This is a genomic window from Natrialba sp. PRR66, assembly GCF_034808065.1.
Taxonomy (GTDB): Archaea; Halobacteriota; Halobacteria; order Halobacteriales; family Natrialbaceae; genus Natrialba; species Natrialba aegyptia.
Genome location: NZ_JAXHGN010000007.1, coordinates 115,344 through 173,014, shown reverse-complemented (window position 1 = coordinate 173,014; position 57,671 = coordinate 115,344). Strand labels below are relative to the sequence as shown.

The 57,671-nt window shown below is 62.3% G+C and carries 43 protein-coding genes and 2 pseudogenes (2 of these 45 cut by a window edge); 20 read left to right on the top strand and 25 right to left on the bottom strand.

Going from position 1 to position 57,671, the window contains the following annotated elements; genetic code table 11:
* On the bottom strand, positions 1 to 757 hold the 5' portion of the coding sequence (locus tag SM755_RS21560) for an ABC transporter permease (RefSeq protein WP_323174493.1). It extends 242 nt beyond the left edge of the window; the window shows 757 of its 999 coding nt (coding positions 1-757); it begins with the start codon at positions 755 to 757; its stop codon lies beyond the left edge, outside the window.
* Positions 758 to 800: 43 nt separating this feature from the next.
* A complete protein-coding gene (locus SM755_RS21555; protein ID WP_369335277.1) occupies positions 801 to 2,456 on the bottom strand; it encodes an ABC transporter substrate-binding protein in 1,656 nt (551 codons plus the stop codon).
* A gap of 244 nt (positions 2,457 to 2,700) precedes the next feature.
* Between SM755_RS21555 and SM755_RS21550 the strand changes: the two genes are divergently transcribed.
* Together SM755_RS21550 and SM755_RS21545 are read left to right on the top strand one after the other, a co-directional pair.
* Positions 2,701 to 4,770, top strand: coding sequence for an alpha-glucuronidase family glycosyl hydrolase (locus tag SM755_RS21550; RefSeq protein WP_323174491.1), 2,070 nt, complete (start codon positions 2,701 to 2,703; stop codon positions 4,768 to 4,770).
* Positions 4,771 to 4,895: 125 nt separating this feature from the next.
* On the top strand, positions 4,896 to 5,129 hold the full coding sequence (locus SM755_RS21545) for a hypothetical protein (protein ID WP_323174490.1): 234 nt from the start codon (positions 4,896 to 4,898) through the stop codon (positions 5,127 to 5,129).
* A 23-nt stretch (positions 5,130 to 5,152) separates the two neighbouring features.
* Here the strand turns inward: SM755_RS21545 and SM755_RS21540 are convergent, their stop codons facing one another.
* The 3 genes from SM755_RS21540 to SM755_RS21530 form a co-directional block, all read right to left on the bottom strand.
* Positions 5,153 to 6,067: a HEAT repeat domain-containing protein gene (locus SM755_RS21540; RefSeq protein WP_323174489.1), complete on the bottom strand. Its 915-nt coding sequence runs from the start codon at positions 6,065 to 6,067 to the stop codon at positions 5,153 to 5,155.
* Positions 6,068 to 6,213: 146 nt separating this feature from the next.
* Positions 6,214 to 8,559: a glycoside hydrolase family 3 N-terminal domain-containing protein gene (locus SM755_RS21535; RefSeq protein WP_323174488.1), complete on the bottom strand. Its 2,346-nt coding sequence runs from the start codon at positions 8,557 to 8,559 to the stop codon at positions 6,214 to 6,216.
* 115 nt (positions 8,560 to 8,674) lie between these two features.
* Complete coding sequence (locus SM755_RS21530; protein ID WP_323174487.1) at positions 8,675 to 10,114, bottom strand: aldehyde dehydrogenase family protein; 1,440 nt, start codon at positions 10,112 to 10,114, stop codon at positions 8,675 to 8,677.
* A gap of 112 nt (positions 10,115 to 10,226) precedes the next feature.
* Between SM755_RS21530 and SM755_RS21525 the strand changes: the two genes are divergently transcribed.
* Entirely contained in the window at positions 10,227 to 11,093 is an 867-nt protein-coding gene (locus tag SM755_RS21525) for a fumarylacetoacetate hydrolase family protein (RefSeq protein WP_323174486.1), read from the top strand.
* A 506-nt stretch (positions 11,094 to 11,599) separates the two neighbouring features.
* Here the strand turns inward: SM755_RS21525 and SM755_RS21520 are convergent.
* From SM755_RS21520 to SM755_RS21490, 7 genes are all read right to left on the bottom strand, one after another.
* Positions 11,600 to 12,757 carry an ABC transporter ATP-binding protein gene (locus tag SM755_RS21520; RefSeq protein ID WP_323174485.1) on the bottom strand — a complete coding sequence of 386 codons (1,158 nt, stop codon included), beginning with the start codon at positions 12,755 to 12,757 and terminating at the stop codon, positions 11,600 to 11,602.
* A 7-nt stretch (positions 12,758 to 12,764) separates the two neighbouring features.
* Positions 12,765 to 13,925, bottom strand: coding sequence for an ABC transporter ATP-binding protein (locus SM755_RS21515; RefSeq protein WP_323174484.1), 1,161 nt, complete (start codon positions 13,923 to 13,925; stop codon positions 12,765 to 12,767).
* Positions 13,926 to 13,928: 3 nt separating this feature from the next.
* Positions 13,929 to 14,861 (bottom strand): carbohydrate ABC transporter permease, encoded by a 933-nt coding sequence (locus tag SM755_RS21510; protein ID WP_323174483.1) that lies wholly within the window; start codon positions 14,859 to 14,861, stop codon positions 13,929 to 13,931.
* 1 nt (position 14,862) lies between these two features.
* Positions 14,863 to 15,825, bottom strand: coding sequence for a sugar ABC transporter permease (locus tag SM755_RS21505; RefSeq protein ID WP_323174482.1), 963 nt, complete (start codon positions 15,823 to 15,825; stop codon positions 14,863 to 14,865).
* Between the two features lie 99 nt (positions 15,826 to 15,924).
* Positions 15,925 to 17,208: an ABC transporter substrate-binding protein gene (locus SM755_RS21500; protein ID WP_369335276.1), complete on the bottom strand. Its 1,284-nt coding sequence runs from the start codon at positions 17,206 to 17,208 to the stop codon at positions 15,925 to 15,927.
* A gap of 373 nt (positions 17,209 to 17,581) precedes the next feature.
* Positions 17,582 to 18,811, bottom strand: a complete 1,230-nt coding sequence (locus tag SM755_RS21495; protein ID WP_323174480.1) for a mandelate racemase/muconate lactonizing enzyme family protein — start codon at positions 18,809 to 18,811, stop codon at positions 17,582 to 17,584.
* Positions 18,812 to 18,963: 152 nt separating this feature from the next.
* The gene (locus SM755_RS21490) at positions 18,964 to 20,007 is read right to left on the bottom strand and encodes an alcohol dehydrogenase catalytic domain-containing protein (RefSeq protein ID WP_323174479.1); all 1,044 of its coding nucleotides are present in this window, start codon (positions 20,005 to 20,007) and stop codon (positions 18,964 to 18,966) included.
* A 697-nt stretch (positions 20,008 to 20,704) separates the two neighbouring features.
* Between SM755_RS21490 and SM755_RS21485 the strand changes: the two genes are divergently transcribed.
* Entirely contained in the window at positions 20,705 to 22,255 is a 1,551-nt protein-coding gene (locus SM755_RS21485) for a family 43 glycosylhydrolase (protein WP_323174478.1), read from the top strand.
* Positions 22,256 to 22,312: 57 nt separating this feature from the next.
* Positions 22,313 to 23,884 (top strand): family 43 glycosylhydrolase, encoded by a 1,572-nt coding sequence (locus SM755_RS21480; RefSeq protein ID WP_323174477.1) that lies wholly within the window; start codon positions 22,313 to 22,315, stop codon positions 23,882 to 23,884.
* Positions 23,885 to 24,473: 589 nt separating this feature from the next.
* On the opposite strand, the gene SM755_RS21475 is transcribed toward SM755_RS21480, so the two are convergent.
* A complete protein-coding gene (locus SM755_RS21475) occupies positions 24,474 to 25,295 on the bottom strand; it encodes an undecaprenyl-diphosphate phosphatase (protein ID WP_323174476.1) in 822 nt (273 codons plus the stop codon).
* A 207-nt stretch (positions 25,296 to 25,502) separates the two neighbouring features.
* Here SM755_RS21475 and SM755_RS21470 point away from each other — a divergent pair, with 207 nt between their 5' ends.
* Positions 25,503 to 25,970, top strand: a complete 468-nt coding sequence (locus SM755_RS21470; protein ID WP_323174475.1) for a universal stress protein — start codon at positions 25,503 to 25,505, stop codon at positions 25,968 to 25,970.
* Between the two features lie 136 nt (positions 25,971 to 26,106).
* Entirely contained in the window at positions 26,107 to 26,772 is a 666-nt protein-coding gene (locus SM755_RS21465) for an HD domain-containing protein (RefSeq protein ID WP_323174474.1), read from the top strand.
* Between the two features lie 26 nt (positions 26,773 to 26,798).
* On the opposite strand, the gene SM755_RS21460 is transcribed toward SM755_RS21465, so the two are convergent.
* The 5 genes from SM755_RS21460 to SM755_RS21440 all read right to left on the bottom strand — a co-directional run bounded on the left by SM755_RS21460 (position 26,799) and on the right by SM755_RS21440 (position 31,295).
* Positions 26,799 to 27,815 (bottom strand): ABC transporter ATP-binding protein, encoded by a 1,017-nt coding sequence (locus SM755_RS21460; protein ID WP_323174473.1) that lies wholly within the window; start codon positions 27,813 to 27,815, stop codon positions 26,799 to 26,801.
* Positions 27,816 to 27,900: 85 nt separating this feature from the next.
* Entirely contained in the window at positions 27,901 to 28,830 is a 930-nt protein-coding gene (locus SM755_RS21455) for an ABC transporter permease subunit (RefSeq protein WP_323174472.1), read from the bottom strand.
* Position 28,831: 1 nt separating this feature from the next.
* On the bottom strand, positions 28,832 to 29,755 hold the full coding sequence (locus tag SM755_RS21450; protein ID WP_006667792.1) for an ABC transporter permease: 924 nt from the start codon (positions 29,753 to 29,755) through the stop codon (positions 28,832 to 28,834).
* A 9-nt stretch (positions 29,756 to 29,764) separates the two neighbouring features.
* Positions 29,765 to 30,907 carry an extracellular solute-binding protein gene (locus SM755_RS21445; protein ID WP_323174471.1) on the bottom strand — a complete coding sequence of 381 codons (1,143 nt, stop codon included), beginning with the start codon at positions 30,905 to 30,907 and terminating at the stop codon, positions 29,765 to 29,767.
* 133 nt (positions 30,908 to 31,040) lie between these two features.
* Positions 31,041 to 31,295, bottom strand: coding sequence for a glutathione S-transferase N-terminal domain-containing protein (locus SM755_RS21440; RefSeq protein ID WP_323174470.1), 255 nt, complete (start codon positions 31,293 to 31,295; stop codon positions 31,041 to 31,043).
* A 305-nt stretch (positions 31,296 to 31,600) separates the two neighbouring features.
* On the opposite strand from SM755_RS21440, the gene SM755_RS21435 reads away from it, so the two are divergent.
* Positions 31,601 to 31,846, top strand: a complete 246-nt coding sequence (locus SM755_RS21435; protein WP_323174469.1) for a hypothetical protein — start codon at positions 31,601 to 31,603, stop codon at positions 31,844 to 31,846.
* Between the two features lie 250 nt (positions 31,847 to 32,096).
* Here the strand turns inward: SM755_RS21435 and SM755_RS21430 are convergent, their stop codons facing one another.
* Both SM755_RS21430 and SM755_RS21425 read right to left on the bottom strand, forming a co-directional pair.
* Positions 32,097 to 33,701 (bottom strand): acetolactate synthase large subunit, encoded by a 1,605-nt coding sequence (locus tag SM755_RS21430; protein WP_323174468.1) that lies wholly within the window; start codon positions 33,699 to 33,701, stop codon positions 32,097 to 32,099.
* A gap of 362 nt (positions 33,702 to 34,063) precedes the next feature.
* A complete protein-coding gene (locus SM755_RS21425) occupies positions 34,064 to 34,513 on the bottom strand; it encodes a universal stress protein (protein ID WP_323174467.1) in 450 nt (149 codons plus the stop codon).
* 444 nt (positions 34,514 to 34,957) lie between these two features.
* On the opposite strand from SM755_RS21425, the gene SM755_RS21420 reads away from it, so the two are divergent.
* A complete protein-coding gene (locus SM755_RS21420; RefSeq protein ID WP_323174466.1) occupies positions 34,958 to 37,426 on the top strand; it encodes a cbb3-type cytochrome c oxidase subunit I in 2,469 nt (822 codons plus the stop codon).
* Between the two features lie 224 nt (positions 37,427 to 37,650).
* Here SM755_RS21420 and SM755_RS21415 read toward each other — a convergent pair whose 3' ends face one another.
* Complete coding sequence (locus SM755_RS21415) at positions 37,651 to 39,000, bottom strand: hypothetical protein (protein WP_323174465.1); 1,350 nt, start codon at positions 38,998 to 39,000, stop codon at positions 37,651 to 37,653.
* Positions 38,997 to 42,815, bottom strand: coding sequence for a DUF4350 domain-containing protein (locus SM755_RS21410; protein ID WP_323174464.1), 3,819 nt, complete (start codon positions 42,813 to 42,815; stop codon positions 38,997 to 38,999). Before SM755_RS21410 ends, SM755_RS21415 begins: the two co-directional genes overlap by 4 nt.
* Positions 42,816 to 43,862: 1,047 nt before the next feature.
* Between SM755_RS21410 and SM755_RS21405 the strand changes: the two genes are divergently transcribed.
* From SM755_RS21405 to SM755_RS21380, 6 genes and pseudogenes are all read left to right on the top strand, one after another.
* Positions 43,863 to 44,705, top strand: a complete 843-nt coding sequence (locus tag SM755_RS21405; protein WP_006666871.1) for a ParA family protein — start codon at positions 43,863 to 43,865, stop codon at positions 44,703 to 44,705.
* On the top strand, positions 44,702 to 45,346 hold the full coding sequence (locus SM755_RS21400) for a hypothetical protein (RefSeq protein ID WP_323174463.1): 645 nt from the start codon (positions 44,702 to 44,704) through the stop codon (positions 45,344 to 45,346). Before SM755_RS21405 ends, SM755_RS21400 begins: the two co-directional genes overlap by 4 nt.
* A gap of 224 nt (positions 45,347 to 45,570) precedes the next feature.
* Positions 45,571 to 46,536 (top strand): transcription initiation factor IIB, encoded by a 966-nt coding sequence (locus SM755_RS21395; RefSeq protein WP_323174462.1) that lies wholly within the window; start codon positions 45,571 to 45,573, stop codon positions 46,534 to 46,536.
* A gap of 344 nt (positions 46,537 to 46,880) precedes the next feature.
* Positions 46,881 to 47,651: an MOSC N-terminal beta barrel domain-containing protein gene (locus tag SM755_RS21390; protein ID WP_323174461.1), complete on the top strand. Its 771-nt coding sequence runs from the start codon at positions 46,881 to 46,883 to the stop codon at positions 47,649 to 47,651.
* 1 nt (position 47,652) lies between these two features.
* Positions 47,653 to 47,889, top strand: a pseudogene (locus SM755_RS21385) (radical SAM/SPASM domain-containing protein); the annotation flags it as partial.
* A 479-nt stretch (positions 47,890 to 48,368) separates the two neighbouring features.
* Entirely contained in the window at positions 48,369 to 48,623 is a 255-nt protein-coding gene (locus tag SM755_RS21380) for a hypothetical protein (RefSeq protein WP_323174460.1), read from the top strand.
* A 181-nt stretch (positions 48,624 to 48,804) separates the two neighbouring features.
* Here SM755_RS21380 and SM755_RS21375 read toward each other — a convergent pair whose 3' ends face one another.
* Positions 48,805 to 51,582: a PEP/pyruvate-binding domain-containing protein gene (locus tag SM755_RS21375; RefSeq protein ID WP_323174459.1), complete on the bottom strand. Its 2,778-nt coding sequence runs from the start codon at positions 51,580 to 51,582 to the stop codon at positions 48,805 to 48,807.
* Positions 51,583 to 51,877: 295 nt separating this feature from the next.
* Between SM755_RS21375 and SM755_RS21370 the strand changes: the two genes are divergently transcribed.
* The 5 genes and pseudogenes from SM755_RS21370 to SM755_RS21350 all read left to right on the top strand — a co-directional run bounded on the left by SM755_RS21370 (position 51,878) and on the right by SM755_RS21350 (position 56,173).
* Positions 51,878 to 52,471, top strand: coding sequence for a helix-turn-helix domain-containing protein (locus SM755_RS21370; RefSeq protein ID WP_323174458.1), 594 nt, complete (start codon positions 51,878 to 51,880; stop codon positions 52,469 to 52,471).
* Between the two features lie 113 nt (positions 52,472 to 52,584).
* Positions 52,585 to 52,707, top strand: a pseudogene (locus SM755_RS21365) (helix-turn-helix domain-containing protein); the annotation flags it as partial.
* A gap of 180 nt (positions 52,708 to 52,887) precedes the next feature.
* A complete protein-coding gene (locus tag SM755_RS21360) occupies positions 52,888 to 54,030 on the top strand; it encodes a CaiB/BaiF CoA-transferase family protein (RefSeq protein ID WP_323174457.1) in 1,143 nt (380 codons plus the stop codon).
* 118 nt (positions 54,031 to 54,148) lie between these two features.
* Entirely contained in the window at positions 54,149 to 55,000 is an 852-nt protein-coding gene (locus SM755_RS21355) for a VOC family protein (RefSeq protein ID WP_323174456.1), read from the top strand.
* Between the two features lie 159 nt (positions 55,001 to 55,159).
* Positions 55,160 to 56,173, top strand: coding sequence for a C45 family peptidase (locus tag SM755_RS21350; protein WP_323174455.1), 1,014 nt, complete (start codon positions 55,160 to 55,162; stop codon positions 56,171 to 56,173).
* A gap of 66 nt (positions 56,174 to 56,239) precedes the next feature.
* Here SM755_RS21350 and SM755_RS21345 read toward each other — a convergent pair whose 3' ends face one another.
* Together SM755_RS21345 and SM755_RS21340 are read right to left on the bottom strand one after the other, a co-directional pair.
* Entirely contained in the window at positions 56,240 to 57,415 is a 1,176-nt protein-coding gene (locus tag SM755_RS21345) for a PQQ-binding-like beta-propeller repeat protein (RefSeq protein ID WP_323174640.1), read from the bottom strand.
* A 71-nt stretch (positions 57,416 to 57,486) separates the two neighbouring features.
* Positions 57,487 to 57,671, bottom strand: the 3' portion of a protein-coding gene (locus SM755_RS21340) for a DUF3209 family protein (protein WP_323174454.1). The gene runs 184 nt beyond the window's last position; only the last 185 of its 369 coding nucleotides appear in the window; its start codon lies off the right edge, out of view — the gene reads right to left on this strand; its stop codon occupies positions 57,487 to 57,489.

Sequence of the window (57,671 nt, the reverse complement as noted above, 5' to 3'; positions counted from 1 at the left end):
ACATCGGCAGGATGGCGTTTCTGGCGACGTATCGGGTGGCGATGCGATTATTGGAGAGTCCCCGCAGTCTGGCGACCTCGACGTACTCCTTGCCGAGCACCTGGATCCCGTTGCCGCGCATGTTGAGCGCCGTCGATCCGATGCCGCTGATAGTAAACGCGAGAATGGGTAAGGCGGCGTGGTGGAGGACACTCGAGAAATACGCGAGGCTGAGCGAGGCGTCGACGCCTCGGTCGACCGCGTTCCCGGTCGGAAATAGCTGGAGCTGGAACGCCAGGATAAACAGGAAGATCACCGCGAAGATGTAGTACGGAACCGACATCAGAAAGATCGACCCGCCGGACGTGAGCCGGTCGAATCGAGAGCCCTCCCAGTATGCCTGCAGCGCGCCGATCACCACGCCGACGACGAACATCAGTATCGTCGATGTCACAACCAAGAAGACGGTCCAGGGAAGCGAGCGAGCGAGAATGTCAATGACGGGTTCGTTGAGGGAGATCGACTGCCCGAGGTCCAACTGGGCGACGCCGACCATGTAATCCAGGTACTGTTGCCAAAGCGGTGCGTCCGGCCTGATGTTCTGCAACGCTTCGATGCGCGCGTCGACCTGTTCGGCGGGAACCCCCTGCTGGAGCAGTTCGAGCCGGAGCTGCGTGAACGGACCGCCGGGGAGCAGCCGGATCAGGCCGAAGGTGAGCGTCGCCACTGCGAGGATCGTCAGCGGGATTTGCGCTGTCCGTTTGAGGTAGTAGTTCATGGTTGGGTTTCCGTGTAACTGAGTGGTAGACGGTGAGTCACCGTTAGGTTCGGGGCTGTAACTCTCCCTCGTGGACCCACCAGAACTGCGGCCACTTGACCTGTCGGTTGGGGCTGTCCTCGGCGGCGACTGTCCACTCGTCGTCGGTCACCCAGGACTGCTCGTACTTGGACACCAATCCGAGGAACGGCAGTTCGATGTGGTTGTGCCACGCCGCCTGCTGGACGTACGGCCGCGCCTCCTCGTCACTGGATTGTCGCGCGATCTCCTCGGTCACCTCGAGCGGCGTGAGCGTCATCTCCCCGCCGTCCCTGTCGGGAATCGTCTGTTCGGAGTCCGCCTTCTCACGGTAGTTGTGTCCGCCGCCGATCTCCTCCTCCCACAGTTGGTAGTACAGCGGGAAGTACGGGAACGACGACCGCGAACCGCCGGGCAGCCAGTAGAGACTCCCCATCGCAAAGTTGCTGTTGGAGTACTGGCTGAACCAGTCGTTCGTCGGCTTCGTGCTGACCGAGAAATCGAACCCGAACTCGTTCAGTTGACTGACGACCGTCTGGGACATCGTCGTCCAGTCCGTCCAGCCCGCGGGCGAGTAGTACTCCCCGCCGATCGTGTTCCCGTCGGAATCTTCCCACGTCTCTCCCTCCTGGGTGTATCCGGCGTCCTCGAGCAACTGAGCCGCTTGGTCCGTTTGACTGGAACCGGCACCGTAGGTTTCGAAGTCATCGTACCACTCGTCCAGCCAGTACTCCTGATCGCGGGGCGCGATACCGCACGGAGTCGGCGTCACGAACTTCGAGCGCGGCCCCGCGTTCTCGACGATCGACTCGCGATTGATAACGTGTGCGACAGCCTGTCGGACCTCCCGCTGCCCGAAGTGGGGATCGTCGTGATTAAACACGATTCCGTACCCCCACTTGGCCGGAATTTGAATCTCGACGACGTGGTCCGGGAACTGATCGACGATTTCCGGCGGCGCGAACAGACTCAGCGCCGCATCGGCTTCCGTCCCCGACATCAACGCCTGATGCTGCGCGGTATTTCCGCCGTAGCTATCGATCAGGAACGTGTCGATATCGACGTTGTCTGCGTTGTAGAACTCGGGGTTCGATTCGAACTCGAACGCCTGGCGGTCCTTGCTCACGAACGAGAACATCCCGCTGGCGACGGGGTCCTCCCACTCCCACCGGAGGAACTCCGACTCGTCCGCGTCCAACCACTGTTCGTGAACGTCCGCTTTCGTATCGACGAGGAAGTTCGTGAGTTCGAACCGGACGATCTGCGGGTTCGTCGGCCCGGAGAGCATGAGGCGGGCGGTTTTGTCGTCGACGATCTCGTAGTCGTCGAGATACCCCCAGAGCGAACTCCCGCTTTTCTCCGCCAGTTGCAATTGCACGTCGAGGTCCTCGGTCGTCCACTCGTCGCCGTCGTCCCACGCCAGGTCGTCGCGGAAGGTGAGCGTCACTTCCTCGCCGTCGATTTCCAGGTCGTCAAGCGCCCCGAGCAAGAACTCGTTCTCGGTGAACGAATACTTCATAAACGGGGCGAACACCGCCCGCCCCGCGGGCCACCTGTAATTCTGGATCGCCGACGTGTTGAAATGGAGGTCGGCCGGATTGCCGGTGTACGCATTGACGAACGTGCCGCTATCCGACCCACTGCCACCAACGCAACCGGCGAGCGCGGCCGCACCCGACACCCCAGCTATCGTTAACATATCCCGGCGACTGATTACATCGCTGTAATCGTCCGGGATGCTATCAGATCCCATGTATTGGTATGACACCACATAGTCGGTAATAAATATTATGATTATTATTTCCCCTATGCAGCGATGGAGTGGTGGACGGATGAACCGTGACGTGCAATCGGCGCTCGAACCGACTGTGGCGGCGACCAGTACCATTTTTACCGATCGCCAATGACTGCACTACCGTATCTCGATGACCTCGTACGACGATTGCTGGCTCCGGTACGACCGCATCACGGCGGACGACGTACGCGCCTCGTACCGCCGGCGGTGTAGACACGCGTACGTCTCGGAAAAATCGCCGGAGTGCAGCGCTATTCGAGACGAACTCCGGCGGGCGCTTCCCGAACTACTGGGGACACCACCCCACTTCTGGCAACACCCGCCGACGACTGTCGACGGATTCCTCGCCATCGGTACCCCGGACGATATGGCGATGATCGCCGAGTCGGTCTCGGTCGACGAAGTCGCCGAACTCGACGACGGCGGCTTTCTCATCCGGGCGGTCACCTGGAACGGAGCGGACTGTCTCGTCGTGACCGCACCCACCGATCGGGGACTGGTGTACGGCACCTTCCACCTCCTTCGCCTCCTCCAACTCCGCGAACCGATCGATGAACTCGAGATCCGCGAGGAGCCGATGTACGCAAATCGATTGCTCAACCAGTGGGATACGCCCTTCCGCCGGTCGGTCGAGCGCGGCTACGGTGGCGAATCGATCTTCGACTGGGAACGGTTGCCCGATCTCCGGCCGCGGTACGAGGATTATGCGCGGCTATTGGCGTCCGTCGGGATCAACGGGATCGTTCTCAACAACGTCAACACCACGAAACCGCCGCGAAAGAGCGCAAACGACGCCGTCGACGCGTTCGAGGGCTGGCAATTGCTCGAATCGCGACGGCTCGAGGATTTCACCGGACTCGCGTCGCTGTTTCGCCGATACGGGATCCGACCGTACCTGTCGGTCAACTTCGCAGCACCGATGCTCGTCGGCGATCTCGATACCGCCGACCCGCTCGATAACGACGTTCGAGAGTGGTGGGCAGCGAAAGCCGACGAGATCTACGGCCTCGTACCGGATCTCGGCGGATTCCTGATCAAGGCGGACTCGGAGGGACAACCCGGACCCTACGACTACGACCGGAATCACGTGGACGGCGCGAACGCGATCGCACGGGCGCTCGAACCCCACGGCGGGCGCGTCTGGTGGCGAGCCTTCGTCTACGGCTCACACGAAGATCGGGCGGTACAGGCCTACGACACGTTCGAACCCCTGGACGGCGAGTTCAGCGACAACGTCACCATACAGATCAAGAACGGCCCGATCGACTTCCAGCCCCGCGAGCCGGCGTCGACGCTCTTCGGTGCGATGCCGGAGACGGACCTCGGATTGGAGGTGCAACTCACCCAGGAGTACACCGGGCAGGGCGTCCACGCGACCTATCACCTCCCGCTGTGGAAGGAAGTCTTCGAGTTCGAGACGCGCGCCGACGGCGAGGCGACGCCGGTAAAGTCGCTCCTGCGAGGAGCGGGACAGGGCGTCGCCGGTGTCGCCAACATCGGCGAAGACGATACCTGGACGGGCCACTACCTGTCCCAGGCGAACCTCTACGCGTTCGGGCGTATGGCCTGGAATCCCGATCTGTCGGTCGAAACGATCACCGAGGAGTGGGTCCGACAGACGTTCGGCGCTGACGAGGTCGTCGTCGAGACGATCACCGAACTCCTCCGCGACTCGTGGGAAGCGTGCATCGACTACGAAACCGGCGGCCTCGGACTCGTGCACATGATGCACAACGGCGAGGAGTTTCTCGAGAACCACTACTACCCGTCACCCGAGGAATGGCCCGGCTATCACGGCGCGAGCGAGGACGGAATCGGCGTCGACCGGACCGGCCGCGGCAGCGGCTACAGCGCGCAGTATCCGGCCCCGATCGCCGAGCGGTACGAGTCCGTCGAAACGTGCCCCGACGAACTCCTCCTGTTCTTCCATCACCTCCCCTGGGACTACGAACTCGACGACGGGACGACCATCGTCCAGCGACTCTACGACAATTGCTTCGATGGCGTCGAGGAAGTCGAGCGCCTTCGAGACCGGTGGCACACGCTCGAAGGAAGGATAGACGAGCGGCGATACCGCCACGTCGCCGAGCGGTTCGACGAACAGGTTGCACAGGCCGAGCGGTGGCGGGACGTTCTCACGTCGTACTTCCGCGAGTACTCCGGCATCCCGGATGAGCGAGGTCGCGTTCGCCGTGACTAGTCCCAGTCGGCGACGTACTCCGTTGCTGACCGCCGAACCGCGACTGCAGAGTCCGTCGAAAGAGTAGTGGCGCGGCGATCGGAACCATCGGTAGATTTTTACTGCGTGTTGTGAATTCACACACCATGTCGAAAACGTCGACGCTGCTCGATCTCGTCGCTGCGCAGCGCGCGCAGATGCGGGTCATTATCGCCTTGTTGATCGCGTCAGGTCTCCTCCTCGCGCTCTCGATTCCGTTCGTCGAGCCGGGTGACAGGGCGTTTCCGATCCTCGTCATCGATGTTGTTCTCGTGGTCGGGGCGCTTGGCTTCTTTAGCGCAACGTACTGGTACTGCACGAAACGTGCGATGGACGACTGACCCCAATGTCGGCGGTTCGTAAATCACGACGCGTCCGCGATGTAATTCGCAGTCTCGGCCGCGAGTTCGCGAACGTCCGCATCGGGGTCGTCCGCGGCCGCCGTTCGAAGGTGCGAGACGGTGGCGGCGTCCCCGAGATGTCCGACCGCCCGAACGGTACGTGCACGAACGACGGCGCTATCGCGGTCGAGACAATCGACCAGGCGGTCGGTCGCGGGGGCGACGGCAGTCGGATTCGCCGCCGCGAGTTCGGCTAGCGCGTCGACGGCACCGCCGGCGATGGTCGGGTCCTCGTCGTCCAGCAGCGTGATGAGATCGGGGACGGCATCGACAATCGACTGGGGCTTCGCCTCGGCGATGGCGACCACGACGTTCCCAAGCGTGCGCCGGGCGCTGATTCGTCGTTTTCGTTCCTCCTCCTCGTGATCTCGGAGCGTCCGCCGGGTCACCGCATCGGCGACCACGTCGCCGAAATCCTGCGGTTCCGTATCGAGTTCAGTAGCTCGAACGGCGTCGATCACCGCCGGGACATGCGGTGCGACGAGAGCGGGACGGGAAACGGCGAGTTTTCCGAGGACGGTCGCGCCGGTCAGTTGCACGTCCACGATCTCGCTGTCGACGGCACCGACGAGAGCCGCCGTGTGTCCCTCGAGCGTCGCCGGATCGCTCTCGGCGACGGTGTCGAGGACGGAAATCGCACGCAGCGCAACCGGGGCGTTGTCGTCGGCAACGGCCGACGCGACCGCATCAAGGAGCGGTCGGACAGCGTCGACGTTCGTTTCGACTCGGGCCTCACAGGCCGCGATACCCCGCTGCCGATCCAGCGGCTCCGACGACGAGAGGGCGGCACGAATCTCCGCGTCGTCGATTTCGCCAAGCGATACCGATTTCGAGTCGAGGGAAAGACCGTCGGGAGGCTCCGATGAATCCGTCGGCATGGCTGAGTGATACGTACCGAGAAGTAAATATGTGTGGTATTATTTACCGCGTTTGTCGTACGCACTCACGGGGCGTGGGCGACCGTCGTCGAAGACGGTCGCCCGATGCTCTCGAGCGATGCCGAGCAACACTGTGACCGGAGCGTTCACTCGGCTCCGCCCGTCACGTTCGTCTCGGTGAAATACGTTCGGCCGGTCCGCGAGACGTCCTTCGTTCCGGTTACCTCGAACGGTTCGGTCGCGACCACGTCGGCGGCCGAGTGGCCGACGCGGAACTCATAGGGGCCCTCCTCGACGACGAGGTCGAGATTTCGGTCGCGGTAGGCGAGTTGCGAGGCGTCGACCGCGAAGCTAACGCGTTTCGTCTCGCCCGGATCGAGGGAAACGCGTTCGAATCCGACGAGTTCCTGAACCGGGCGGGCCAGATCGGGGTTCTCGGCGCTCGCATACAGCTGGACAACGTCGTCTCCCGCGGTGTCGCCGGCGTTTTCGACGGTCACGTCAGCGACGATCGTGCCAGCCGGGGGGAGGGAGTCCGTCGACAGCGAGAGGTCACCATAGGTGAACTCGGTGTAGGAAAGCCCGTGGCCGAAGGGATAGAGCGGGTCGCTCTCCGTGTAGACGTACTCCTCGGTCGCGGTGTTCGGTTTTCGGTTGTAGTGGACGGGCAGTTGCCCGACGGTACGCGGAACGGAGACGGGAAGGTGGCCGGCGGGATTGTGCTCGCCGAACAGGACGGCGGCGATCCCCTCGCCGCCGCGTTCGCCGGGCAGCCACGCCTGCACGACCGCCGGAACGGTCGCCGCGATCCGCTCCATCGCGTGAGGGCGGCCGCTGACGACGACGACCGCGACCGGCGTCCCGGTCTCGTGAACTCGGTCGACGAGTTCGCGCTGCACGCCGGGCAGTCCCAGGTCGACCACGTCACACCCCTCGCCGCTTGTAGCGACACTCGGCTTGTTGATCCGGTCTCTGTCCGAGTCCGAGAAATCGACGGCGGATCGCGCGCCGACGAACGCGAGGGCAACGTCGGCGTCCGCGGCGGCGTTTGCGGCCGCGTCGAACCCCTCCGTGTCGGGTCCGGTCGTCGTACAGCCTCGCTCGTGGCGCACCTCGAATCCGTACTCCTCCCCCCGCGCACGGACGGCATCGAGCGGCGTCGTCGCGTCGAACTCGATCTCCTCTTCGGGGTAGTGGGCGGGATAGGCGTAATCGCCGAGCAGTTCCTGAGCATCGTCGGCTTTCGGACCGACGACCGCGACGGAGTCCGTTTCCTCGCCGACGAGCGGGAGCAGGTCGCCGTCGTTTTGCAGGAGGGTTATCGATTCGCGGGCGGCGCGCTCGGTGAGTGCTCTCGCCTCGTCGGTACTGAACGGTTCCGTCGCCGCGTCGGCGTCCACCGTCGGATCGTCGAGCAACCCCTTCCGAGCCTTCGCGCGGAGGACGCGACGAACGGCTTCGTCGATCGTCTCCTCGGCGAGTTCACCGGCGTCGACGGCGTCGACGAGGTGGTCGCCGTAGCAGTCCGTGGCGGGGAGTTCGACATCGATGCCGGCTTCGACGGCCGCGATGCCTGCTTCCCGTTCGTCTGCGGCGACACCGTGTTCGCTGCGGAGGTATTCGACGCTGTAGTAGTCCGAGACGACCGTTCCGTCGAACCCCCACTCGCCCCGGAGGACGTCGGTCAGCAGCCACTCGTCGCTGGCACACGGGATTCCGTCGATATCGTGATAGGCGTTCATGACCGACTCGGCGTTCGCCGTGCGGACGGCCGCTTCGAAGGGGAACATGTGCGTTTCGCGGAGTTCGCGCCGCCCGAGAGAGACCGAACTCCGATTCTTTCCGCCCGTTCCGGCCGCGTGGCCGGCGAAGTGCTTGAGCGTCGCGGCGACGCCGTCGCCGTCACCCTGGAGCCCGTCGACGTACCCGCACGCCATCGCCGCGACCAGATAGGGGTCTTCGCCGAAGGTCTCCTCGACGCGTCCCCACCGGAGATCGCGGGCGACGTCAAGGACGGGAGACAGCGCGTGTGCGGTCCCGATGGCTTCCAACTGAGCGCGGATCGTCTCGGTGACCGTTTCGAGGAGGGCGGGCGACCACGTGCTCGCCATCCCGATCATTTGGGGAAACGTCGTCCCCTCAGGACCCATGTATCCGCTTAGACACTCCTCGTGGGGAATCGCCGGAATACCGAGGCGCGTCTCCTCCCGGAGGTACGTCTGCAGTTCGTTCGTCCGTTCGGCCGCCTCGGACGGGGGTAAACTCCCCTCCCCGCCGATTCGGGTCAGATGGCCGATACCGTTCGAGAGGTGGTCGCTGACGGCTTCCTCGTCGAGTTCACCGGACTCGTTCAGAAGTTTGTCGGCGTTGACGGACCCGAGTTGGGCCGCCTTCTCGGCGAGTGTCAGTTCCTGGATGAGAGAGTTGACGCGTGACTCGATGCGCTGTTCGGCCGGCGCTTTGCTGACGCCGCTGTCTGAACTCGGCTGCATTATCCATCCCTCACCGCCGAGACGCTTAATAATTCGGACCGGTACGTGATCGAGTCTCGTCGAATCGCGGTCAAAAATAGCGTCAATCGAACCGACTCGAGCGGCGGGAAGACAGTCAGTAGTTGTCGTAGACCGTCTTGCTGATCGTGTAGAAGTCGAGTCCGGCGTCGCCCTGTTCGCGGTAGGTTTCGCTCGAGGAATCTTTCATCCCGCCGAAGGGAACGTGCAGTTCGAGGCCGGTCGTCTTTTCGTTGATCTTCACGACGCCGGCTTCGATCTCGTCGACAAAGCGGTTCGCCTCGGTGTGGTCATCGGTGACGACACTGGCCGAGAGCCCGTAGTCGACATCGTTTGCGACGTAGAGCGCTTCGTCGAAGTCGCTTACGGGGATCACCGCGAGCACCGGTCCGAAGACCTCCTCCTGAGCGATTCGCATCTCGGTGTCGACATCGGAGAAGACCGCTGGTTCGACGTAGTAGCCTTCGCGATCGAGTTCCGAGCCGCCGTACTCGAGGGTCGCGCCCTCGTCCTGGGCGATCTCGATGTATTCGAGCGTGCTCTCGAGTTCGGATTCGCTGACGTGCGGGCCCATCCCGGGATCGTCGAGGCCGTGGCCGTGGTCGATCGCCCCGGCGCGGTCGACAACGGCGTCGACGAACTCGTCGTAGACGTCCTCGTGGACGATCGCGCGGGAGGCGGCGGTACACGCCTGGCCGGTGACGCCGAACGCACCGTCGGCGACGATGTCGGCCGCCTGTTCGACGTCCGCGCTGTCGCTGACGATCGTCGGGTTCTTGCCGCCCATCTCGAGTTGGACGCGTTTGCCGTCCTCGGTTGCGGTGTCGTAGACGGTGTTGCCGACTGCGGTACTCCCGGTGAAGGAGACGGCGTCGACGGCCTCGTGGCCCGCGATCGTACTGCCGACCTCGCTGCCGGGGCCGGTGACGACGTTGAGGACGCCGTCCGGAAGGCCGGCCTCGTCGAGCGCCTCGGCCATCTCGTGGACGACGCCCGGCGCGAGCGTCGCGGGCTTGATGACGACGGTGTTGCCCGCAGCGAGTGCGGGCGCGATCTTCCAGGCCGGAATCGCGATGGGGTAGTTCCACGGCGTGATCAGCCCGGCGACGCCGAGCGGCTCGACCGTCGTGTAGAGATTGGTATCGCGGGCGCTCGAACTCTTGACCGTGCCGCCGAGATCGCTGGCCTTCGAGCCGAAGTAGTGGAAGATGTCGATGGCCCGCTGTACCTCGCCGCCGGCCTCACTACGGGTCTTGCCTTCCTCGCGGACGAGCAGTTCGGTCAGCTCGTCCTTTCGCTGATCGAGGAGCGACCCGGCCGCGGTGAGGATCCGTCCGCGTTCCGGACCCGGCGTCTCGGCCCACTCGTCGCTGGCCTCGTTTGCCGCCTCGATCGCCCGTTCTGTATCCTCGGCGTCGGACTGGGGATAGGTCGCGATGACCTCGTCCGGATTCGCCGGATCGGTCGTCTCGAAGGTCTCACCGGTGTTCGATGCAGTCCACTCGCCGCTCACGTAGTTCAACTGCTGGTCAGGCATACACTCTCTCGGACGTTCCGTTCGCCCATAATTCTTGCCGTTTGGCAGCTTTCGCTTGCTCGATCGGTTCGCGGACGGGACATTTATAGTGGGGTAGAGTGTTGCACTCACCATGCGGTATCAGCGCCTATCCAGTGGCGACCAGTACAGACTCATCGCCGTCGAGTCGGGAACGGCCTACGACCTTACGGCCGTCAAACCCCGTCTGAACGGCTTTGGCGACCTCGCAGCAACGGCAGACATCGCCGGCGTCTCCGTCGACGAAATTGCGAGCGATATCGCAGCCGATGCCCCGACGATCGCGCGCGACTCCCTCGCCGATGCCACGCTCCCCCTCGTCCCGGACGAGGTGTGGGCGGCGGGGGTCACCTACGAAATTAGCGAGGAAGCCCGCGAAAGCGAGAGCGGCATGCCGGAGATGTACCTGCACGCCTACGAGGCCGACCGCCCCGAAATCTTCTTCAAAGCGACGCCCAGCCGCACGGTCGGTCCGAACGAAGCGATCGGTATCCGCGCGGACTCGACGTGGGACGTTCCCGAACCCGAACTCGGGATCGTCCTCTATGACGGCTCGATCGTCGGCTACACGATCGGCAACGACGTGAGTAGCCGCGAAATAGAAGGCGAAAACCCGCTCTATCTGCCTCAGGCCAAGACCTACGACCGCTGCTGTTCGATCGGTCCCGCAATCGTCTCCGCCGACAGCGTCACGGACCCCCACGAGTTGACGATGTCCATGGAGATCAGCCGCGACGGCGAACTCCGGTACGAGGGCGAAACCTCGACCGGGAACATGGCCCGGACCTGCGACGAACTGGCCGAGTTCTGGCAAAACCACGATACCATTCCCGAACTCGGCGTGTTGCTCACCGGCACCTCGCTGGTCCCCGACGACGGCTTCACGCTCCAGCCCGACGACGAAGTCCGTATTACGATCGACGAGATCGGCGAACTCTCGAATCCGGTCATCGAAGTATAACCTCGAATCCGATCGTCAATGTGTACTCCAGCAACGTGGACCGTTGATCGGTGATCGAAAGGCGGGATGAATCGCGTCGGTATGAGAGACTCACCGTTGTTCGTGTGAGAGAGACGGGATGACATTGTGGAGTCGCCGTTTATCGTTCTACTGTCACTCCGAGTACTGCGAGTGCCTTCGCACATCCGAGTTCTAGTCGTCCAGCCGATCCGCCATCACGTCAAGTACCTCACTACCCCCCGTTCACCGTAACTCACGGCTCCTCGCTCAGTCGCGGCCTCACTACTCACCGTTCACCGTTCGACACCCACCGCTCACCAGTCGCTACTCACCACTTGGCACTCGCCACTCGGTACTCTCCGTTCATCGTTCATTACTCGACACTTCCCCTCACCATCGGAGGAACCACGACCCCGTCACATCTGCCGGAACCAAGAGCTGTACCTGTACGCTGGACGACAACCGATCGAAAAACAGCCCCGCTCGCCTGCTGAAGCTACTGCAGCCTACTGCAACATCTCTGCTGGCGTCCCGGTAAACGACAGTCGTCGGTTCTTCACCGCAGTACCGGTATCCGCATCGAAGAGATGAATCGCCGCTTCGGGGAAGTCAACGCCGACACGATCGCCGCTACTCACGCTCGGAATCCCCTCAGTCGTCGCGATGAACTCGTCGTCAGTCGGCGTGTCGTCGAACTGAAGATGGACGATATTCTCGTTCCCCATCGGTTCGACGACCACCACTTCGGCCTCGAACCGGTGCTCGTCCGTCGAGTGTTCACCGAGTTCAATATCCTCCGGACGGATTCCGAGGACGAGTTCACTGTCGTCCTCGAGGTCGAGATCGCTGACTGACTCGGCGGAGAACGAGTAGGTGAACGAATCCGTCACGAGTTCAGTGTCCCGGAGTTGGCCGTCGAAGACGTTCATCGACGGTTCGCCAATGAAGCCGGCGACGAACAGGTTATTCGGCTGGTGGTAACACTCGAGCGGCGTGCCGACCTGCTGGAGTTCCCCCTGATCGAGCACGGCGATTCGGTCGCCCATGGTCATCGCTTCCGTCTGATCGTGGGTGACGTAGACGGTGGTCACGCCCAATTGCTCCTGGAGGTGCTGGAGTTCCGTGCGCATCTCCGCGCGGAGTTTCGCGTCCAGATTCGACAGCGGTTCGTCCATTAGGAAGGCATCGGGATCGCGGACGATCGCGCGGCCGAGTGCGACCCGCTGTTGCTGGCCGCCCGAGAGTTCGCCCGGCTTGCGGTCGAGCAGGTCGTCGATGCCCATCAATTCGGTGGCCTCTTCGACGGTTTCAGTGATTTCGCCGTCGGAGAGGTCCGTCGATTCCTCGAGTCCAAAGGCGATGTTGTCTCGAACGGTCTTGTGCGGGTACAGCGCGTACGATTGGAACACCATCGCGATATCGCGCTCCTGCGCCGAGACGTCATTGATCGTTCGGTCGCCGAGTGTGACCTCGCCCGCGGTCACGGTTTCGAGGCCGGCGATCATCCGCAGCGTCGTCGACTTGCCACAGCCCGAGGGACCGACCAGGACGAGGAAGTCCCCGTCCGGAACCTCGACCGAGACATCGTCGACCGCAACGACACCCGCCTCATCGTCATCGCCCCGATACACCTTGGTCACGTCGTCGAGTTCTAAGCGCGCCATAGTACGACTAGTTTGATGATACCGCCGCGAGTTCGGGGTCCGTTTCGAGCAGCCGGTTGCACAGCGTCTCACCGGTCTCACCGTCGAAGACGTGGACCGTCTCCGGGTCGATCGTGACGACGACCGAATCGCCCTGGGTGACGACGTGCATCCCGTCGGTCACGGCTCGCAGGGCATCGTGGTCGGTTTCCTCGTCGTCGACCGTCATCGACACCACGTTCTGGTCGCCGTGCGTCTCGCTGACCGCCACCTGCATCCTGAACTCGTGGGGTCCGGGCTCGCGCTCTCCTGTGGCCTCGTCGGCCCGGCGCACGTCGATCGCCTCCGGGCGAACGCCGAGGACGAGTTCATCGGTGTCGCCGACGGCATCGGCGAGGCGGTCGTCGAGCGGGTACTCGAGTCCGGAGCCGGTGAACGTCTCGTCGTCGGCGTGCCCGTGGAGGAAGTTCATCATCGGTTCGCCGATAAAGCCCGCAACGAACTGGTTTGCGGGCTCGTGGTAGAGGGTCAGGGGTTCGCCGACCTGTTGGAGACGGCCGTCGTTTAGCACTGCGAGCCGGTCGCCCATGGTCATTGCCTCGGTCTGGTTGTGCGTAACGTAGACGGTCGTCACGTCGAGATCCGCCTGGAGTTGCTGGAGCTCGGTTCGCATCTGGGACCGAAGCTTGGCATCTAAGTTGGCGAGCGGTTCGTCCATCAGGAAGACCTCCGGATCGCGGACGATCGCACGTCCGAGCGCGACTCGTTGTTGCTGGCCGCCCGAGAGTTCGCCCGGCTTGCGGTCGAGCAGATCGACGATGCCGAGGTCAGCGGCGGTTGCTTCGACCTGCTCGTCCATCTCCGCAGCGGTGTAGCCGGCTTCCTCTTCGAGACCGAACCGGATGTTCTCCCGAACGCTCATGTGCGGGTACAGCGCGTAGTCCTGGAAGACCATCGCGATATCCCGGTTCTGGGGCACGCGATAGTTCATGTGATCCCCGTCGATGTAGAGGTTTCCGTCAGTCGGCCGCTCCAGGCCGGCGATCATCCGCAGCGTCGTCGACTTGCCACAGCCCGAGGGACCGACGAGTATGAGGAACTCGCCGTCCTCGGTGTCGAGGGTTACGTCCTCGACGGCGACCGTCTCTCCGAATCGTTTCGTCAGGTGATCGAGTTGAATTCGTCCCATCGGTTATCCACTCTCCGTGCGCAGTCCCTTTGCAAACTGTTCGGCGAACGCAACGTACAGGATGATCGTCGGCAGTGCCGCGAGGAACGCCGCCGACATCCGAATGCCGAAGTCGATACCCTCGGTCGAGGAGCCGATCGCCGGCAGGATCAACGTCACCGGCGCTGCCGGATGATTCGACCCCGTAATGAGGGTGAACGAGAACAAGAACTCGTTGTAAATCTGCGTGAACTGGTAGATGAACACCACGCCGAACATCGGGAGTGAGAGCGGGAGGACGATGCGGCGGTAGATCTTCGTGATGCTCGCACCGTCAATCTTCGCGGCCTCCACCAGGGAGTTGGGGAGGCTCTTGTAGTACGATCGAAAGAGGACCGTACAGATCGGAATCCCGTAGGCGACGTGAGTGATGGTCAGCGGCACGAGCCGCGAGTGGCCCCCTTGTAAGAACGGGATCGCCGCGAACAGCGGCTCGAGCATCTGTGCCAGCGGGAACATGTTGTTCCAGAACTGCGACAACGGAACCAGTACGGCCTGGTAGGGAACGAACACACCGACCAGGAACAGTGCGAAGACGGCGATCTGTCCCCGCCAGGAAACCATCGTCAGACCGTAGGCGGCCATGCTGGCCAGCAGGACGTTGAGGAGCGTCGCCGGCACCGCCATCAGCAACGAGTTCACGAACGAGTTCGTCAACTGGCTGAAGGCGTACTCGAGGTTCGTCAGCGTGAACCCCTCGCCGGCCGGCGGTGCGAACGGCAGCGAGCGAGCGATAGCGGAGTTCGTCTTGAGGGCGGTCATGATCCCCGTCTCGAGCGGGACGAGGAAAAAGCCCAGGAAGAGCACGACCAGCGCGTACTTCCCGACCCGCCTGTAGTTGAAGTTCTCGACGAGCGATTCGACGTCGATGGGTGATCTGGAGGTTGACTGTGACATGTTAGAGACTCCCCTGTCGGTACTGGTATGCCAGGTACGGTGCGATGACGCTGAGTGCGAGCAACAGGAGCATCGTCGCGATGGCAGCCCCGTAAGCCCACTTGCCGAACTTGAACGCCTGGCGGACCATCAGCGTCGCCAGGATGTCGGTTCCGTTCGGCGGCCGGTACTGGCCGACGAGCGAGTAGAGGAACGTGAAGGCCTTGAGCGCGAACACCATCAGGACGACGGCCGCGCTGACCGACGATTCCTTGAGTTGCGGGACGATGATTCGGAGGTACGTCCGAATCGTGCTCGCGCCGTCGACCTTCGCAGCCTCGAACTGGTCGTCGGGGATCGACTGGAGACCGGCGAGGTAGACGACCATCGCGTAGCCGCTGAACTGCCAGACCAGCGCGAAGATAACCGCCGGCAGCGCGAGTCGCGGATTGCCGAGCCAGTCGATCGGATCGAAGCCGAACGTCGTCACGATGACCGTCAGAACCCCGCTGTCGGGGTTGAACATCCACAGCCAGAGCTGTGCCGTCACGACGAACGACAGCGCCATCGGCAGGAGGTAAATCGTCTGTACCTTGTTCTTGTATCGGATACCGTGATCGAGCAAAATCGCGAGGAAGAGCCCGAGTATCAACGATATCGCCGTGAACGAGACGAGCAGCACGAAGTTGTTGATCGCGGCTTCGCGAAACGCCCCGCTCGCGAGGGCGGTTCGATACATCTCGAGGTCGAGACCGGAGAACGACGGCGGCTGAAGGCCGCTGTAATCCGTAAACGAAATTACGATATTGTAGCCGATGCCGCCGTACACGGCGATTCCCATGAGGATGAACGGAATCCCCCAGTACGGCGACGACCGGACGAAATCGCTGTTGAGGAAATATCGGAGTTTCGTCTTCCAATCGACGACCTCGTCGGTCGATACTACCGATTGGTTTGTCGGTTCTGTTGTGTCACGCGTTGCCATCTAACTCACCATTCTGGGCCATCATAATAAAAAATTTATTACTTCCAGTGTGACGATGGCGGTCACGCCAGCGCCTCGAAGTACGCTTCATCGGACGATTTATTCGTTACCGGAGACAGCCTCAAGTAGCCCGTCCGCCGCCGCCTCAGCATCGTACGGACCAGAGAAGTTGTTTCCGATCGCACTCTTGCAGTCGTTCATCGCCTCCGGTTCGACGGCGAGTCCGTGCGCGATCGTCGGCGGGTACGCCTCGGAGTCGGTCAGGTCCTCGTAGTTCATCGCCAGGAAGTCCGACAACTCCGCGGGATCGATATCCGTCCGCAGCGGGACCGATCCCTTGAAATTATTGAACGCGATCTGTGCCTCCTTCGTCCCGACGAACTTCTGCCAGGTGATCGTCTGTTCCCGGCTCGGGTTGTCAGCCGGCGTGACGAATGCATCAACGTGATAAAAGTAAATTCCCTCGGTTCCCGGGAACGGCACCCAGTCCCACTCCTCGCCGTAGTTGAACTCGTCGTCGGAGCGGAACATGCCGTACAGCCAGTTGCCGCCGTGGATACACGCGGCTTCGCTCGGTTCCTCCTCGTCGCCGATGATCTTCTGTGCCGCCGTCGTGTAGCCGATCGAAGACGCATCGGCGTTGATGTAGTTCTCCTGGATCTCCTGGAGCGTTTCTAACGCCTCGATCATCGCGTCCTTGTCTCCGTCGCCGTTGATGAAGTCCGTGTACGCGTCAACGCCGCTTTGACTCGTCAGAATCTGGGCCCATGTCTGGAGTCCGAGGAACGGCGCACGCATTCCGTGGGCGAACGGGATATAGTCGGTCTCCGAATCGATCGTTTCGAGCGCATCGAGGAAGTCCGGAACACTGTTGAGGCTCTCGGCATCCACACCGGCCTCCTCAAAAGCAGCCGTATTGTAGAAGAGATTGTTCATCCGGTGGGATCCGATCGGAACCGCCGGCATCTTGTCGTTAAACGTGCAGATGTCAACGACCCGATCCTGCATGGTCTCTTTGTATCCTTCAGCCTCCCAGACGTCCTCTTCGAGGTCCAGCAGGCTCCCACTGTATCGCTCGAGGTTGTTTCCCGGCCAGTTGGCGAACGAACTCATCGGATTCGAGTTCACCAATCGTTGCAGAATCTTCGTGTTCAACTCGACGTTCCCGTCGCCGCCGACCGGCTGGAAGTTCGTCTCGACGTCCGAATGTGCCTCCTCGAACGCGCTGGTAAGCGCGTCGACGGCGTCCGCGCCGTCCCCCCCGGTCCAGCCGTGAAGCACCTCGAGTTCACCGGAATCGCTCCCACTCCCACCGCCGACGCAGCCGGCAATACCGAGTGTCGCGCTCGCAGCGGCCCCGGCGAGATAGGCTCGTCGCTTCATACCGGTATCCCGCTTGGCATTGGTAACCATACTACCTGATGAATAATAGTACACAATTATAAAACTGACGGTAGGGGTTAGAGATCAAATACGAACGGTCGTCAGTCGAAGTGGCGTCGGGGATCGGGATAGGGATGTCAGCGTACGTGCGGGCGCATCGAAGAGGAGGTTCGGAGTGAGAGAGTTCCGAGGAACGCGGGGCGGAGACTCTCGAAACCGGTCTGTGGTTCGGTCGAGAGACTACCGACGGAACTGCCCGTGCTATGGGTCGATCAGCCTGGTCGGACCGTATCAGGCACGCCGGAGTCGGGTCTGCATCGGAGCGGAGCCGGATCGGGAACGCGCGGGATACCGCTCTCGAGTCGCAAGGCCGTCAGGCCTCGTCGAACAGCGTTTCGCCCTCCGCCAGGTGTTCGGAGACGGCGTCGAGGTCGAGCGTCACGCCGAGTCCCGGTTTTTCGGGCACCTCGGCGTAGCCCTCGTGGATGATGTCCTCCTCGACGAGGTCGCTCCACCAGCCGAGTTCGTAGGAGTGGTATTCGACGGCAAGTGCGTTCGGAATGGCGGCACCGACGTGGATGCTTGCCATCGTGCCGATCGGCGAGGAGACGTTGTGCATCGCGACCGGGATGTAGTAGAGATCCGCCAGATCCGCGATCTTCCGCGACTGGCGCATCCCGCCGACGCGGGGAACGTCGGGGGCGATGATGTCGACGGCTTGCTCCTGGAGGAGCCGGCGCTGGCCGTGATCGCGGTAGACGTTTTCACCGGCGGTAATCGGCGTCGTCGTCCGCTGGGTGACCTCGCGCTGTACGTCGTGGTTCTCCGGCGGAACCGGGTCTTCGAGCCACCAGACGTCGTACTCCTCGAGTCGTTCGGCCAGGCGGTGTGCGCTGCCGGTGCTGAACGACCAGTGACAATCGAACGCGGCGTCGGCGCGGTCGCCTACCCGCTCGGTGACTTTCTCGACGATTTCCGCCTTGTGCTCGATCTCCGGGCCGCGGAGATGGCGGTTCGCGCGGTCCTTTTCGTGACCGCTTGGCACGTCGAGGTCGAACTTCAGTGCGTCGTAGCCCAGCTCGTCGACGACGCGCTCGGCTTCGTCGGCGCAGGCATCGGGGTCCGCCTCGTCTTCGGTGTGGCAGTCGCAGTAGATCCGCATTTCGTCGCGGTACTTGCCGCCGAGCAACTGGTAGGCCGGCACCTCGAGGATCTTTCCGGCAACGTCGTGCAAGGCGAGTTCGATTCCGGAGATGGCCGAGATCGCTTTCCCGGAGATCGATCCCTCTCCGGAAAGCTTCTGGACCAGGTGCTCGTAGAGCCGGTCGATATCGAGCGGGTTCTCTCCCTCGATGAACGGGGCGACGCGCTCGATGATTTCCTGTTCGCCGGCTCCCCAGTAGGATTCGCCGTTCCCGACGAGTCCGGCGTCGGTGTAGACGCGGACCAGCGTCCAGGGGTAGTTCCCCTCGACGACCGTCGTCTGGACATCGGTGATCTCGACGTCGCGCGGCCCGCGGGAGGCGGAAAGTCCCATCGTCTCCGCGGAGAGGTCGCGCATCGTATACTCTGCGTTCGGGTCTGACAGCTGTCTGTAGTCCATCGACGTTCGTGAATTACGACAGCCGCTACTAAAACTTCCGTCTGTCTACCGAGATGATCGGCGGAGCGCTGTGGCTGGCAACGGACGAGAGATGCGCCGACAACTCGGTTCGCTGACGGCGACAGCGAGAAGACAGAAAACGAGAACCGCGCTCAGTCCCGCAGCACCGACGCGTCGAAGACGGGTTTGCAGGTCCCGCCGGCGAGGAACGTTTCGAACGCCTCGTCGGCTTCGAGCAGGCTAAACCGATCGTCGAGGAAGGTCGCGTGGTCGACATCGCCGGACGCGATCAGTCGAAGCGACCGCTCGAAGTCCTCGTACATCGACGCGTACGAGCACTGCAGGTCGATCTCCGCGCGGACGAGCGGCGAGTACGGCATCGTCGTCTCGCCGGTCTGGCCGACGAGGACGATCTGCCCGCCCTTGCGGACTTCGTCGACTGCCATCGGTAATCCAGACGGGTGGCCGGTCGTATCGAAGACCACGTCGTAACCGACGCCGTCAGTGAGTTCGTCTCGGCGCGCTTCGAGATCGTCGTCCTCGATGTTGATCGTCTCGAAGCCGAGTTCCTCGGCCAGCGGGAGGCGATACTCGGCGTCTTGGCCGACGCCGGCGAGGACGACCTCGCCGCCCTGAGCCCGCGCGATCTGGGCCGTGAGCTGCCCGATCGGACCCGGTCCGGCGACCATAACGCGGTCGCCAGGGCTCACACGGGAGTTCTCGATGACCGCACGTGCACCGATACTCGTCGGTTCGACGAGCGCGGCGTGTTTCGGTTCGACGTCGTCGGGGACAGGATGAAGCGCCGTCTCGGGAACGGAAACGTAGCCCGCGTACGCACCGTCGTGGTCGACGCCCGTGATAACCGCGTTCTGACAGACGTTCTCCTCGCCGATCTGGCACTGATAACACTCGCCACAGCCCCGAATCGGACGTTCGACGACCCGATCGCCGACCGCAAAGTTCGTCACGTCGTCGCCGGTCTCGATAATCCGACCGGTGTACTCGTGTCCGATGACGGTCGGAAGCTCCATCCGTTCGAACGCCGACTCGAACTCGTAAATTCCCGCATCGCTTCCGCACAACCCCGCGTAGTCGACTTCGATCAGTGCTTCGTCCGGTTCGGGTGCAGGGCGTTCGCGATCGACGAGTTCCATCGCTCCCTGCTGTCGGCTGGTTTTGGCTAGTCCACGCATAGTTTCCAGTACGTTCATCGGGCGTTATAGTTCTGTGGAATTGCGTGGTTCGGATGCGACTCGCCGCCGGGCGTTGCCGTCTCACTCACGACGACGGCTCGGAGCTGGCTCGGAACGTCAGGTCGGAATCGAAAACCGAAGCGACGCACGACGAGATCTGCGTTCATTCTTCGAAAACGAGATTCTATGTTCCAGAACAAAGCTAGCTGGATGAAGAACGGTGGTCCGTTCTTATGCGAAGCTGGAACTCGGGATCCGCGGCGAGTTCATCCGAAAGAGAGTGGGAGATTACAACAGTACACTCGTAATCTACAGCGGCCGGACGAGACGGCAACATCGACTCTGGAGCACGGGCGCTGCAACTGAAACGCGACACTACCGTGTCGAGACTCGGTAACTCGGGCGAACCGCCCCACAGAACGAGCGAGTGACTGGTCGCGGCCGAATTCAATACGTCGTCTCACCCTGCATTCTGCTTTGGAGAACTCTATTCTGTTATACCGAAGCTCGTTCGGTATACGTCGCCGCGCAGCGAGCGATCGTGCACCGGCGGATGGCGACCGAACGCAACTGAACTCGGTCGAGTTCGGACCGACGCTGCTGACGGCGATAGTAGCGTCGTTCGTCGGGTCGATTACGGCTGCGAAACCTGACGGACACACATATTTATGTAAATGGTTGGAATAGTGACGATCGCATGGTGTTTAATAGTAATAGCCACAAGCGACGGAACGTTCTCGCGGCAATCGGTGCAGGAGCAGTCAGCGTACTCGGATATCCGGGCGGAGGAACACGTACAGCGAGGGCTGACAACGGCGGGGATCACTATCACAACCCGGTCTATGCCGATCGCGTGTTTCCTGACCCGACCGTGGTCCGCGTCGACGACATGTACTACGCGTACGCATCGAACATGGAGAAAGACGGCGAGGATCAGGAGGAGATGGTTCCGATCGTGAAATCGCCGGATCTCCACGACTGGACGTACGTCGGGGAAGCCTTCGAGAGTTACCCGGACTGGCGCGACGACGATGCGTCGCTGTGGGCACCCGACATCAACTACTACAACGGCCAGTACTACCTGTACTACTCCTACTCGACGTGGGGGAGTAGCGATAACCCGGGAATCGGCCTGGCGACCGCGGACACACCGGAGGGCCCGTTCACCGATCAGGGGCCGGTGTTCCGAGAGGACGAGTTGTCAATGACGAACGCCATCGACTCGGACTTTTTCGTCGTCGACGGAACGCCGTACATGGTCTGGGGGAGTTTCTACGGAATCTACGGCGTCGAACTCACGCCGGACGGAACGGATTACGTGAACGGGACGACGGTCCACCTCGCAGGCGATAATCGCGAGGCGGCGAAGATCGTCGAGGCGAACGGCTACTACTACCTGTTTTACTCGACCGGCTACTGCTGTGAGGGCTACGACAGTACCTACGAGATCGAGGTCGGCCGATCGGCGAACGCCCTCGGGCCGTACACCAACCAGAACGGCACCGACCTGCGAAATCTGAACGACCACAACAGCGGGGTGGCCATCGTAAGCGGCAACAGTCGGTTCCCCGGCCCCGGCCACAACACGGCGATTCGCGACGATGACGACGACCTGTGGCTGTTGTACCACGCCTACGACCGACGGGAGCCGGAGTACGTCGACGGGACGTGGAACCGGATCATGCTAGCCGATCGAATCAGGTGGGACGACGATGGTTGGCCGGTACTCGGGTGTGACGGAACGCCAACCGCCCAGCACCCGCGATCTCGATCCGGCAACGAGTGTGCGACAACGGGACCGCTTGCGGAGGGAACGTACCGCATCGCGAACGTCGAAACCGGCTCCCTCCTGGAGGTGGCAGACGCCAGCACGAGCGACGGCGCGAACGTTCGGCTGTATCCGGACACCGGACACGCGTGCCAGCGGTGGCGCGTTCGCGACTGGGGAAACGAGGAGTACGCGTTCGAGAACGCCAATAGCGACCAGCTGCTCGAGGTCGCCGGTGCGAGTACGACAGACGGTGGCAACATCCAACAGTGGCCGTCGAACGGCCACCCGACGCAGCGATGGCACCTCCTCGAGAACGGCGACGGTACGTATCGACTGGAGAACATCAACAGCGGACTGGTTGCCGACACGGCGAACGGATCGAACGGCGACGGAACGAACGTGCTCCAGCGACCGTGGACCGGTGCCGATAGCCAGCGGTGGACGATTTCTGGTGTGAACTCGGACGTGCGTCGGTAAGCGGCCCGGAGTCGTCAACGAAAGATTATTATCTATCTTTCTGGATTACTGATTCGGATGGTTGAGAATACCAATCGAAGCGATCCAAATAGACGAACAGTACTGCAGACACTCGGTGCCGGTACACTCGTTACGCTCGGCGTAAGCGGAGCGAGCGACGCTGTCGAAGCATCACCGGATAGCTCGACGCACTATCACAATGCACTGTACGGGCAGCACTTCCCCGATCCGACGATCCATCGAGACGAGAGCGGAACGTGGTGGGCCTACGGGACGAACATGGATCGCGACGACGGAGCGGATGACTCGGAAGAGCTATTGGTACCGATACTGCGCTCGGACGACCTTCACGACTGGACGTACGTCGGGGAGGCCTTCGACTCGCGACCTGGCTGGACGTACGGTTCGGTGTGGGCCCCGGACATCCACTACTACGACGGCGAGTGGGTGCTGTTTTACTCGCTGGAACCCCGACCCTGGGAGAGCGGCGAGTTCGGGATCGGACTCGCGAAGTCAGACACACCGGATGGGCCGTTTACCGACTACGGCCAGGTTCTCGGTGACGAGGAGACGGGTGGTGGCACCATCGACGGCTACTTCGTCGAGTACGGTGGGGCCCCGCACCTGTTCTGGGGGAGCTTCCAGGGGATCTACGTGGCGGAACTGACGGCCGACCTTCGGGACTGGAAGCCGGCAACGCGACAGCAAGTCGCTGGAGGGGCTTACGAGGGCTCCACCGTGTTCTATCGCGACGGCTACTGGTACCTATTCGTCGCGACGGGCACGTGCTGTGACGGGTACGCCAGTACCTACGAGGCCGAAGTCGGTCGGTCGGAGAGCTTCTTCGGTCCCTACACCGATCCGTCCGGAACGGATCTGCTGACCTACGACGAACACAACGCCGGTATCGCACAACTCACCGGAAACGATCGGTTTCCCGCCCCGGGACACGGCGACGTGACGGTCGACGATGCCGGCGACTACTGGTTCGTCTACCACGCCTACGACCGAGACGACGCCGAGTTCATCGACGGCGTCCCCGCTCGCCAGTTCTTCCTCGACCGCCTCGAGTGGACCGACGATGGGTGGCCGGTCATCGGCGGCGATAAGACGCCGAGTCTGCAGTCACCGTTGCCGAACGCTGGCGATGCAGGGACGGGCGCAGTCCCGAACGGAATCTACCGGATCGAGAACGTCAACAGTGGGAAACCGATGGCAGTCACCGCTGCCGGCACCGACGATGGCGACACCGTCGAGCAGTCGTCGTACGACGGCGGGGCACACCAGCACTGGTGGGTCGAGCACGTCGGCGGGGAAGAGTACCGCCTGATGAACCAAAACAGCTGGAAGGCCCTCGACGTGCCGGATGGATCGCTCGACGATGGCGAGCGGCTCACTCAGTGGGCATGGTGGACCGGCACGATGCAAAAATGGCGGTTTATCGAAAACGGCGACGGGACCGTCCGAATCGAGAACCAAAACAGCGGTGCCGTCCTCGACGTCGCCGATGCATCGATGGCCGATGGGGCCGATATCATCCAGTGGTCGTGGAACGGTGGAGATCAGCAACGCTGGACGCTGTCGCTGGTTGAGACCCTCGAGCCGATCGACGACGGACGACCCTGGTAAACCGGTACAATTCGCGAACTGTTCGTTGCTGACCATCATCAAGAACTGCACACGCCGGACGGCCGCGCCGACGGCCGGTGCCAGAACGGCCGTCCGTCTCCGATCGACGACGGACGTTTCAGACCACGGGCGCGTCGACAATCGCGGTCGCTGACCGGCTATCGAGCGTCGTTCGACACCGCCAAAACGATCCAAAACGAGTGTCCGTACTGAACTCGTTGAGCAAGGTAGTGGTCCATAGTTTCCCACATATTAAACAATAGTGCTCGTGAGAGAGACGTTCTACAATGAGACGGCATTTCCGCTTTTGAATGCCGTATTAGGGATTATAGAGGAGATACAGGCTAGTATGCCGAGATCCAGACAGTTATTTGACACCAGTACTACAGAACGGAGATATTCGGCGAATATCGGAGTCCCAGAGATATTCACTACAATCTGCGAGCAGTCAGACTGATCATCGCGATGACTGCAAGAAACCAAGTATTGTATATTATCCACAAGAACAAGGACTCTAGATATTTCGAATTCCTACCGGTATCCCGAAAGCGTTCGGGGGGACGGACGAGGGCTCGAAAGAGGCGATTGATCAGGCGAGCACCGAAACGATACCGCCGCCGACGATGGCGAGTCCACCCAGTCCGAAGCAGACGGTCGAAAAGGCGATGCGATCGACGACGCGGATGAGCGTATCAATCATGACGTACCCGACGAATGCGCTAACGACGACGGCCGTCCCCGCTGCGGTAGGGCTGATTCCGGGGAGCCCGCCGGCACTGGCAACGGTGAGCGCCGCCCCACCGAGACTGGCCGGAATCGACAGGAGAAAAGAGAGGCGAAACGCGTCCGGCGGGTTATATCTGCGAAACAGGAGCGTGCTCGTCGTGACCCCGGAGCGGGAAATCCCGGGAAGGATAGCGACGCCCTGAACGGCGCCAACCAGCACCGAGTCGAGTAGCGTCGGGTTCTCACGAACGCCCATCGAGACGGACTCCGACGTGTACTGGAGAACTCCCGTAAGGAGGAGAAGGACACCGATGATCGTAATGAACGCGCCGCCGGTGAGCTGCCCCGCGAGATCAACGGCAAAGAGATAGAGCGGGATGCCGACGATTCCGGTCATCAGACACGCGATAACGAGATACGACGTAATCGCGTTCTCTCCCTGATAGGCAACACGGGGATGCCAGCCGGAGAGCGAGTGAAACGCGGTCTCGAGATCCTCTCGGTAGTAGGTTGCGGCGGAAACGGTCGTTCCGATTTGGAAGAAAAGCGCAAGCTGAAGCGCCGTATCTGGATCAACGTCCATCAGTGTCAGAACCAACGCCAGATTCCCCTGGCTCGAAACGGGGAGCCACTCGACGATTCCCTGCACGATACCGGCAACGATGGCGACGATGAATTCCTTCATGCTGATCGAGTTCCGAAAGCGTCCGACTGTCCGGGTTGTTCTCGTGCGGATCTAGGGGGAACAGTGTTCTTAGTGGTGCCGATCCGGACTGTCAGTATCGGAAGAACAGTATCGATACGCCATCCACCTTCGACCATCAATATTGATACTCGAAACAGAGTAAATATATGAAAAGACATTTGCATCCGCTATCCCTTGGCTAGGCAAATGGGTGCAGCGTCGATGAATCCGACCCTCGATACCATCGTTCTCGGAGTTGGCGAAGCCGATAGGTCCAGAAGTGAGACGCTCGTTGACGCCGTCGAAGAACTGGCGCGTCCGACCGATGCCCGCGTCGTCTTCGTCCATATCTTCGACACGAAGTCCTACAAGGAGACGGTCGAACACGTGCTCGATCACGAGACCGGTCGTGTCGATCCGAACGAACTTGCCGACCAGATGTCCGTGATTCGTGAGATGAAAGAGCAACTGTCGGACGAGATTCAGTATGAGACCCGGGCTGCAACGCGGAAGAAGGGCGACGGAATCGTTGCGATCGCCGAAGACGTCGACGCCGACCGCGTCGTTGTCGGCGGACACCGACGGTCGCCGTCCAGCAAGGCCATCCTCGGGAGTACGGTCCAGACGGTGCTGCTGAACGCGCCGTGTCCCGTCACGTTCGTCCGCGACACCTGAACTCTCGAGCAAACAGAACTCGTCGGTCGCGACGGTCTCCGAAAGCGATCCGTAGCCGAGTTCAGCTCGGTTCGGACCGTTATCTGAGCACTCCATAATCACTATAGTATCTAGACGGAGACTACTCACGCAAGCTATGGGACAGGAATTGGCCCCGCTCGCTCGCGAGTTGTCGCTGCCCTACTACGAATCGGCGCTGCCGGCGCACGATCGGTACCACGCCAATCGAGTTCGGACCCTCTCGCTTCGGTTAGCAAACGAGTGCGAGGAACCCGTCGATAGGGCGGTCCTCGCCGCGGCGGCGTGGTTACATGACATCGGTCGCCCGCTGGAACGGACGGGCGAGATCGACGATCACGACGAGTGGGCCGCAACGGAGGCGGCGGCACTTCTCGGGACCGAAGCGGTCTCGGCCGAGCGAATCGAGGCGGTCACGCACTGTATCCGCACCCACAGTATTCGAGCGAGTTCACCGACGCCGGAGACGATCGAAGCGAAACTGCTCTTCGATGCGGACAAGTTGGAGGCGACCGGCGCGCGCGGTCTCGTGCGGTTGGCCTGTATCATCGGCGAGCGATCGGGGAGAGCGGGCGAACGATACGCGGTGATCGAGAAGGCGTCTGTTTCGGAGTTGGAGACGCCGGACTGTCCGGACGTAACGCTCCTTCGGGAGTGGGCGAGAGAACGGCTGGATCGGTTGTACACGTCGCCCGGCCGGTCCCTCGGACGGTCCCGCTGGCAGTTTATGACCGAGTTCTTCGCGCAGTTCGAGCGCGAGATGGGTATCGAGGGCGAAGCGTAACGGAAACCACAGAACCGACACCAAACTCACTCGAGAACGTGAACGCTGGTATCGTCGATCGAGAGCGAGACCGTCTCTCCGGTCCGGTACGTTTCGGCGGCATCAGCGTGCAACGCCACCGTCGTGTCGTCGGGGAGCGTCGCCGTTAGTTGCGTCCGATCGCCGAGGTACGTCGCGCTCGTCACCTCGGCGTCGATCGGCCCCTCTCGCTCGAACTCGAATGCTTCGGGCCGTACTGCGACCGTAACTGTACCGTTCGTCGCGGCCGCGACCTCGAGTTCGGCGAATCCGAAATCGACGCGGCCGTCTTCGGCAACCCCGGTGAGCAGGGTCGAGTTTCCGATGAAGTTCGCAACGAAGGCGTTTGCGGGGTGGCGGTAGATCGCCGACGGGGTCCCGACTTGTTCGACGGTCCCCGCGTTCAACACGGCGATCCGATCGCACATCGCCATCGCTTCCTCCTGATCGTGGGTCACGTAGATTGCAGTGACGCCGAGGTCGGCGAGGAGGTCGCGGATTTCCGTTCGAAGGCGGGCCTTGAGCGCTGCGTCGAGTCCGGTCATCGGCTCGTCGAGCAAGAGGACGTGGGGTTCGATCGCGAGCGCTCGTGCGAGCCCGACGCGTTGCTGTTGCCCGCCCGAGAGCGTCGTGGGCCGGCGGTCAGCCAGCGCGGCGATGTCGAGCATCTCGAGCAACGCGCTCGCTCTCTCGCGGCGCTCGCGCTGGGGAACGTCTCGCATTTTCAGTCCGAACGCGACGTTTTCGCGAACGGTCATGGTATCGAAGAGCGCGTACGACTGGAACACGAGGCCGACGTGTCGCTCTTCCGGCGGGACGTGTGTTACATCGACGCCGTCGAAACGAACTCGGCCGCGCGTCGGCGTCTCGAAGCCTGCGATGGTCCGGAGCGTCGTCGTCTTCCCGCAGCCCGACGGGCCGACGATCCCGAGGATCTCTCCGTCACGAATCGTCAGGTCGATGCCGTCGACGGCCAGCTCGTCGCCGTACCGTTTGGTCAGCGACTCGAGCGTGACTTCGCTCATACAGTATCACCGCCGACACGGCCGGGTTCCGAAAACGGTCGGTGAACGGTTCGGTTGAAATATCGGCTACTGGTATTCGTGTGTCTCATTGGTCTCGAATAGTTGTGAATCCTCGATTGCCGATTAGCTGGAGCACGGCGATGGCGGAGACGACGAGCAGGAAGTACACCGAAACCGCCGCCGCCTGCTGCATATACGTCGCATTCGAAGTATTGCGATAGAGGAAGACCGCAAACGGATCCGGACTACCGCTTACCACCATGAACGTGAAATTGAACTCCGCGGCCGCGAGCGTCCAGGTGATAATACAGCCCGCGAGGATGCCCTGCTTCGCGTGCGGAACGATGACCGTGAGAAACGTCCGCGGCCACGAGGCACCGAGCGATCGGGCGCTCTCCTCTAAGCGAACGAGGTCCATCGACTGAAACGAACTCTGCACCGTCAGCACCATGTACGGTGATTTGAGCAAGCAGTAGCCGGCGATCAGGCCCAGGGCGGAGCGGCCGTGGTTCGGATACGTCTGCACGAAGGCGAGTCCGAGAACCACGCCCGGAACGAGGGGTACAATCGCGAGCGTATTGAGCCAGTTTCGAGCGTAGAACTCGTATCGCGTGAGCGCGTACGCGATCGGGACGCCGATGACGACGTTCAGTATCATCCCGCCGGTCGCGATCGCGAGGCTGAACGCGAGCCCCGGAACCACGGCCATTTGATCGTCTCCCAATCCGAGTACGTCGCGCCAATGCTCGAAGGTTACAAATCCTCGCGGAAGGATTCCCGTTGCCGTCTCCGCGAACGAGGAAACGAACGTCACGACGACCGGGACGCTGAGAACGAGGACGACGAGTGTGACGATCCCGAGAACGAGTGGTCGACCGACTCGGGTCGAAAGCGCTGGTCGCGACGGTGTCCACGCTTCGACTGTCGTCTCGACGCTTCCGCCATCAGTCCGCGAGTTCGGCTCGACGCCGACACCGGATCGCGACCTGCGTTGGGGCTCCGCGTCGTCGCTCATATTAGAGAGTCACCGTGTCGGTCCTGACGAACCGGAGCCCAACGAACGTGAACGCGACGATGAAGACGACGTAGACGAGGCCGATTGCAGCTGCCACGTCGGGTCTGTACGTCCCGACGCTGATCTCGCGCTGGATCTGCAGCGTGATGACGTAATGGCTCTGGAGGAGCAACACCGTGCCGAAGATCGCCAGTCCGGAGCGGAACGTCAGGATCGTTGCGGCGGCGATCCCAGGGCGGATTTCGGGCAGCGTCACGCGGTAGAACGTCTCCCAACGGCTCGCGCCGAGCGATCGAGCGGCTTCCTCGGCTTGCGTGTTGACCTCGGCATAGGTCCCCCGCAACACCATCGTTGCTCGCGGCACGAGCGAGTAGACGTAGCCGAGGAACAGCCCCGTAATGGCCGTTGCACTCGCGAGGTCGATCGCGCTCGTTCCGGTGACGGCCGCAATCGCGTTCGTTACCAGTCCCTGTCGGCCGAGCATCGCGATGACCAAGATCGCGACGATAATCCCAGGCAGTGCGATCGGAAACGACACCGCTGCGACGACTACACGCTCGAACGGGAGATCGTATTTCTCGAGGACGTGTGCGACCGCGACGCCGAGGACGACGCTGACGACCGTTGCCAGTCCGACGAACCAGACCGTGTTCCACGCAACCCGCCGATACGTCGGCTCCGTCAGCAGCGTCCGCCACGCGTCGAGCGACCAGCCCTCGATCCAGATCACGTCCGCCGCGACGCTCATTCGAACGAGCATCGCCAGCGGAACGAACCCTGCGACGGTCGCGAGCGCGAAAAACGGCAGGCACATGATCGCGATTCGCCGCCGCTCTCGCTCGCGCTCCGTGGTCGGTCTGGCGGTCGTCGCCGCGAAAACTGCGACTCGACGCACCGACGCCGCCGTCGATTCGCGGACGGACATACTGCGATCTCACTGGGCCCCCGGAAGCGGCGTTCGATCGACCAGTTCAGCCTGGATATCGTCCTGCTTCGAGACGAGTTCTTCCTGATCGACCGTAAACTGCGCCGCCTCGTAGGCCGACTGCGGAGGGAACTCGTCGGGCTGGTCGAGTTCGGCCGCTCGAATCGGCCGAACGTAGGCGTCGAAGAACAGTTCCTGGCAGTCGAGCGTCAACACGTAGTCCATGAACAGTTTCGCCGCCTCGGGGTTGGGGGCGTTGCGAAGCAGCGCGTACCCGTACGGAACGCTCATCGCGCCCGGCTCGCCGTCCGGTCCCGTGAGGATGGCGACGTCGAGTTGGTCCTCGTTGAACTCGTCGTTGTTGTACGTCAGGTTCAGGCCGGTATAGTCGTACTCGACGACCGTCGAGATTTCGCCGCTGGTCATCGGCCCCTCGACGTTTCGGCGGAAATCGGCCCCGTGGTCGGCGATCGCCTCGTGGTACTCGATCACCGGGTCGAGATCGTCCAGGTCGCCGCCGTACGCGCTGTTGACCGACAGCGCCGACGCCTGCCCGTTCGCCGTGTGTGGCGGCGTGAACGCGAGGTCCTGGGCGATATCGGGATGCTTGAGATCCTCCCACGTCTCCGGCGGTTCCAGCCCCCGCTTCTCGTACACGTCGGTCCGGTAGGTTACCGCGGTCGTCATCTGTCGCGTCGCGGTCACGTGACCGTTGTCGGTTTTGAGGTCATCGGGTACCTGGTCCCAGTTCGCCGGTTTGTAATCCGTCGTCAAGTCGTCGTTCATGGCTTCGAGACCGAACGAATACCCGCCGTTGTACGCCGAGTGGGTCGGGTTCTGGGCGTTCGCTCGCATATCGTCGAGCGCTTCGCCGGACGACCCCTGTGCATCGTAGAGGGAAACGCCATATTCGTCCTCGAAGGCCTCCATGACGGCGTCCCAGTTCGACCACCCGGTTTGGACGCAGTACAGTTGGAGTTCACCGGGAAACGCGGCCGAATCGATGCTCGTCTCGTACTCACCGTAGCCGACCGTGTGTTGCTCCCCGCCGGTATTGCCGAGACTGCTCAGACACCCCGCCATCGCGAGCGAACTCATCGCGACTCCGGTCTGAAGGATCGATCGCCGCGTTGGCCCGTTTGAATCGGACATAGTCAGGTCACTCGGGTGAAAATAGTAACAAGTTGCTATGTTCGGAATAGTGTCCACAATAGAACGATATATCGATACCGAACGGACAGCGTAGGTATTGAGTTCGGCGGGAGATGCGCCTGTGTTCGGCTCGCTAGTCGTAGTGTTTGCCGAGGTATTCGATAATGTCGTCGCTCTCGTATATTTCGACACCCCGTCGATGATCGACCAAAAACGGGATTTGGTCCTCTCCGCCGATGTTCTCCATCTCGTCCAGCGTCTGTTGATTGCGAAGGTCTCCACCCGACGTACGCGGGTTGTGAATAACGTATGAAACACCGAGTTCCATCAGTTTCTCGCGCACGTTCCCGCTATACGGACAGTCCTCGGCTTGGTAGAGTTCGAGCATCGCACGTAGTGAGTCACCCGAATCGGTGAAAAAGATACGCCGGGAAGAATCAGGTGGGACGGTAGAAGAGACCTATCGTGGGGTTCGCAGCCGCGGCTGAACGCGGTCGACGCCGGGTTCGGCGGCGTAGAAATCTACTCCGTTTCGTATCGATCGGGACGAGCGACGAGCGGCCGGACAACAATCTCGAGAGCAAGATCGGAACGACGATCACAATCACGGAACGGGACTGAAACGCTTACGGCTGTTCTCATACTGTCCGCAACACGACAACGTATATTAGTATCACATTCTTTTAAACAATTATGGCTACCAATCAGGCGGACGTGCAATCTCACACGGAGGAAAAGCGGCCGGAGATCCCCTTCGCAGCCCTCGTCATCCAAGTAACTCTTGCAGCAATGACCGTCTTCATGCTGCTCGGGTGGAGTCACTTCACACTTAACGCGATACTCGATTCGAACCAGACGGTTACAGCGTACGTCTCGTGGCTCCCTATCGTGATTGCAACGGGCGCAACCGCCTACCTGATCAGCCGTCTGTACGAGTGAGCACTACTACAACGATAGTAGCCACTGAAAGTCAGTGCACACCTGATCGTGCGACAGCGATACGATCAGTGTGTAAATCGCTTCAGTTGTTACTATATCACAGACCGCATCAAGCGCCCGACGGAAAAACGCCGACCGAGGGGAGCCAGAACAAGACGTTTCCGGACGCGTATAGTACTGATATTTCTTCTATCCTATATCGAAAATGTATACTGAAGTCGTCTACTTCACTTGTGAGCCAAAGCGGAGGTCAGCCGCCGGACTCCGAACGGGAGGCATCCAAGCGCAACTCGATCAGCGTCAACTCGTCCGACGGAACCGCGTCGGCGAACGCGCGCTCAACCTCGTCCCACGTCTCGGGACGACGCGCTTCGATGCCGAAGCTCTCGGCGAACGCCACGAAGTCGGGGTTGGTGAGCGACGTTCCCGTGTACTCGCCGCGGTGATCGACCTGCTGGGCGGAGATGAGCCCGTAGTCGTCGTCGGTGAAGACGACGATCGTGAACTCGCAGTCGAGTCGGGTCGCGGTCTCGATCTCCGCGGCGTTCATCAGAAAGCCGCCATCGCCGGTCCCCGCGACCACGTTCGTATCGACGGCGAGGTCGGCGGCGAGCGCCCCGGGAACGGCGATTCCCATGCTGGCCAGTCCGTTCGAGATCACGCACGTATTGGGTTCGTAGGTCGGGTAGTTCTGTGCGATTTCGAGTTTATGGTGGCCAACGTCGGAGATGAGTATGTCCTCGTCGGCCAGCGCCTCACGGAGCAGTGGGAGCGCGTTCGTGACGGTAACGGGATCGGTCGCGTCGGGGGGAGCAGTAACGTCCTCGAGGATTCGGTCGTGGCGATCCGCACACCACAGCGAACAGGCCGCCGCCGAGAGGTGGTCACCGATCGCTTCGAGCGATGCACCGACATCCGCGACGATCTCCACATCGGGATTGTAGTGGCGGTACACCTCGGCGGGCTCGTGGTCGACGTGGACGATCGCTGTCTCGAGATCGGGGTTCCACGCCGCCGGGTCGTGCTCGGCGATGTCGTAGCCGACGGTGACGACGCAGTCGGCCAGTTCGATCGCGCTCGCTGCTTCATCGTCCGGCCCGGAGTCGAGGGTCAGCAGCGAGGCGGGCTCGCGGTCTGAGATCGCCCCCTTGCCCATGTACGTGGCGACGACCGGGATATTCAGGCGGTCGACGAACGCACGCAGCCGATCCGACGCCCGAGTTCGTACCGCGCCGTTGCCCGCGAGAAGAATCGGGCGCTCGGCGTCTTCGATCACGTTCGCCGCTCGGACCGCCGATTCGGTATCCGGGTCCGGACGGCGCACCTGTTGACGTGCGAGGATCGGACTCGCGTCGATCGGTTCGCTGGCGACGTCCTCGGGGAACTCGAGGTGGGTTGCCCCCGGCTTCTCGTACTCGGCGAGTTTGAATGCCTTGCGGATCGACTCGGGGACGACCTCGGGCGCGGCGATCTGGGCGTTCCACTCGACGATCGGTTCGAAGATGTCGACCACGTCGAGCGCCTGGTGACTCTCCTTGTGGAGGCGCTCGCGGCCGCCCTGACCGGTGATCGCGACGACCGGGCTCTTGTCGAGTTGGGCGTCAGCGACGCCGGTAACGAGGTTCGTCGCACCGGGTCCAAGCGTCGAGAGACAGACGCCCGCCTCGCCGGTGAGCCGCCCGTGTACGTCCGCCATGAACGCCGCTCCCTGTTCGTGGCGGGTCGGCACGAACGTGATCGAGGACTCCCGCAACGAAAACAGCAGCGCCTCGATTTCCTCGCCCGGCAGCCCGTAGACGTACTCGACGCCCTCCGCTTCGAGGCACGCGACGAGGAGGTCGGCTGCGGTCGGCATGATCGCTCACTCCGAGGGGGAACTGATGTCCGCGGTGTGCTCGTCGTCTCTCGTTCCCATCTCGATTGCCTCAATGGTGCCTTCGTCGGTTCTCAACGTGCTAGTTGCCATTGCCATACCGTCCATTCCGAGTGCCAAAGAGCCACACCCGGCGAATGAACCGTCACAGCCGTCTCGGTGAGCAGCGCACCGATACTGCTCCGATCTACGGTGTACAACACGGCGCACTTCACCCAGCGTGTATAATAGCTCGATCACGCACCACAATACCAGGCGGAACCGATGTGATCACCCGCCGTTTCGAACTCGATTGGTCGTAACGGCACGTGGACCGAGTTCGTCCAGTCGAGACCGCCGTGTGCCTAGTCGGCGGTCGGCGTTCCTTCTCGAATGACCGTCACTGAGCCGGGTGATCGGCGGACGACCCGTTGCGCGACGCTTCCGAGCAGGAACCGCCGGAACCCGCGTCGACCGTGGCTGCCGAGGACGATGTGATCGACATCGTGATCCTCGGCGTCGGTGATGATCGTCTCGGCGACCGTTCCGACCTCGATCGCCGTCGTGATTTCCGCGTCGTATTCGGCGGCAATTTCCGTTGCGGCCGCGATAACCTCGTTGGCGGTTTCTTGTGACCGTTCGAAGGCCTTTTCCGCGGAGAAGATGCCGTCGATACCGTCCGAACCGGCCCACTGACGAGGATCGTTCACGTACAAGACACGAATCGCTGCGTCGTCGTACGTCGAGAGCGAGTGGCGCAATGCGGCGGTCGCCTGTGGCGAGTCGTCGAACGCGACGAGGATCGTGGATGGCATATGTCTTTCATGGCGAACCAGCGGTAAAGCGTTCTACTCACGACGGGTGAACAGACACGATCCGTGAGAAATACCACGGTAGGTCTGCAGGCATCACTTCAACGCGACTGCACGACCCGCTCACGTCTCAAACTGGCCCAACTATATACTGACACGTAGCTGGTGCCTAGTTATTCGTATCATCTGTTCCCACCCCTGAACGGGGACCATCTTGAGAGGATGGAGCGCATACGCTTCCCAACGCTCGTATTCCGAATGAGAGACGAAGTCGTCAGAATCCGCTTATTGGGCAGTTCCGACGCACCGACTGTGCTCCCTGAGAGCCCAACGGGGTGTTATATAGCTCTCTATCACGGGTATGTTGGTGATGACCCGTGCTCGTGTGTGGTCCAAAGCGAACCGCTGGGAGGGGCACCGGGATGAGAAACGAGCGAGGGGGTGTCGATGAGTGAACTCCCGCCGCGGACGACCATCAAGCGATGGCTGGTCACGACCAACCACAAAGATATCGGGATTCTCTACCTCATAACATCATTATTCTTGATCGTCGTCGGCGGCGTGCTGGCGATACTATTCCGTATCCAGATGTGGGAATCGGGCGGGATCGGTCTGCTTGATCCAACCCAGTTCAATCAGGCGGTGTCCGTCCACGGGCTTGTGATGATCTTCTGGGTTATCTCCCCCCTCGGCATCGCGTTCGCAAACTACGTCGTCCCGTTGCAGATCGGCACTCAGGACCTTGCGTTTCCACGGTTGAACGCGCTGAGTTACTGGTTTTATGCGTTTTCGGCACTACTGCTCATTCTCTCGTTCTTTCAGGATGCAACGTGGTCCAGCGGCTGGTATATGTACGCACCGCTCAACGTACCGATTTACAATCCGGCCCAAGAGATGACTGCGGGCGGGACCGCAGCGGTCCTCGCGCTGACGCTGTTCGTTATGTCGGTCACGCTCGGATCAGTGAACTTTCTTACAACTATTCATCGGTGCCGCGCTGAAGGAATGGGATTGTGGAATATGCCGCTGTTCACATGGGCGACCCTACTGACCGTGTGGATGATGCTATTCGCCTTTGCGTCGCTGCTCGCTGCACTCTTGCTCTTGATTAGCGACCGTATTTTCCTCACCCAGTACTTCGCGACGAACCAGGGATCGGGGCTATTATGGGCACATCTATTCTGGTTTTTCGGCCATCCGGAGGTGTATATCGTCTTCTTCCCTGCATTGGGCATCATGCTCGAAACGTTTCAGACGTTCACCGGGCGTCGCCTCGTCGGACGGAAATGGATCATCATCGCGATGGTGCTAGTGGCCGTCCAGTCCTTCCTGGTCTGGATGCACCACATGTTCCTGACGACGATCAATCTCGAAATCAAGACGTTGTATATGGCGACGAGTATTGGAATCTCACTCCCGTTCGACTTGATCGTCTTCTCACTCATTTACACCATGATCAAGGGACGAGTTCGGTTTACGACACCGTTCCTGTTTAATCTCGGTGCACTGGTCCTGTTCATCCTCGGAGGGATCACGGGGGTCTTCCTCGGTGCGGTCGTACTTGATTACCAGTTCCGGGGGACCTACTGGGTTGTCGCTCACTTTCACTACGTGATGGTTGCCGGAATTACCGCGCTGATCGGCGGAATCTTCTACTGGTGGCCGAAGATCACCGGAAAGATGTACGACGAAACGTTGGGAAAACTTAGCTTCGTAGTCTACTTCATCGGCTTTAACGTCCTCTATTTCCCGATGTTTCTCGTGTGGGAGACGCCACGGCGCGTCTTCGAATTTAATACGGCGTTTACGGTCTATCATCGAGTGGCGACCGTGGGGGCACTGATCCTCGGTGCGTCCTATCTCATTATCTTCTACACGCTCGGTAAAAGCCTGCTCACCGGTCCGGATGCGCCCGGCAATCCGTGGACGTTCTCGCGGACCGCGGAGTGGGCGACGACCTCTCCGCCGCCGCTCGAAAACTGGCCGAACAGACCCAGTTACAGCAGTGGGTCCCTCGAGTTCGTCGACGATACAACGACTACATCGGACGGCGGCACAGTATCGGACGGCGGCGCGGTCGAACAGGCCGACTCGCTCGAGTCGGAGCACGCCGATCACGGGAGCATTTGGCCGTTCGGAATCGGAGCCGGGATGTTCGTGACGTTCCTCGGAGTCTCGGGGCTCACGCCGTGGGTCGTCGATTTCGCCACCGCGCGCGGCGCAGATATTTCCGAAACCGGCTCGCCGGACTTCATCCATCCAGTGCTCGTACTCGTTGGTATCGGGATCTTGGGATACACGCTCTTCGAATACGGACGCGAGCAGTTCGACGCGCCCGAGATGGCTATTGCCGAACGATGGCCGGTCGAGGGCATCGGGACGACGAAACTCGGCGTCTGGTTCTTCATCGCATCGGACGTGCTCGTCTTCGGGGCTGTCATCGGGGCATATATCTTCTTGCGGCTGCACGCCGGCTGGAACGAGTTCGAAACGGTCCCGCCCTCCGCAACTATCGGGCTGCTCAACACCTACATCCTGCTCACCTCGAGCTTTACTGTCGTCCTCGCACTGGAGATGGCCGGGAGAAAAAACGAACGCGGATTACTGGCCGCATTGGGAGCGACGGTACTGCTCGGGCTCACGTTCCTCAGTATCAAGGGGTACGAGTGGGGACAAGAGTTCGCCCACGGGATCTATTGGTTCTCCGAACTCCAGTACTCGATTTACTTCGTGACGACCGGCCTCCACGCGTTCCACGTGATCCTCGGCCTCCTCATCGCGGGATTCATGATCTACCGCATCGTGACGCTCGGTGCCTATCTCGAGGATCACCGGCCGGTGGAGTACTTCGGCATCTACTGGCACTTCGTCGATATCGTCTGGGTGGTCCTCTTTCCGTTATTCTATCTCATGTAGGATTTCGGGTCGAATTTGCGGACTGAATCGCAGGTGCACCACATCAAAACAAAACGGAAACCGGTCGGCCGGAGCCGCGCTCAAACAGGAGTCAGTAGCGACCGCGGGCCGGCTGGGTCGCTCGAATCGGCTTCGGCTCTCCTCATACGGACTGCTGTAAGTCATTTCCGGCGCAACCGCGCCCGTCCTACGGTTGCGCCGGTAAATCGTTACAACAGACCGTATCACGCACCGGAAGGCAGGTCGTCGATCGAAACGTCACCCTCAACCAGGCGGTCCGGGACGGCGAACGTTTGGGTAACGGCGTCGCCGACGAGATCGCCGCCGACGGTCGCGCCGCCAGTGAGTCGAACCGTCTCTGCAGTCGCGAACGACACCGATCCGTCGACGGTCGCCCCGCCGCGGGCCTCGAACGTTTCGAGTTCAGCGCCGACCGTCACGGTGCCGACGGTCGAGCCGCCGGTCAGTTTGATCCGAGAGGCGGTGTTCTCGACGGCGAGTTCACCGATCGAGCCGGAGCCGGCAACCGTTACGTCGCCGATGTCGGCCGCCTCGACGCTGCCGTCGACGGCCGCGTTCCCTCGAACCGTGAGCGTCTCGGCGGAGTCGACGGCCACGGCTTCAGTGGTCCCGCTGCCTCGGAGCGCGATGTCACCGCGAACGTCGCCGCCGACGAGGATCCGATCGACGGTGGCTGCGCCGCGAACGACCACATCACCGCCGGCATCGCCCGCGATGAGAACGTCGCCGTCGATCCGCGTATCGCCGGCGAGGACGATATCGCCCTCGACGTCGCCGTAGACGACAACGTCATCGTCGACGGCCTCGCTCCGGAACCGAAGCTCGTCGACGTCCTCGCCGCGGTCGTCGGGGATCTCGGAATCGGACGAGTTCGTCGTGAACTCGGTCACGACCGTCTCGTTGGCCGCCACGGTTACTGTTGTCGTCTCGGTTTCGGTGCCGTTGCTAGTGAGCGCGCGGAGATCGTAGGTGCCCGGTTCCACGCCGTCGATCGAGACCGAGCCGTCGGCACCGACCAGCCCCGTTCGGTCGGGTCCGAACGCGTCGTCGCCGGTTACGGTTACCCACGTCCCTTCCGGAAGCGGTTCGCCGGTGTCGTCCGTGACGAGCGCATCGATTGCACCCGTCGCCGCCGACTCGACTTCAAACGTCGTTTCGGCCTCGCTCTCGCGAGCCGCGATATCCACGCGTTCGGTCGCCGTCGCGCCGTCTTTCGCCGTCACGGTGACGGTATACGTTCCCGATTCGGGAACGGGTATCGAAGCGGTGCCCGCGGCGTCGGTCGTCACGAGTTCGACCGCGTCGGTCGGGCCGTCGAGTTCGGCGACGACGGTCGTCTCCGCGAGTGCGCCACCGCCATCGCCGTCGAGGATCGTTGCGGCGAGGACGGGTCCCGCATCGGGGGACGATCCGACGGGTGACGGGTCTGCGGCGTCGGGCGCAGGTGAACTCGCGCCGGTAGCGAGAACTGCCGGAACGACGGGTGCGACGGCGACGGTGCCAGCGATCAGGACGAGGAGGGCTGTGAACGTCCAGCGGCGTTGCGCGCTCATGGTGCGATCACCCGATGTTCCCGTTCCCACGCAAGTACGGCAGCGTCGAGCGTCTCGCGGTCGATGCGGCCGGCGGACCAGTCCTCGATAGCCCCGTCGACTGCGGGGCGAATGATGAATCCCTCGTCATTGGCGAGGAGTTCGAGATACGCCCGTTGTTGAGGATCGAGATGGCCGAACGCGTCGTCACCGACCGGCGAGAACAGCGGATACGAACGATCGAACGTGCTCGTCACCGGCAGTGCCGCCTCGCCGGCGAGATTGTTGACGGTGTCGACGATTCGGTCGTCGTTGAGTCGGAGGTCGGAGCCGAGGCCGGCGGCGACGGCGTCGAGGTTTGCGCGGTGGTCGGCGCTCGCCGCCGTCGAGCCGACGAGGATCACCGCACCGCCGTCGTCGCGGAACTCGCGGAGTGCGTCGAGTTCAGCCTCGGTGTAGGCCCGCCCCGGTGCGGTGAGGAACACGGCGGTCGGCTCGTCCGCCTCGGGAAGGGTAGTCACGACATCGTTGAACTGCCTGAGCCGAGCGCCGATACCTTCGATGAAGCGGAGGAAGTACTGCATCCGCTCCAGCGAAAGCGAGCCAGACACGTCGAACTGGGCGTGTCCGCCCTCGACGAGGAAGTCGCCGTCGTTGTGCGAGAGGTATCGCGCGAGGTTCGTGACCAGCGGGAAGTTGCCGTAGCCGCCGGTGTCGACCGGGAATCCCTCCAGTTCCTCGTAGGCCTCGTTGAACAGCAGTCCGCCGATCATCGCGATGCGATTGTCGTGATCGACCCCGATCAGGGGCGCTTCGTCGTACGCGTCGACGCTGCCGCCGGAAAGCGGTTCTTGATCGGCATCCGGACCGGCTGCGACGGGAACGCGGTCGGCCGCGAGCGGCCCGGAGTCGGTCGTGATGCTGGACGCTCGCGGGACGTACACCTCCTCGACGGGATCGTTGCGGTGCTCGGGGACCGCGTCGAAGTCGGCCGCGGACCAGACGCCGCGCCCGTCGGCGAGCGCGGCCTCCTCGACGGCCGCGAACTCGTCGTGGCGGCCGAATCCGGACGAGTAGACGCGGGCGTATCCCTCCGCGACCATCTGCCGGTTGTACTCGACCGAGTACTCGCCCGTCCCGGGATCGGCGTCGAAATCGTCCGGGTCGTAGTGCATGTACCCGAGCAGCCGTCCGTAGTTGCCCCGGATCGGCTCGACGTCGTCGAAGGTGAGCTTGATCCGCCGTCCCTCGATGTCGGTGTCGCCCGTGTCGGTGCCGTCGGGCGTCATCACGTCGAGGGCGAACGCGGTCGCGTTCTCACCCCACTCGTTTAAGTGCTCGATATCCTCGACGCCGAACCACTCGTGGATTTCGTTGGAAACGCCCCCCGTCTCGGCCGTATCGAACCCGAGGTGGCGGACCACATCCCGGTAGTCGTACTCGCTGTCGAACTCCACCTCGACGGTGTCGCCGTCGAACACGCGCACGACGCGGCCGTAGTACTCCTCGCCCGGATCGAACTCGATGCCGATCGACTCCTCGCGCTCCGCGAAGTAGTCGAACGCGGTGTTGAGATTCGTCGTCTCGATGTCGAACTCGCCGTCGCCGTCGTTCACCTGATCCGAATTGAACCGGAAATCGAGATCGAGCGCGTCCGCGATGGCGTTCAGGTTTGCCGTTTCGTCGTAGCCGGTCTCGGAATTGCCCTGGCCGCCGAAGTCGGACTCGTCGAACAAGAAGAGCGCGCCGCCGTCGGCGACGAACGCCTCGAGTTCGTCGAGTTCGGGCTGCGAGAACGTGGTCGACGGCGAGGAGACGACCAGTCCGTCGGCCTCGTCGAGACCGGGTGCGCCCACGCCGTCGAACACGTCGAACCCGTCGTTGAAGTTCGCGGTCGTGGGAACAAACGCAACGCCGTCGTTGTGCGTCTCGTCCTCGACCTGGTCTGCGTTGAACCGGAAGGCGGCGTCGAGTTCAGCGGCGATGTCGTTGAGCGTCGCCGTCTCCTCGTTGGTAAACTCCGATTCGTCCAGGAGGAACACCGCGCCGCCGCCGGCGACGTGAGCCGAGAGCGCGTCGAGTTCCGACTCAGAATAGTCCTCGCCGGGCGAGGGAATGACGACGGCGTCGGCGGCGTCGATGGTCGCGCCGTCCGCCGATCCGTCGAAGAACTCGAACGCGTCGTTGACGTTCGTCGTCCGGAGCACGAACGGGGCCCAGTCGCTGTGTTCGTCGTCGACGACCTGGTCCGAATTGAACCGAAAGTCGAGGTCGAGCGCCGCCGCGAGGTCGTTCAGGGCGTCGGTCGCGTGACCGTCGTAATCGGCCTCGTCGTGGATGAATACGGCACCGCCGTCGGCGACGAACGCCTCGAGCGCGTCGCGTTCGGCCGCCGAAAACGCCTCCCCGGGCGTCGTGATCATCACGAGATCCGCCTCGTCGAGGTCGGCCGCGAGGTCGTCGGTCGCTCCCACGTCGAAGCCGCGGTTCGACGCGAGCGTCTCGAGTTCGGCGTAGTCGTCGAGCGTCAGTGCCTGCCCGTGACTCTCGTCGTAGTAGACGGTCCCCGGCCCGTCGAGTCGATCCTCCCAGGCGGTCACGAGGAACTCGCGGGTGGCGTCGACGTCGCTCTCGTCGGTCGCAAGCGGCGCGCCGATTCCGACGACGGCTCCGTCGACCGCAACCAGCGGAATGTCCGCATCGACGCCGGCGTAGCTGACGAATCCGTCGTCGTTTTCGTCGACGTTCTCCGCGGTCGACTCGGCCCAGACGGCGACGAGCGAGTCGTCGGTGAGCGGCTCACCGTCCGCATCGAGCAGGCTCGCCGTCGAGAAGAACTCGAGTTCGTCGATCCCGCCGCCGTCGCTTCCGAGCAAGTCCTCGGTCGCCTCGAAGTCGTAGCCGTCGTCCTCGACGGCGGCCGCGAACTCGCCGAACGAGGAGGAATCGTAGTAGCTGTCGTGGGCGTCGTCCCACAGAATCGTGCCGCTCTCGCCGATCGTCTCGGACAGCAAGTTGCGCACGAACTGCTCGTTGGACTCGGTGAGATCACCGTCCTGGAGCAGTTCCGGCGTCCCGAATCCGACGACTGCCTCGTCTCGGGAAACGAGCGGAATCGCTTCGTCCTCCCCGTAGAGGTACGATGCCGAATCGCCCGCGTCGTCGACGTTCTCCGCAGTCGGCTCCGCCCAGACGAGCACATGAGCGGGGTCGGTGAGCGGCCCGCCACCCGCGGCGACCTGACTCGCCGTCGAGGGGAACAGCAGTTGCGCGCCGCCCAGAATATCGGTCGTCGACCGCAACTCGTAGCCCGCGTTTGCGGCGTACTGCTCGAAGGAGTGGTAGTGCTCGAGGGCGAGTTCGTGAAACTGATCGTGGCTCTCGTCCCACAGGACCGTCCCCCCGCCGCCGATTTTGGCGTCGAAAAGATTGAGCATGAACTCCTCGTTCCCAACGTCGAAACCGCCCTGATCGTCGCTGATGAACTCGACCGTACCGAGCCCGACGACGGAGCCGTCTTCGGAGACGAGCGGAATATCGTTGGTCTCGTAGACGACTGTCGACGGGCCATCGTCCGTCGTCTCGAAGTTGTACGCGGTCGGCTCCGCCCAGACGACAACAGTCTCGTCGTCGCTGAGTTCGCTCTCGCCGTCCGGTGCGATCTGACTCGCTGCAGAGTAAAACGACAGCGCCTCGATACCCGGTTCGGCGGCCGATGTCCCGACAGCAGGCCGAGTGCCGATCCCGGTGAGGGCCGTGCCGACCGCCGTTCCAGTTACCGCCATGAAGTTGCGACGCCCGACCGTGGATCGTCGCTCCGTGGGGTTTTCTCCCATGACAAGTGACGACTATTTCCAGTAGTTAAGTGTATATATTTCTACTATGTACCGCTCGCCAGAGAACAGGTCACAGATGGACTGCGGTTGCACAGCGTGCGACTTCGCTCCGATAGTAAACGGCCAGCTGAACTCGTTCGAGAGATTCAGGTCGGCGGTCGCAGTCGCCAGCGTATCGCGAGACTGAACAAGCGACCTAATCAGACGAATTTGTTGGGTAGACCAATCAGATAGGCTAACTAACAAACTTCTCTAGAAGGTCCAATACACAAAGCCGTCAACGGACGCGACGAGACGACACAGAAGACGAACTCGACCGAACACCATCCAAGCGGCCGTCGAACGATTCTATTCGAAATACCTACCGGCAAGAACGCTACTCGGTGGCGTTCTCCGGAGCGACCGTTCGGTTTTACTGCCGTCTGTACGCAGTTAACCGGCAAGGCCTATTGGTTAGACTATCTAAAAAGCCTAACTATCAGAGAACACCGATCGTATCGACCGGCAAGATCGGTCAGTCAGCCATACCGCCATCACCCCCCGGTTGGCCACGAGGAGCGTGCGTTGTCCGGAAAGATAACCAACGAATCGAGCTGGCAAGGAGTACCCACTATTTCAGCCGAAACGGTTTTTCAATAAGGGCATCGAAGTAGCCTAATCGATAGATCTAATCAATAGGACTAACCGATAGAACTAACTCAATGAGTCAGTTTAGCAGGATAATTCACCAGCCAAGCCGGTTGCCCTATCCAGACAGTTCTCAAAGAGCGGGCGCGTTCGCAAAGAGACCCGGCACACCATACTGGCAGAGATAGCACGGTAGATTATCCAGGTGGACCTACCGAGTGAACCAACTGGCTAGCCTATCTCATTAGCCTAACGAGTTCAACACCGACGTCCGTCGGCCGAGACGAGTCGTCTCGTCCGCGAGCCGCGCTGCAGCACAGTTCCCGCCGATACCCGATTAGACCAACTAGTTATGCTAACCGAATGGCCTAACTAAACCATATACCGGAGAATTATAGTCGGGGAGACTAACTGGTTCGTATGCTCACCTATACGACCTACTCGGAGGCCGGCGGCGTCGGCAAGACGACAGTGGGTGCGGCCCTGCTCGAGGCCCACGCGGCCCACGGGCTCGACGTGCTCGCGATCGACATGGACCAGCAAAACGGCTCGCTCACCTACCTCCTCGATGTCGATGCACCCCGAGACGACAGCCAGGCCGATAACATCGTTCGACACCTGATCGATCGACCGAAGGGATCGCTGGAGGACCTCGTGTTCGAGACGGAACACGGGTTCGACCTCCTGCCGAGTCACAACATGCTCGAGAATCTCGAGGACTTGCTCAATCGCGCACAGCGGATGGCCGACGATCTCGGTGAAGGCGACGAGTTCGATCCGTACGATCGGCTCCGCCAGGTGCTCATGGACGCCGGGATCCCACAGGAATACGACGTGATCGTCATCGACCCACCGGCGACCGCCGGCCCGCACCTCTACAACGCCGTCTCGGCGACCCGAAGTCTGGTTATCCCGGTCGAACCGACCGGGAAGGGCATGCAAAGCGTCATCGGACTCGAAGAACTCGTCGACGGGCTTGAGGAACGACTCGAAGCCGAAATCGGCGTTCTCTCCGCAGTTCCGAACGGCGTGGGACGAACGACCGACCAGGAACGGTATCTGGAGGAAGTTCGAGAGCGCGGCTATCCCGCGCCCGTTGCACTCCGGGAACGATCGTCGCTCTTCGAAGGCTGTTGGGACCAACAATGCACGCCGGCCCACTACGTCGAGACGCACCGATCTCGCACGCGGGATCACGAGATGGAGACGCTCGAGAAGATCGACCAGTTGGCAGGACGCATCGAGGAGGTGGGCGGGCTATGAAGAAAGGGTCCGGCAGCGATCCGTTTGCCGAGCCCGAACCAGCGTCCGAACCGGAACCTGACACGAACGAGAACGAGGGCGAGGATGAGGACGAAACCGACAGCGAAACCGAAGGGACCCACCGCGACGAACCCGGAGAACGCGACGCTGAAACGAGTTCGAACGCACGGCCGAACGAAGACGAGGATACAGAGACGGAAAGCGCCGAACTCGAGACGACGTTCGACGAAACGGCGTCCGCGGACGATTCGAAGGCAACGGCGGCGGAGCACCAGTCGTCCGAGAGAGAAGCCAGCGTTGAATCGGAGCAGAACTCGTCGGAGACGGAGACCAATGCGCAAACGCAATCGCGATCCCAAAACGCAATCGTCGACGAGCCGCCGCAGGCGGGAGCCGCCGATGGGGGCGTACCCTGGGTGTACGTTCGCGATAACGTCAAGCAAGACCGGGAGATGGTCCAGTTCTACCTCCGGGACTACGTGGTCGACGCGGAAGACGAGTTCGTCGACGCGGTGAGCGACGAACTCGGGACGGACGTCTCGAAGACCGACGTTCGAGAGGCAGCGTACGAGGCAGCGATGTACAACGTCGAGGACGTGGTCGAGCGACTGGAAGCCTGGGGATTCGAGTCGAGAGACTGACCGAGGCGTATTCGGTATCGCGGCTTGAACGCCTTCGTACCCGAACTCGAACGGCGATAAATCAAAATTCGCGTCGTACCGGCGCTCCGGAGACGGTCGCGAGACCCTCTGCGGAGACGATGACTCACCTGCTCGCCGCTGCTTTCAAAGCGGACGGTCGGCAATGATGGTCGTCAGCAGATCGCACCAAGTGTTTAACTCTCGTGAGGCATTTTGTACGTATAGTGAAACGCCTAACTCGGCAGAAAGATCAGGACACGCAATCGAAACAAGAGACTACTGAGCGAGAGGGAACTCAGACCTGTCCCGAATGCGAGTCGAGTTCACTCACGCGAAGTCCGGACGAGAGCGAAATCAGTTGCGAAGCCTGTGGATTGATTATCGAGGAAGAGGTGATCGACCGCGGGCCGGAATGGCGAGCGTTCAACGCGGCGGAACGAGACAGTAAATCCCGCGTCGGTGCCCCGACGACCCAGACGATGCACGATAAGGGGTTGACGACCACGATCGACTGGAAAAACAAAGACGCCTACGGCCGCTCGCTGTCCTCGGACAAGCGATCGCAGATGAACCGGCTGCGAAAATGGCAAGAACGGATCCGGACGAAAGACGCCGGCGAACGAAACCTGCAGTTCGCCCTCTCCGAAACCGACCGGATGGCCTCCGCACTGGGCGTCCCGCGCTCCGTTCGAGAGGTCGCGAGCGTTCTCTACCGGCGCGCACTCGATGAGGATCTGATCCGCGGCCGCTCGATCGAGGGCGTTGCCACGAGCACGTTGTACGCAGCCTGTCGAATGGAAGGGATACCACGATCGCTGGACGAAGTCGCTGCAGTGTCGCGCGTTAATCGCATGGAAATCGGCCGCACATATCGGTACATCTCGCAAGAACTCGGTCTCGAGATGGAGCCCGTAAACCCGAAAAAATACGTGCCGCGGTTCTGTTCGGAACTCGACCTTCCAGAAGAGGTGCAGGCAAAAGCCAACGAAATCATCGATACGACGGCCGAACAGGGAATGCTATCCGGAAAATCCCCGACGGGATACGCCGCGGCCGCGATCTATGCGAGTGCGCTGCTTTGTAACGAGAAGAAGACGCAGAAAGAGGTCGCCGACGTTGCCCAGGTGACCGAGGTCACCATTCGGAACCGATACCAGGAACAGATCAGCGCGATGGGGCTTCCCAACTAACGCGCTGCGTCGATCCCTCACGCGAAATGTCAGTCAGTCGTCGGCAGCTCAGGTTGGCGGACTCGGAGCCGCCGATTCGGCCGGCGATACCGCAGTTTGAACTCGCAGGCGGCGAGGACGGTTCAGTCGAGAAAGACACCCGATCGAACTGCCACACCCGCCCGATAGCGAGGTGTTCGAGGTACCCGAGGCCCCCTTTCTCAGTGCCGAGCAGCGACCGAAGCCAATCGCCGACCGAAATGGGAAGAGTGATTTCAGCGGAAACGACGTGCTCTTTCATCGACGGTCGCCGCAACACGACCGCCACAGAAACGAATATCGGGTTCGACGGGAGATATCAATCAATGGCAACGCTCGAACGACTCACCGTATTTCCGGTGAAGGGACTCGACGGGATTGATCTCGATTCGACAGCCGTTCTCGACGGCGGCACCCTCCGGTACGACCGCGAGTTCGTCTTGGTCGACACCGACGGAGACGTGATTAACGGCAAGCGGACCGACCGCGTCCACGAACTCGAGACCGATTTCGATCCGGCGGCGAGGAAGATGACGGTCGAAACGGCCGACGGCGACGAACGACGGTTCGATCTCGAGAGTGAGCGCGAACGGGTTGAGGAGTGGTTCAGCGACTATTTCGGGATGGAACTCGTTCTGGAACGGGACGAGTCACTGGGGTTCGTCGACCGCCGCGAGATGGGGCCGTCGCTTATCAGCACGGCCACGCTTCGGACGGTCTCCTCGTGGTTCGACGAGATGACGGTCGAGGGAGCGCGACGCCGTATGCGGGCGAACGTGGAGGTTTCAGGCGTTCCGGCGTTCTGGGAGGATCGGTTCGTCGGCGACGACGCCCCGGCATTAGAGATCGGCGACAGCCGCTTCGAGGGCGTCACGCCGTGTGGCCGGTGCGTGGTTCCCCAGCGCGATCCCGATACCGGCGACCCGATCCCGGAATTTCGGACGCGATTCGTCCGAAATCGCCGAGAACGGTTTCCGGAGTGGGCCGACGAGGACGCCTTCGATCACTACTACACGCTGATGGTCATCACCCGAGTTCCCGAGGTCGATCGAGGGAAAACGCTCCGCATCGGCGATCCGGTCGAAACGATCGAGTGATCCGTTCGGTGAACTCTGGGAGGACGAGACGAACCCGCTGTTGCGAGCGCTTCGCGAGCGCGAGACCCATCTTACTGGACGGTGTTCCGAGTGCCGGTATCGATAGATCTGTCGCGGGGCGTCCCGATTGCGCGCACTCGCGGTCGAAGACGATCTCTTCGCTCCCGATCCCCAGTGTTACCTGACGGAGGGAGAAATTGCGCCCGGGGATGCGTTCGCCGGCGGATCCGCGGATTGACGAACCGCCGGCCCCTACCGAGCGAAATCATCGCATACGTTATCGGATTCAGCAAAGTTCAGTATCCTCGTCGCAACCACGGTCGCGACACGGGGCATTCGCCCGCTCGTATCGCACTGTCCCATGCGGTGAGTGACGAGCGGATCAATCCGCTACTGATCGAAATCCCGAGGCGGTCTTCCCTGCCGTGTACCGATTCCACGACATCCGAGCGCTTCGAGAGCGCTCTCCTTCCCGTCGCTCGGCGGTAGATATAAGTCACTACCAATCAACAATTAGGACGGAAGCCATTAAACGGGCATGAAATGCCCCGGATGCTGGAGACATCCGAGACGTGGCTTCCAGCCGAGTAGGCTTGCAGCCATGATTGCGTACATTCTCACGGGATATAAACATCCCGCACGACTGATGCATCGCTCAATTCGATCAGCAGCAGGTATCTCCTGCCGAATTACGAGAGTGACGAGGTGTCAGTTGGGATGAGCGACGACGCTGACAACACCGTCGATGGTAGTGACGGCGGGGACGACCCCGGCCAGTCCGACCGATTCGACCAGTGCACCCTCCCGCGCTGTCCTCGCTGCGGGACGCCGATCGCGCGGAAAACCATGATCGGCCCCGGTGAAGCCATCGCCGGTCCCTGCGGCTGTCGCGTCGCTCCGCCGGATCCCTCTCCCGATTCCGATCCCGGCACCGGCACCGCCACCCGCACCGAACGAGACAGGCCGAATTGATCCCCTGCGAGACGAGTTCACCGGACTGAACTCGGATCGCGGCGGTCAGCCGAGTTGCCGGCGAGTGTCGAGACGACCACCACGACCACCGGTATCATCGGAGCAAACCACCACGATCACCGCCGCAACTCGGCCCGTAATCGCGACTTCCGAGCGACGGACACAGACACCGACACCGAGATTAGCGCCGGGGGTCACTGGGACCGCTGGAGCGAGCAGCCGTCGTCGGATCGTCGGCATCAGTCCGATCGAGGAGTTCAACCGTTCCCCGACTCCCATCAATGCGAACTCGCTCCCCGCTCTGAATTTCGGCCGTTACGTCCGAAACCGAAACGACAGCGGGAATCCCGTATTCTCGGGCGACCAGCGCACCGTGTGTCATCCGGCCGCCGACTTCCATCACGAGCCCGGCCGCGTTCTGGAACAGCGGCGTCCACCCCACATCGGTCGACGGAGCGACGAGAATGTCGCCGTTTTCGAGGGACTCCTCGGACGGATCGGTCACCACTCGAGCGGGACCCTCGACGATGCCAGACGAAACCGGCGTTCCGACGAGTTCGTGCCCCGTCGGTTCGATCGCCGCCGTCACCGCCGGAGTTTTCCCGTCGCTGGTGAGAATCGGCGGAGCAGTCAGAGACGCGTCCCGATTGTACGCACGGCGTCGCTTTTCGATATCGACATCGATTGGGGAATCGTCTTCGAGCGCGGCGAGGAGTTCGTCTTTGCGAAGGAACCAGACATCATCAGGCTGGTCTATCTGACCGTCTGCGGCGAGCGAGTCCCCCGCCTCGGTGAAGACATCGCGAGCGGCGGTGAGAAAGCGAGTGACGCCGTGCTTGTGATGTTCCCGAAGTTGGATCCCGCCACGATAGACTCGGAGCAGTCGTGACACGACGGGCTTTCGGATCGGACCCAGAAGGCCGCGTCCAGCGCGTGCTTCGAGTTCGGCGGCCGCGCGCTCGGCATCCGCTTTCAACTGCGCAAGGTGCTCGCGGTGGTCGAGGTCGTCGCTTCCCGAGAGGGAACTGCGGATCGTTTTGCGAAGCAACTCGGGATCGTCCTTCCAGCGGGGGCGGCTGAGGTCTATTTCGCTGCTCGCTCGGGAGCCGAAGTCGTCGAGAAACGCGGTGAACGCGGCTGTGAACTCGTCCCCGCCATCGACGCGTTCTATTTCGGATAGCGAGTCTCCGGCGGTGAGCGCGTCGGCCACGTCGGGATGGGTGCGAGCAATATCGGTCACGTCGTTCAGCCGCTGGTTGATCTGGGTTGCGATCTCGTCGTCGAATCCCTTTCCGAGGGCGTCGAGTTCGTCCTCCGCGTCCTGAAAGAGCCGCTCGAGAATCGCGCCGGAGAGGAGTCCGGCGAGGAGCAGCGGCATCGACTGGCTGCCGACGGTTGCGACGAGCGTCCCGTGGTCGACCGCGTCGAACGCGTGTCGAACGCGGGCCGCCTGTGAGGACGGTTGCGTAATCCGGTCCGCCATCCGCTCGCCTTGCAGTTCGACGCGGTGGCGTACGTGTTCGGGGTCCGGCGGACCGCAGACGAACGGCCGGATGAAGCGGCCGAGCACCGTCGGTGCGGCCGGACCGATGACCGGAACGAGACGGCGGAGTGCACGACCAACCGATACCGCGCCGTCGAGTCGGTTCCGTTTCTCGGCGGTCTCTCGTTCTCGCCGTTCCGCAAGACAGTCCTCAACTGTCGTCGCCGCTGGCTCGCTCATCGCACCGAGGAGGCAAACGGCGACCGGTCGTGAGAGGCCGTTGTCGAGCAGGGGATTGAGATCGATGTACACCCGATGTCCGGCCGCCGCCGCAAACGGGGCGGTAGAATCCCCGGAGCGAAGACGGGCTGCGGAGTTCTCGAGCATCTCCCGCACCCAGTCGACGACGAGCGGTGGGAGCGCCTCTGCCATCGCTTGCTGGTGTCCGATGCTGAAATAGAGGTGGATTCGGTCGTCATCCGGAACCGGCGACGGCAGCGGGTACAGCGACGTGATCGGGCGTGACTGGAGTAAGAGGATTTCGGTGTCGACGATCGCCCATTCGATGTCCTGCTCACTATCGAACACGTCGGTGACTCGATCCCCGAGTTCAACAAGTTCACGCAGTTGCGCGTCCGAAAGAACGCGTGAGTTCCGTCGATCCGGTTCGGTCGCTACCGACTCGGTCCCGTCTCGATCCGCGCGCAGATGAAGGGTGTTGCGCTTGTCACCGATTTCGTACTCGAGTATGTCACCGGTTCGTCGATCAACGCGGGCGTTATCGGGCGAGACGTCGCCGGAAACGACCGTGTCCCCGATACCGTAGTTCGCATCGACCGATGCGACGCGGCGATTGCCAGAGACAGGATCGGCGGTGAAGAGAACGCCGGCCGCCTCCGGTTCCACGACCGCTTGGACGACCACCGCCATCGCGACAGTAGTGTGAGAGATATCGTTCTCGAGCCGGTACGAGACGGCGCGTTCGGTAAACAGGCTCGCCATGCAGTCACGGATCCGGTCGAAAATCGCCTTGCGATCGTGCACGCCGAGGAACGTCTCGTGTTGTCCCGCAAACGACGCGGTCGGTAAATCCTCGGCCGTTGCGCTCGATCGTATCGCAACCGCATCCGTCGACCGCTCCGCCAGCGTTTCTTCGATTGCTCGTCTTACCGGGTCGGGGAATTGTGCGTTCGTAATCCGCTCTCTAACTGTGGCACACCGATCACTGATGCCGTCTGCGTCCGCCAGATCGAGGTCCGCTACCGCCGCGATCGCCCGTCGAACGTCGGCATCGTCAACGAGCGCTCGATACGCAGCCGTCGTCACACAAAACCCGGACGGAACGGCGAAGTCCAGATCGACCAGCAGGGCGAGATTTGCTCCTTTACCCCCAGTTACGGACGGGTCCGTCGCGGCGTCGTCCTCGAACGAGACGGTGTACGCCGCGGTAGTCGCGTCGGTTCGAATCGCCTCCATTCAGCTCACCTGGCTTGGGAACGCTGATTGCGTTCGTCCGCCCGACCGTTCACGGTTTGCAATCGATTTCGTCTCGGAGATTCTCTCGGCACCGGTCAACACAACGACCCTCGATTCGGCCATCGCCATACGAAGGCGTTCGACCCGCACATGGGAAGCGCTACTGGCGGGTATAGTCGTGGTATTTAAGTTACGGTATCGCACACCGTCGTCCGTGAAATGCGTCCACCTAACCGCGACACCGGATTCCGAAACCGTCCCCGAATCCTTCCGCGTGCTGGCGGGGTCTTCACACGTGACCGAAGCACGTCTCGTCGCGCTGAATACCGACCCACACGGGAGACCGACTGAACTCTTCGAGGTGGACGGAAACGCGGATCGAATTCACGCTGCGCTGGCTGATTCGGAGGGTGTCCACGCGATCGAGACGGCACCCGTAACGAACGGCAGATTCAATCTCCTCGTCACGCTCGCCCCGTCAACGGCCCCCCTGCAACGGGAAGCCTTCGAGGCGATCACCCAGGAGCAACTCGTCGTCGTGAAACCAATTGTCTACCGCAATGAGCGTGTTCGGGCGCGTATAGTCGGTACTTCGGCCGCGTTGCAGCGGGCGATCGGTCGGTTCCCGGAGGATATCACGGTGGAGATCGACGCAATCGGCGAGTTCGATCGAGGGTACGAAACGCCCCTCTCGCTGCTCAGCGACCGTCAGCGGGAAGCGATGCTCGCGGCGTTCGACCTCGGATACTACGAGCGGCCGCGCGAGACCACCCACCGAGAGATAGCCGATCGACTCGGATGCGCGCCAAACACCGTATCGGACCACCTCCAGAAGGCCGAGAAGAAGATCGTAACTGAGGTCTTGAGTACGACGTTCGAACAGCAATAGCGGTGAACAGAGCGTCGAATACGACTTCCGAGTTCGAAATCCGAAACGCGCCGACGGAGAACTGCACCAGCGTCTCACGGCGCGGTGGACCCACTTATCGGCGAAAGACTCTCGAAAAACCCACCAGTGCGAACGCCACCGAAGTCGCCGACGAACTCGGTATCGCCCGCTCGACGTTCACCGAACACCTCGCCGCCACGCAGACGAAGCTCATGGACGCGATTCTCGATCCCTGAACGCGAACGCGGGGACACCGACACCACGGGTCAATCGCATTCTCGCCACCGGCGAGTTCGAAAACGAACCGTGACGACAAAGACGATTCCTCGATCCTCGAGATAACGACCGAACGATAGATGGTCGCGACGAGTGGCCTAGGGCGGTCAATTATACGCGTTCGCAGTATTGGTCTCGGCATGCACCTCGACGGACTCCGCGTGCTCGATCTGAGTCGGTTGCTCCCCGGACCGTACGGAACGCAACTGCTTGCAGACATGGGTGCAGAGGTCGTTCGGATCGAACGGCCCGGGGACGACGACGAAGCGGGACCGGAACTCGAAGCGATCAACCGCGGCAAACGACGCGTCGCGCTGGATCTGAAACGCGACGGCGGTCGCGACGCCTTCCTCGAACTCGCGACGACCGCCGATGTCGTCGTCGAACAGTTTCGGCCGGGCGTCGTGGATCGGCTGGGGATCGGCTACGAGGACGTTCGCGAGTTCAATCCCGAAATCGTCTACTGTTCGCTGTCGGGATATGGGCAGAACGGCCCGTACAGCGACCGCGTCGGACACGACTTAAATTACGTCGGTCTCGCCGGGTTGCTGGATATGACTCGCGAATCCGACACCGAAGCCCCTCGGATACCGGGCTATCAGGTCGCGGATATCGGCGGCGGACTGTTCGGCGCACTTGCCATCGTCAGTGCCGTCCTCTCCCGAGAGTTCGGAGCTACCGACGGCGAATACATCGACATCTCCCTGACCGATGCCGCCGTGTCCTTCTCGCAGGCCGTCGCGCCGCGGGCGCTCGGCGGCGCAAATCCGCGGCCGGGCGAAACGCCGCTTACCGGTCGGTACCCCTGGTACGACAGCTACGCGGCCGAGGAAGGCTACGTGACGCTCGCCGCGTTAGAACCCCACTTCTGGACGGCCTTCTGCGACGCCGTCGGCCGCGAGGAGTGGATCGAACTCCACGCGACGGACGATCCGGCCGAACGCCAGGCGCTCCGCGAAGAGCTCGAAATCCTGTTCGCCGAGCGAACGCGGGACGAGTGGGTCGAGTTCTTCGACGGAATCGACGCGGCCGTCGGCGGTGTCTACACGCCGGCCGAAACGATCGACCATCCCCAGATTGAGGCTCGCGGCTACGTTCATCGCTCGTCGGACGGGCCGCCGTTTATCGGCTTTCCGGCGCGCGGAAGCGATATCGACCACGACAAGCCGGCAACGGCCGTCGCCGGCCATGGCGCTGACACTGCGTCCCTCCTTCGCGAGGCTGGGCTCGACGCGACCGAAATCGAACGGCTCCGGGAGTCGGGAGCGATCCCAGAGGCGTAGACGAATACCGACGCGCTTGATCGAATCGTCGGCACGGAACGCACATCACAGCGAGACGATCACCGACGAATCGGCTTCGCAGGCAACCGTGAAGATCATGGAGGCCCCAGCGGACACAATGACGGACGACCCACCCGTTCCGAATACCGCGCGGATCGGCCGCGCCGCGCTGAACGTGGCCGATCTCGAGGCGATGGTCGAGTTCTATCGTGACGTGGTCGGACTCGCAGTCCGCACGCGAACGGAGACGACGGCAACTCTCGGAACCGACGACGCGGCGCTACTCGTACTGGAGGAAAACGAGGACGCGCCGCCGCGGCAGCGAGACGAAGCGGGGCTCTTTCACACTGCGTTCAGGGTTCCGACGCGCGAGGCGCTCGGCGCGGCGCTCGATCGGCTTCGGGACCGATGGACGCTGACCGGCGCGTCGGACCACTACGTGAGCGAGGCGCTCTATTGCCGCGATCCCGAGGACAACGGCGTCGAAATATACTGGGACAAGCCGCGGACCGAGTGGCCGCGCAACGACGACGGGACGATAGCCATCGGGACGGTACCGCTCGAACTCGACGAGGTTGCCGCCGCGTCGAACGGCGCGGCGAGCGCGCCGCCGGAAACATCGATCGGCCACGTCCACCTGGAGGTCTCGTCGCTGCCGGCAGCCCGAGCGTTTTACGGCGAGACGCTCGGCCTCCGCGTTCAGACCGCAATGGAATCCGCACTGTTTCTCGCTGCGGGCGACTATCACCACCACCTCGGCGTCAACACGTGGAACGAGCGAACGCAGCCAGCAACCACCCGTCACCGCGGGGTAGCATGGTTCGAGTTCAGTCTCCCGAACCCGGCTACAGTCGAAGCGGTCAGACATCGACTCGCCGAGACCGATCGCTCGGTTACTGAACTCGACAGCGAGGACGGTATCGCGGTCGCCGATCCGGACGGCATCACCGTTCGGTTTCGATCGCGCTAGCGAGGGTGCAGTCGTCGAGGCGTCCCCTTCTCGAGATGGGCAGCAGCATACGGGCGCAACTGGCTATGGGACATCGACGCCGGCGGCGTGCAGTTTATAAAAGGCCGCAAACGTGAGAGATGGCGCTACCCACCAAGGCCGAGAAGGAACAAACCCGACATGCATCATCACCGCTTATCCGGACCGCACGAAGCGATGGGGCGACAGTACGCGGCCCAGCTCACGGACGATGGCCGGTCGCTCGCGGATGCAGCAACGGAACCGCTCGATCCGTCCGAAGAACGGCGTGCGCTCGCACGCGACTGTACGACCCACGTCGAAGAACATGCCCCGTTCCTCCTCGAAGAGCTTCGCGGCATCGCCGACGCAACCGGTATCGACGCTGAACTCGTCGCGACCGTTCCGCTGGCGCTAGACGCCGAGGCCGGGTGTTCGCTCGTCGCCGTTTCGGGCGAGCGTACCACTACCGGCGCGCCGCTTTTCGGCCGTAATCACGACTTCTTTCCGTCCTTCCGGGACTTCGCGACGCTGTACCGGACAGCGCCCGCGGACGGGATAGCCAGCATCGGGTGTTCCTGCGTGTACGTCGGCCGCTGTGACGGCGTGAACGAGGCCGGACTGGCGATCGGTTTCGCGGAAGTGCCGCCCCACGAGTTCGAACCGGGGATACCGTGGCAACTCGCTATTCGTGCGGTGCTCGATACGTGCCGAAGCACTGAGGACGCCGTCGGCTTCCTCGAATCGATCCCGCACGCGACGAACGTCAATTTCCTCGCCGCCGACGCGACCGGGGACATCGCGCTCGTGGAGGCGAGCCCGAATCGAGTGACAACGACCCGGCCGGCCGACGATCTGGTCTCCGTGACGCGGGAGTTCCACACCGAGTCGATGCGCGAGGCGTACCAATCGACGGATCGGACGCCCGCCGACTGCGCGCGCAGGCAGACGGTTGCGGCGTGGTTCGCCGACCAAGAGAGACCCGTCTCACCCGCCGACCTCCAAACGGCAATGGGCGACCCGGACGACGGTATGTGTTGGCCCGTCGGCGACGATGGTGATCCGCGTTCGACCATCTGGTCGTGGGTGATCGATCCCGCCGATGCCAGCGGCTATCTAGCAGCTGATTCGCCCGTCGACGCGCCGTACGAACCGATCGAAATCGGCTCGGAGTGACGACGAGTTCCGGTCGGCGGACTCCCCGATCACGCGTTCCGTTCGCGGTGAAAACAGTGGGAGTGATTACCGATCGAGCGGGATGGTATGGAGCGCGTACTCGCCGCGAACCCGGGTTTCGTCGTGATACGCGACGGGTTCCTCGACGGCGGCGATCGTTCGCTCGTCTGCCGCGACCGCCGTCGCGATGCCGTCGGTGGGAACGTCCGCGAGCGGGCCGTTTTCCGCGTCGAATCGGCGAACGCCGTGGGCCGCCGAATCGCGCGTTCGGAAGTGCTGTGCGCAGGGGACGACGAGGGTGTCGTCCGCGGTGGTGAGTTCGTGTGCGAAGCCATCGAGGGAGGCGGTCCAGAGCGGATCGCCCGCCGCGTCGACAACGGTAAGTTGGTGTTCGTTCGGGTGGAGCGAGTCGGTGTCGCGGCTCTCTTTGGCGTACGTATTCCCGGTGGCGAACGCGACGCGACCGTCAATCGCGGAGACGTGGTTCGGGTAGGCGTACAGCGTCTCATCGCCGAGTTCAGTTTCGACCGCGAGATCGAGACGCCAGCGCTCCTCGCCGCCCGGGCCGAGCAGGTAGCCGCGCTTGTCGCCGTGGCTCGCCACCGCGAGATGCGGTCCGTCGAAGGACACGTCACCGACGCGGCGGTCGCCGTCGGTTCCGGGGTCCCAGTCCCATCGCGTCTCGCCGGAGTCGATATCGAGGACGACGAGACCGACATCGTGGGAACCCATGCACCGATTGTAGCCGACTGCGAGGCGGTCGCCCGCCTCGTTTACGTCGATCGCGATCGGAGAGGCGTCGGTTTCGTAACGCCAGCGAACGCGGCCGTCGGCGTCGAAGGAGAAGACGGTACTGTGCCACCGTCGGTCCGCCCCGTCGCGTTCGTAGCGGCGGGCCGCCGCATAGACTGTGCCTCGATCGGGATCCGTTTCGAGAGCCACGACGTAGGGTAGCGCGAAGATCCCGTCTTTTGCTGGAGGACCGATATCCGTTGCGGTCTCGTAGGCCCACCGCTGTTCGCCGGTGGCGAGATCGTAGGCTGCGATCGTCCCGTCCTCGCCGCGGCTACCGACGACGAGTTCATCCTCGAGCGAGCCTAGCGTGACGGGGTGGCCCGGATGCGTAACTCCCCACCTGGGATCGAGGGAATCGCGATCACGGTCGAAGGCGGTGAGCCGGCCGTCCCACTGACCCGCGAGAACGAGATCGGCGGTCAGGTGGACGCTCGACCGGGTCCACATGTGTCGGCTCCGTGCACTGTCGATCTCGCCCAGGGGGACGCGCCGGGAGCCGTGAGTAGACGCTGTCACCGTTAGTCCTCCGGAAACGTTTCGTGAAGGAGGTCGTGGGCATCGCCGATCCCGTCGACGATACTCTGCCCCTGTGCGGTCAGCCGATGCACGGCGCGTTCGGCGTCTCGGACGGCGAGCAGTCGGCCGCGCGTGTAGTCGTATTCGGGGTCGTCAGGGTCCATCGCGGCGATTTCTTCCTCGAGGT

What these genes read in the sequence shown, in the direction of transcription:
- SM755_RS21535 (WP_323174488.1), bottom strand. Translation starts at nt 8,559, where the DNA reads ATGCAGCCGAGTTCAGACAGCGGCGTCAGCAAAGCGCCGGCCGAACAG.
- SM755_RS21480 (WP_323174477.1), top strand. Translation starts at nt 22,313, where the DNA reads ATGGTTGAGAATACCAATCGAAGCGATCCAAATAGACGAACAGTACTG.
- SM755_RS21485 (WP_323174478.1), top strand. Translation starts at nt 20,705, where the DNA reads ATGGTGTTTAATAGTAATAGCCACAAGCGACGGAACGTTCTCGCGGCA.
- SM755_RS21405 (WP_006666871.1), top strand. Translation starts at nt 43,863, where the DNA reads ATGCTCACCTATACGACCTACTCGGAGGCCGGCGGCGTCGGCAAGACG.
- SM755_RS21350 (WP_323174455.1), top strand. Translation starts at nt 55,160, where the DNA reads ATGCATCATCACCGCTTATCCGGACCGCACGAAGCGATGGGGCGACAG.
- SM755_RS21400 (WP_323174463.1), top strand. Translation starts at nt 44,702, where the DNA reads ATGAAGAAAGGGTCCGGCAGCGATCCGTTTGCCGAGCCCGAACCAGCG.
- SM755_RS21530 (WP_323174487.1), bottom strand. Translation starts at nt 10,114, where the DNA reads ATGCCTGACCAGCAGTTGAACTACGTGAGCGGCGAGTGGACTGCATCG.
- SM755_RS21415 (WP_323174465.1), bottom strand. Translation starts at nt 39,000, where the DNA reads ATGAGCGCGCAACGCCGCTGGACGTTCACAGCCCTCCTCGTCCTGATC.
- SM755_RS21460 (WP_323174473.1), bottom strand. Translation starts at nt 27,815, where the DNA reads ATGAGCGAAGTCACGCTCGAGTCGCTGACCAAACGGTACGGCGACGAG.
- SM755_RS21440 (WP_323174470.1), bottom strand. Translation starts at nt 31,295, where the DNA reads ATGCTCGAACTCTACCAAGCCGAGGACTGTCCGTATAGCGGGAACGTG.
- SM755_RS21525 (WP_323174486.1), top strand. Translation starts at nt 10,227, where the DNA reads ATGCGGTATCAGCGCCTATCCAGTGGCGACCAGTACAGACTCATCGCC.
- SM755_RS21475 (WP_323174476.1), bottom strand. Translation starts at nt 25,295, where the DNA reads ATGAAGGAATTCATCGTCGCCATCGTTGCCGGTATCGTGCAGGGAATC.
- SM755_RS21375 (WP_323174459.1), bottom strand. Translation starts at nt 51,582, where the DNA reads ATGGAGGCGATTCGAACCGACGCGACTACCGCGGCGTACACCGTCTCG.
- SM755_RS21425 (WP_323174467.1), bottom strand. Translation starts at nt 34,513, where the DNA reads ATGCCATCCACGATCCTCGTCGCGTTCGACGACTCGCCACAGGCGACC.
- SM755_RS21455 (WP_323174472.1), bottom strand. Translation starts at nt 28,830, where the DNA reads ATGAGCGACGACGCGGAGCCCCAACGCAGGTCGCGATCCGGTGTCGGC.
- SM755_RS21550 (WP_323174491.1), top strand. Translation starts at nt 2,701, where the DNA reads ATGACCTCGTACGACGATTGCTGGCTCCGGTACGACCGCATCACGGCG.
- SM755_RS21465 (WP_323174474.1), top strand. Translation starts at nt 26,107, where the DNA reads ATGGGACAGGAATTGGCCCCGCTCGCTCGCGAGTTGTCGCTGCCCTAC.
- SM755_RS21510 (WP_323174483.1), bottom strand. Translation starts at nt 14,861, where the DNA reads ATGTCACAGTCAACCTCCAGATCACCCATCGACGTCGAATCGCTCGTC.
- SM755_RS21505 (WP_323174482.1), bottom strand. Translation starts at nt 15,825, where the DNA reads ATGGCAACGCGTGACACAACAGAACCGACAAACCAATCGGTAGTATCG.
- SM755_RS21435 (WP_323174469.1), top strand. Translation starts at nt 31,601, where the DNA reads ATGGCTACCAATCAGGCGGACGTGCAATCTCACACGGAGGAAAAGCGG.
- SM755_RS21360 (WP_323174457.1), top strand. Translation starts at nt 52,888, where the DNA reads ATGCACCTCGACGGACTCCGCGTGCTCGATCTGAGTCGGTTGCTCCCC.
- SM755_RS21520 (WP_323174485.1), bottom strand. Translation starts at nt 12,757, where the DNA reads ATGGCGCGCTTAGAACTCGACGACGTGACCAAGGTGTATCGGGGCGAT.
- SM755_RS21540 (WP_323174489.1), bottom strand. Translation starts at nt 6,067, where the DNA reads ATGCCGACGGATTCATCGGAGCCTCCCGACGGTCTTTCCCTCGACTCG.
- SM755_RS21420 (WP_323174466.1), top strand. Translation starts at nt 34,958, where the DNA reads ATGAGTGAACTCCCGCCGCGGACGACCATCAAGCGATGGCTGGTCACG.
- SM755_RS21410 (WP_323174464.1), bottom strand. Translation starts at nt 42,815, where the DNA reads ATGGGAGAAAACCCCACGGAGCGACGATCCACGGTCGGGCGTCGCAAC.
- SM755_RS21445 (WP_323174471.1), bottom strand. Translation starts at nt 30,907, where the DNA reads ATGTCCGATTCAAACGGGCCAACGCGGCGATCGATCCTTCAGACCGGA.
- SM755_RS21495 (WP_323174480.1), bottom strand. Translation starts at nt 18,811, where the DNA reads ATGGACTACAGACAGCTGTCAGACCCGAACGCAGAGTATACGATGCGC.
- SM755_RS21500 (WP_369335276.1), bottom strand. Translation starts at nt 17,208, where the DNA reads ATGAAGCGACGAGCCTATCTCGCCGGGGCCGCTGCGAGCGCGACACTC.
- SM755_RS21515 (WP_323174484.1), bottom strand. Translation starts at nt 13,925, where the DNA reads ATGGGACGAATTCAACTCGATCACCTGACGAAACGATTCGGAGAGACG.
- SM755_RS21345 (WP_323174640.1), bottom strand. Translation starts at nt 57,415, where the DNA reads ATGTGGACCCGGTCGAGCGTCCACCTGACCGCCGATCTCGTTCTCGCG.
- SM755_RS21470 (WP_323174475.1), top strand. Translation starts at nt 25,503, where the DNA reads ATGGGTGCAGCGTCGATGAATCCGACCCTCGATACCATCGTTCTCGGA.
- SM755_RS21490 (WP_323174479.1), bottom strand. Translation starts at nt 20,007, where the DNA reads ATGCGTGGACTAGCCAAAACCAGCCGACAGCAGGGAGCGATGGAACTC.
- SM755_RS21355 (WP_323174456.1), top strand. Translation starts at nt 54,149, where the DNA reads ATGACGGACGACCCACCCGTTCCGAATACCGCGCGGATCGGCCGCGCC.
- SM755_RS21430 (WP_323174468.1), bottom strand. Translation starts at nt 33,701, where the DNA reads ATGCCGACCGCAGCCGACCTCCTCGTCGCGTGCCTCGAAGCGGAGGGC.
- SM755_RS21545 (WP_323174490.1), top strand. Translation starts at nt 4,896, where the DNA reads ATGTCGAAAACGTCGACGCTGCTCGATCTCGTCGCTGCGCAGCGCGCG.
- SM755_RS21380 (WP_323174460.1), top strand. Translation starts at nt 48,369, where the DNA reads ATGAGCGACGACGCTGACAACACCGTCGATGGTAGTGACGGCGGGGAC.
- SM755_RS21390 (WP_323174461.1), top strand. Translation starts at nt 46,881, where the DNA reads ATGGCAACGCTCGAACGACTCACCGTATTTCCGGTGAAGGGACTCGAC.
- SM755_RS21450 (WP_006667792.1), bottom strand. Translation starts at nt 29,755, where the DNA reads ATGTCCGTCCGCGAATCGACGGCGGCGTCGGTGCGTCGAGTCGCAGTT.